We start from the raw sequence: 57,671 nt of genomic DNA, 5'->3' as shown, positions 1-57,671 counted from the left end.
GATTGCCCACCTCGGCCGAGTCCAAGCCGATGCCGGCAATCGGCGCCTTCATGGCAAGAAGCTGTTCAAGGACCTCCAGCGCAGATTCCTCGGACATGTCCCTCAGGAAGGCGGCAATCAGGAGCGTCGAGACGCCGAAGTCCTCCACCGACGTCGCGAGCGCAGACGCCACACCGTTCACACATGTCTCCAGGGCCACCCCGCGCGAGAGGTGGGCCTGCGGATCCATCATGATCTCGACGTGCCGCACTCCACCGGCTGCGGCACGGGCCAAGTAAGCCCTGGTCAGGTCCGCGAAATCCTGTTCCGTCCGCAGTACGGCCATGTTGGCATAGTACAAATCCAGGAATGACTGCAGATCCGTGAACTCATACCGCGCACGCAGCTCGTCCAAATCCGCGTACGGAAGCGCAATCCCGTTACGCTCCGCGAGAGCGAAAATCAGCTCGGGCTGAAGTGTCCCCTCGATGTGCAGGTGCAGTTCGGCAACCGGGGGTGCCGCCGTCGTCGTCGATTCGCCAAAAGTTTCCACCCGACAAGAGTAGGACGAAATACTGAGCGATCCCCGTCGCAAAGCAACCACGAACATCACAACGGCAACCCCGGCAAGCCATCCGAGGTGAAGACCACACCGCGTCAACTTGGATCTGCGCCCTCCGGCCCCCAAACTGAAAGGATGCAGACCTTCCTCCCGTTCCCCGATTTCAAGCAAAGTGCTGCCGTCTTGGACACCGCCAGGCTGGGCAAGCAGCGTGTCGAAGCACTGCAGATCCTCCGCGCACTGGTGATCCCCGAGTTCGGCCGGCCCTCGCACCCCGCTATCCGCATGTGGATGGGCTATGTCCCCGCGCTTACCCTCTACGGCTTGGCCGTGGTGGACGAATGGGTTGCCCGCGGCAATCCGGACAACACCCGCGCCAGCATCACCGAGTTCGCACCCCAGGCGGCCCACCCGGACTACGCCTCCAAGATTCCGATGCCGCCGTGGCTTGGCGACGCCGATTTGCACCTGAGCCACCGCTCCAAGCTGCTCCAGAAAGAACCCCGCTTCTACGCCGAGCTCTTCCCCGACACCCCGAAGGACCTGGAGTACCTCTGGCCCGAGCCCAGCCACGAGTTCATTCCCGAAGACCCCTACGATGATTTCATCTGGGTCCTTCGCGCCCCCTTGGCCGAGGTCGAACCCGAGAAGATAGACAAGGTGGGGATGCCCGCCCCAGGCAAGGCCAAGGCAGCCGACAGCGACGGCGACGGCTACCAGTTCGTCTACGAGTCCGAGAAATCCCGCCGCCCGGGCAAGACCGCGCGCAAGGCACCCAAGCAACTGGTGAAGAAGCCCACGCGCAACCGCCAGCGCCAGGACGAGGCCTTCAGGACCCTCCCGGGCAACACCCCCGTCCTCATCCCCATCGAGGGCGGCGCTAAGTTCGCCTTGGGCAAGATCCACGGACGTCCGATCACCCTGGAAGACGGCCGCTTTGGCCGCAACTTCGAGGTCACCAAGATCATCGACCGCGCGGACTTCGACTACCCGGCCCTGTTGCAGGATCCGCGGGCGTTCTTCCCGATCCCCGCGCCCTAGCGGGCTGACTTAGATGCGCACGACGCCGGCACTCGGGTTCCTGACGAAAGGAACCCGAGTGCCGGCGTCGTTATCTGTCGCCTAAACGAGTGCCGTGCCTCCAGCCTTATTTGACCAGCAATGCGTTCAGCAGTTCGGTTCCGTCGGGCACGCCCAGACCGGTGCAGGCGTCCCAGCCGGGAGCCGCCTCGAAGGTCCCATTGTTTCCCTCCGTGATGTCGCGGAAGCCTGGCGGGGTGCTGCCGTCTGCGGAGTCGTAGATGGCAGGTTGCAGCAGACCGAATCCGTGGCCTGCTGCCTGCGCCAGGCGCGCCACCAGCGCCGCCCACAGCGGCGCCACCGCGCTGGTCCCGCCGATCACCATGTCCGTTCCGTCGACCCGAACCTTGTAGCCCGTCTGCGGGTCAGCAACGGCGGCAACGTCCGGGACTGCGCGGCCGTTCGGCGTGACCGCTGGTTTGTCTGAGGCCGTTACCAAGATGTTCTCCTGCCAGGGCGGCACCGCGAAGGTATCGCTAACGCCTCCTCCTGTGGCGGGTTGACCTTGCGCGTCATTCCAGACGGTCTCCGAATCGACAGTGCCCGTGACCGGGTCAGCTTCTAGCCGGGTACCGCCACACGCCAGTGCGTGAGGGCTGGATGCCGGGAAATCCGCATGGTCCCTTCCGTCGCTGGCCCCGTCGGTGCTTCCATTGTCACCGGCGGCCGCTGTGACGGTCACGCCGAGGACGGCGGCATCCACGAGCGCCTGGTCCATGGCATCGCGGGCCTGGGCCGTCCATTCATCCTCGTTTTGACCCCAACTGATGCTGATTGCGGCTGGCGTCGGCGAGGCGTGTGCGGCCTGGCTGATGGCGTCAACGAAGCCGGCATCCGTGTTGGGGGCAAAATAGACAACGAGTTCGGCACCGGGGGCCAGGGCGCCGGCCACTTCAATATCCAGCAGCACCTCTCCGTCGGCGCCTCGCGGATCTTGCTCGGGCTGGTTGGAGGCGCCGTCCACGCCGACCGCTGTGACACGTGGCCCAGTGATGCCGAGGTCCTGGAAGTAGGTGTCAAGGTCCGCTTGGTCGAAGCCACCGCCAAGTTCGATGATCGCAATGGTTTGCCCGCTGCCGTCAAAGTCGGCGGGGAACTTGTAAATGTCCCCCAGCTCCAACGGCGTGTAACTGGTGGTAACCACCGCCGCCGGAGCGATCCGGAATTGGGCGCGTGACTGGGGCCTGTCATCGAGGCCGAGTACGGCGGTGACGACGCCGTCCAGCACTGCTGGCACACTCAGGCCGCCTGTGCGGTGGCGGTGCGTAGCCTGCTTGCCGCTGGGTGCCCGGCTGGTGACCCGCTCAAGTGTGGTGCCGAAAATCCCGCTCAGCACCCCGGCCGAACCGGAGACCCGGATCCGACGCGAGGCGGGGTCCGTTTCAATGATCCGGGCGCCGGCGTCCGTAAGGGTCCTAGTGACGAGGTCGACGTCGGCAGCAGCGGCGCCGTAGCGTCCCGAGAACTCCTCCCGCGACATGGGCGCAGCATCGAGGGCAGCATTCGGTATCTCAGCCTGCCGACGCAGGATGACGGTAACCTCTACAACTTCGTCAGGCTCAATCCCCCTCGGAGCCTGTGCCAGCCCAAGTGCCGGGCCGCGTTCGCTGCCCGGCAGCGGACGGAGTGAGTGACCTTGAACATTTACATCCGGGTTCGTTTTCTCGTCGTAATTCGACATTTCGACCTCCGTTTAAATACATCCAAAGCTCCGCGTGCACAGTGACGGCAATGATGCATAGACGAAGGCATCCCGCGTTTCCATGCTTGTGAGCCCTCGAGTAAACGTTTGGCACGTTCCATGTGCACCGGCAAAGGTGTCTTCCATTGAAGAAAAAATACGGGAAGCCTTTCGTGCCTCCCACAGAAAGCACTTGCTACGTGTCAGTGGTTGGCATCGGCCATGTTTAGGACAACCACATTGTCGATTCCCACACCAAGACGTTTGGCTTCCGCTGAAACCCCAAAGACCTTCTATATAGCTGGGATCATGGCAGCCCCCACTGCGGCGATAAAACGGATTGCAGGAGAATCATACGACCGAGTTCGAACGCTGACAACCCGTCGCGGGCAATCCAGGCCGGCGGCTACTTCCCCAGCCCAGCGCGGCGGAGGGCTTCCGCCATCGCCGTGTTGACCGGCGGATTGGGAGCAGTCTTCGCGGGAGCCGCCTTTGCCGGCGCAGTCTTCGCCGGCACGCCTTTCGAGCCCTGTCCGGCCTGCGGCGCCGGGCGACGCTCGCCTCGCTCGCCGCCACTGCGCTCGCTCCCACGCGAGCCGCGGTCACGCCCGCCGCCACGCGAACCGGACCCGTCCCCGGTGCCGGGTTCGTCGTCGAGCCTTAGGGTGAGCGAAATCCGCTTCCGCTCCGGATCCGCCTCCAGGACCTTCACGCGCACCGCCTGACCGGATTTCACGATCTCGCGGGGATCGGACACGAACTTGTTGGACAGCGCGGACACGTGGACCAAGCCGTCTTGGTGCACTCCGATGTCCACAAACGCCCCGAACGCCGCCACGTTGGTGACGGTGCCTTCCAGGATCATTCCCGGCTTGAGGTCCGAGATCTTCTCGATGCCCTCGGAGAACGTCGCTGCGGCGAATGCCGGACGGGGGTCGCGGCCGGGCTTTTCGAGCTCGGACATGATGTCCCGCACGGTGGGCAGGCCGAACGTCCCATCCACGAACGCCTGAGGGTCAAGCGAAGACACCGCAGCTCCACGGGAAGCGGCCACGATCTTCCTAGCCACCGAATACGCCTCCGGGTGGACGCTAGACGCGTCGAGCGGTTCTGCTCCCCCGGTGATCCGCAGGAAGCCCGCGCACTGTTCAAACGCCTTGGCACCCAGCCGCGGCACCTTCTTGAGGTCGGCACGCTTGGCGAACGGGCCATTCTCGTTGCGGTACAACACAATGTTCTCGCTCAGGAGCGGCCCGACGCCTGCCACCCGGGCCAGCAGCGCCGGCGACGCCGTGTTCACGTCCACGCCCACCGCATTCACACAGTCTTCGACGACCGCGTCCAGCGAACGGTCCAGCTTCGCGGCCGTGACATCGTGCTGGTACTGCCCCACCCCGATCGACTTCGGCTCGATCTTCACCAATTCGGCCAGTGGATCCTGCAAACGCCGCGCGATGGACACGGCCCCGCGGAGTGACACGTCCATGCCGGGCAGTTCAGCGGCCGCGAGCGCGGAGGCCGAGTAGACGGAGGCACCTGCCTCGGACACCACGAGTTTCTGCAAAGAGGGACCGCCGGAGGCTGCCAGCGCCTTGATGAGCTGGCCAGCGAGCTTGTCCGTCTCGCGCGAGGCCGTGCCGTTGCCGATCGCCACGAGCTCGACGGCGTGCTGCCGCGCCAAGCGCTCCAGGGTCACCAGTGCCTCGTCCCACTTCTTGGCCGGAGCGTGCGGATAGACAGTATCGGTGGCCACGACCTTGCCGGTGCCATCGACAACCGCCACCTTCACGCCCGTCCGCAGTCCCGGGTCCAGGCCCAGCGTGGCGCGGTTTCCTGCTGGCGCGGCAAGGAGCACGTCGCGGAGGTTGGCGGCGAACACCCGGACGGCTTCATCCTCGGCCTGCGCGAACATGCGGCCACGCAAGTCGTTGGTCAAGCGGTCCAGGATGCGCGAGCGCCACGCGATCTGGGCGGTCTGGACAAGCCACGAATCGGCGGGCCGGCCGCGCTCGGCAACCCCGAGGCACTTGGCCACAGCGTTCTCGTACCGGCCGCGCGCGGCGGCCAGGGCGTCGTCGTCGGCTGGTTCTGCCTCGGCGAGGTCCAACTCGAGGACGCCGTCGTTCTCACCGCGCAAGAGCGCGAGCACACGGTGGCCGGGCATGCCGGAAGGCACCTGGGAGAACTCGAAGTAGTCCTTGAACTTCTGCCCCTCGGTTTCCTGGCCCTTCTTCACCCGCGAAACCATGCGCCCCTGCGTCCACAGCCGCTCCCGCAGCGTCTCGGCGAGATCGGGGTCCTGCGATACCCGCTCCACCAGGATCGAGCGGGCGCCGGCGAGCGCCGCGGCGGCATCGTCAATGGAGTGCTCAGCGTTGAGGTACTTGGCAGCCTCGCGCTCCGGATCGAGCTGCGGATTCGCGAGAAGCGCGTCGGCGAGCGGCTCGAGGCCTGCTTCGCGGGCGATCTGCGCTTTCGTGCGGCGCTTCGACTTGAAGGGCAGGTAGATGTCCTCGAGCCGGGATTTGGTATCGGCGCCGACGACGGCGGCCTCCAGTTCCGGTGTCAGCTTGCCCTGGGAGGCAATCGCTTCAAGAACCGTACGACGGCGGTCCTCCAAGTCCCGCAGGTACCGGAGCCGTTCCTCGAGTTCGCGCAGCTGGGTATCATCGAGCGTCCCGGTGACCTCCTTGCGGTACCGGGCGATAAACGGAACAGTGGATCCGGCGTCGAGCAGTTCAACCGCGGCTTTGACCTGCCACGACTTCACGCCGAGCTCTTCGGCGATCAGGGCGTGGATGGCGGCGTCCGCTGACTGGTGCTTTGCTGACTGGATTTGGGGAAGTTGGGTCACCATGACATTTTGCCCTACTGCGTTGCCCTACTAAAGCTTTGCCCTACCTAAAGACGGCACGGAGTGCTGTAGTGGAAGAGTGCTGAAGACTCCGGTTGGACATGCTACTCAAGGAAGAGGCGCATCATGCAAGAACTGCTCATCATCCTGCAGGACGGTTTCGACGCCGATGACGTAGAAGTCACGGTCAACCACAAAGAGGCTCACCACGAGCGCGATGTGTCCACCAGAGAGATGCTGGGAATGGCGGCGGAGATCTCCGTGGAGCTGCCGGCAAAAGGGTCCACGGTTGGCGTCGAGGTTACCAGCCGCAAGCTGAGCGCAAGCAAGAAACTCCACGGAAGAGCAAAGAGCCTGCTGGTTTCCATCGAGGACGGGGAATTAGTGATGCGGGAAGGCACAGGGCGGGAAGCGTTTCTCTAGCTTGGCGTCCCGTGGCCCGGATACAGTGACCGCGTTCGCTGGCCCGGATACGGAAGCGCCACGGCCGGGTGGCCGTGACGCTTGATCGAGCGGAAGTTGTAGTTAGCCCAGTTGCGCCATGGGAGTCTTGGCCGAGATGTGCTCCACCAATTCACCCACCCGCTGCTCGGCGTAGTTGCGGGCGATATCGCCCTGGCTGATGATGCCTACCAACTTGTGGTCGGTGATGACAGGAAGGCGCCGGACCTGGTGCTTCTCCATCAGGTCGATCGCAGCGTCAACGCTGGCATCGGCATCAATCCAGATCGGCGTGCCCTGGGCGATGTCTGCCGCTGTCTTCTGGCTGGCATCCCATCCCTCAGCAACGCATTTGACCACGATGTCGCGGTCAGTGATGAATCCTTTGAGTCTTCCATCGCTGCCGCAGATCGGCAGGGACCCGACGTCCAGATCGCGCATCAGGACAGCCGCGTCACGCAACGACTGCTCTTCCCTGACGCACTGGGCATTGGTGGACATGAATTCGCGCACAACACTCATGAGTCCTCCTTCATCGATTGGGTATCGACGCGGACCCCCCGGCACCGACACCGATGCTGTCAGCCTACGCTTGGGGTTTGGCTGTGGCCAGATGCGGTCTGCTCCCTCGGTCTATTCAGCGATGTCCTCGGCCCACAGCTCCGGATTCTCTTCCTGGAAGCTGCGCATCATGTCCACGCACCGTTGGTCATCGAGGACCACCACTTCCACGCCCCGGGACCGCAGGAGCTCGAATTCGCCGCCGAACGTGCGGGCCTCCCCCACCACCACTCGCGGAATCTTGAACTGGATGATGGTGCCCGTACACATCGCGCACGGGGCGAGGGTGGTGTACAGCGTGGTGTCCCGATAGCTCTTTTGCCGGCCGGCTGCGCGGAGGGCCGACATTTCCCCGTGGGCGATCGGATCGCCGTTTTGGACGCGTTCGTTGTGCCCACTAGCGATGACAACGCCGTCGCGGGCAAGCGCCGCACCAATGGGAATGCCACCTTCGCTGAGGCTCTTCCGGGCGGCTGCGTAGGCAGCCTCGAAGGCGGGATCTGGCGACGGTTGCGCATCGAGCTGGGTCATTCGTGGCCTGCTTTCCGGGAGTTGGGGATCTTCCGCTAATTGTTCTATAACTCATATAATAAATACGGGAGGTGGGAGAAATGATCCTCAACGTAGACTTGGCCAGCGATGTGCCGATCTACCAGCAGCTTCGGGACCAGATCGTGGAGGCGATCGCCGAGGGCGTGCTGACCAAGGGCAGTTCGTTGCCCGCCACCAGAACGCTCGCTGCGGACTTCGGGATCAACTTCCACACCGTGAACAAAGCCTATGACCTCCTGCGCCAGCAGGGCCTGATTCAGCTCAACCGCAAGTCAGGCGCTGTGGTGACCCCGACGGTCGCGGACCCACCGTTCCCGGCTGAGTGGACCGCGAGGGCGCGGACTCTGCTGGCCGAGGCCGTCGCGCGAGGATTACCGGCGGACGAGGTACTCGAGGCGTGCCGGTCAGTGCTCGATTCATTTGGAACCACCCCGTCAGAGGAAACACTATGACCCTTGCCATCGCCCTCAGCTCCGCATTGTCAGCACTGGTGCTCGCGATCGCCCTGGTGCTGCCCGCGATCAACAGCCCAACCGTGCCCTTCGGGGTTCGGGTGCCGGCCCAGCGCGCCGATGACCCGGCTGTGGTCAGGCAGACCCGCATCTACCGATGGCGGGTACTCCTGAGCGGGATCGTCACAGCCGGGGTCTGCGTCGCCATCTACGCCATAACCGGCGAAACGTTGTTGCTGCCGTTGTCTGTGCTGGTGCTCGTCGGCTGCTGGTACGGCTGCTTCTTCCTGGCCAACCACGAGATCCGGGCCGCCAAGGCCGCCGGGGGCTGGTACGACGGCGTGCGCCAAGGCATCGCGGTGGACACCGAACTTCGAACCGATCCGCCGCGGTTTCCCTGGCTCTGGCTGGCGCCGGCGTTGATCATCACGGTCGCCACGGTGGTGATCGGCGTGATTAGCTACCCGTCGATGCCCGATGTGCTCGCCGTGCATTACGGAGCGAACGGCGTGCCCAACCGATTGGCCACCAAATCGGTCGGCACGGCTTTCTCGCTGGTCTTCGTGCAGATCGGCGTGACCGCGTTGCTCGCGGGTATCGCGGCGGCCATCTTCTTCCTCAGCCGGCCCGATATCGACCCGGCGCACCCGGTGGGCTCCGCGCGCTGGCACCGCCGGTACATGTCGCTCGGCGCCAAGGCACTCCTCGGACTAGTCGCGATGATCGACCTGGGGATGCTTGGATCATCGTTGCTGATGTGGACCGGCAAGGCCACCCCGTGGGCGCAGCTGGTGGTGGTGCTCCCCATCCTGGCCGCGGTCGCGGTAACTGTGGTGGTCTTGGCCAGGAACAACCGCGAGCGGGACGACGGCGACGAGGACACCGGCCTGACCCACCGGGAGGACGACCAGTTCTGGCGGGGCGGCCTGTTCTACATCAACCGAGAAGACCACGCGCTGCTGGTTCCCCGCCGGTTCGGTCTGGGATGGACCCTCAACTTCGGCAATCCCAGGGCCGCGATGCTTCTTGCCGGCCTGGTCGCGCTGATCGGCCTGGTGATCACCCTTCGTTTCGGCGGCTGACCCCCACCGCGGGGGCTGCTATCTTGTCCGGCCTCACTGATAGCTTGGCTTCATCAGCTCAAAGGTCTGGGGGCACGGTGTTTTTTCTCGATTCAGAAGTTGCGGGTTCCGAAAGTCCAGGGCAAGCGCAGGACCTGGTGTTTTCCGCCAGCGATCTCGTCACCGCCTCCACGTGCGAGTACCAGTTGCTGCGCAAGTTGGACGAGAAGCTGGGCCGGTCACCGAAGCCTGCCTTCGACGTCGACGAAATGCTGGAGCGCACCGCCGCACTGGGCGACGTTCACGAGCACAGGGTGTTGGACCGATTCGTGGCCGAATTCGGGTGGTGGGATCCGCTCGCTGGGACGGGAGTGTTCGACGTCGTTCCGGCCGCGGCGATGGACCGCGCCACCCTGCAGGCCAAGCACGCGGAGTCCATTGCGGCCTTGCGATCCGGCGCGGACGTGGTCTTCCAGGCGGCCTTCTTCGACGGCCAGTTCCATGGGCGGTCCGATTTCCTCGTGAAGCAGCCGGACGGAAGCTACGCGGTTTTTGACACCAAACTCGCTCGCCACGCCAAGGTCACGGCGTTACTGCAACTTGCCGCCTACGGCGATCAATTATTCAAAGCGGGAATCGTTCCGGCGCCGGATCTGACTCTTGTCCTTGGGGCTACCATTCAGCGGGACGCTGCTGGTCCTCAGGCTGCCGGGCCTCAAGCTGCCGGGCCGGAGGGTGCAGCTGGCTTCGACTATGTACACAGCAACCATCGGCTCGCGGATGTACTGCCCGTGTTCCGCGAACGCCGTGACCGCTTCCTTGCACTGACGGACGCCCACCGATCGCGGCCGGAGCCCATCCAATGGGGTGCGCCCGGAGTAATCGCATGCGGTCGCTGCGACTACTGCAAAGAACAAGTGCGCCTCCACCGGGATCTGCTGATGGTGGCGGGGATGAGAATCACCCGGCGCAAGAAGCTCATGGAAAACGGCATTTTCACCATCGATGCCCTTGCTGAGATGCCCGACGCAGCTGATTCCGCCACGAGGCGCCTGCAGGAACAAGCCCGTCTGCAGACCGGAACAGCCACGCCCGATGGAACCGTCAACTACACCGACAAGACCGGCACAGCCAAGAGCATCAGCTATTCCGTCCTGGAATCCAGCTCCCTGGCCCGGCTCCCCCGGCCCGACGCCGGCGACATCTTCTTCGACTTCGAAGGAGACCCGCTGTGGCAGGACCCCGTAACCGGCCGCTGGGGACTGGAGTACTTGTTCGGGGTTGTCGAAAATCCGACGGAGCCGGGCGGATCTCCCGTGTTCAAGCCGTTCTGGGCACATTCCCGGGCCGAGGAGCGCCAGGCGTTCATCGATTTCCTGGACTACGTGGACGAACGCCGAATGAAGTATCCGGACATGCGGATCTACCACTACGCCGCATACGAGAAAACCGCGCTGCGCAATCTGTCGGTCATCCACACCGTGGGCGAAGCCGCCGTGGACAACCTCCTCCGCGAAGGCGTGCTGGTGGACCTCTACGACACCGTGCGGCACAGCATCCGCATCTCCGAAGACTCCTACAGCATCAAGAAACTCGAACCCCTGTACATGGGCCAGCACTTGCGTTCGGGGGACGTGACCGACGCCGGGGCCTCCGTGGTTGCCTACGCCAACTACTGCACGGCCCGGGACGCCCATCGCGAAGACGATGCGGCAGCAATCCTGGCAGGCATCTCCGACTACAACGAATACGATTGCCTCTCCACCCTGGAACTGCGGAACTGGCTGCTGGGCCTGGCCGCGGAGCGCTCCATCGAACCCGGCATTCCGGCTGCTTCGGGACAGGAACTACCTGCCGAAACGGAACCGGACAAGTACCAGGCCGCACCCGAGGAAACGGCCCTTCTCGACTACCTCGCAGAATTGCCGGACGACGCTGTTCAATCCGACGACAACAGGGCGGTGGCCTTGGTGGCGGCCGCGGTCGGATTTCACCGGCGGGAGGACAAACAATTCTGGTGGGGACATTTCGACCGCCTGGACCGGCCCGTCTCAGAATGGGAGGACAGCAGGGACTGCTTCATCGTGGAACGCGGCGAAGTGGTGCGGGACTGGGCCAAGCCGACTCCCCGCAGCAACCCGGCGCGGCAGGTACGGCTCTTCGGCCATGCAGCCGATGGCTCCGGTTTCGCCGCCGGTAAGAAGTACTTCCGGATGTACGGGCCTCCACTCCCCGACGCCTTCATCGGCAAAAACGAAAGTGCCTTGGGCAGATCGGGAATGTCCGGCACGGACGTGATCGAGGACGGCGATCTTGACGACCTCGATGAAGGCACTTCCCTCGCGGGACGCGAAGACGGCGTGCCCGACGTCGTGACCATATCGGAGCGGCTGCCCAAGGGCGCTGCCGAATACTCGCAGCTACCCATGGCACTCACGCCTGATGGCCCGGTGAACACGGACGGCCAGAGAAAAGCCTTGAGTGAACTTGCCGTCAAGGTGGGTTCCAGTCTGCCGTCGTGGCCGAAGGATCCAGGTTTGGACCTGCTGCGCCGCGTGCCGCCGAGGCTGGCCACTCTCCCTGTACTGCCCGCCGTCGGGTCCGGCGACGATGGCTATGTGGATGCGATCACCGCGGCCGTGACGGATCTGGACCAGTCATATCTTGCCGTGCAAGGGCCTCCTGGAACGGGCAAGACTTACGTTGGCTCGCACGTCATTGCCCGGCTGGTTCGCGCCGGCTGGAAGGTGGGGGTTGTTGCGCAGTCCCACGCGGTGGTGGAGAACATGCTCCACGCCGCGGTGAAGGCAGGGGTCGCTACGGATGTCATTGCCAAGGAAATGAAGCACGAAGACCCGGTCCCGTGGAGCCAGCAGTCAAAGGACGACATTGAGCGGTTGTTAGCAGCGCCCGGCGGATGCTTGATCGGCGGCACGGCGTGGACCATGACAGGCCGGACCGTTCCAGCGGGATCGTTGGATCTGCTTGTTATCGACGAGGCCGGGCAGTTCTCGCTGGCCAACACCCTTGCCGTCAGCCGAGCAACGAAGAGGCTCCTGCTCCTCGGTGATCCCCAGCAACTGCCCCAAGTCACGCAGGGCAAACACCCGGAACCCGTGGACGAATCGGCTCTCGGCTGGTTGGCCCACGGCCTGCACACCCTGCCCCCGGAGCTCGGGTATTTCCTCGCGACCTCGTGGCGAATGCACCCGGATTTGTGCGCCGCGGTGTCCGAGCTGTCCTACGATGGCCGGCTGCGTTCGGCACCAGCTGCCTCCACGCGGAAACTGTCCGGAGTTCGGGCCGGCGTGGAATGCGTCTACGTCCAACACAGTGGCAACTCCACCCAGTCGTCCGAAGAAGCCGAGGAGGTAGTCAGGCAAGTCAAGGAACACCTTGGCTTGGCGTGGCTGGACCCCCGGGAATCGCCCGGGGAACGGCCGCTCGTCGAAAAGGACATCCTGGTGGTGGCGGCCTACAACGCCCAGGTGCAGCTCATCCAACGCGAACTGAGAGCGGCCGGACTCCGTGGCGTGCGCGTCGGCACCGTGGACAAGTTTCAGGGGCAGGAAGCTCCCGTGGTGATCGTCTCCATGGCCGCCTCCGCTGCCGCAGAGGTACCTCGCGGTATGGACTTCCTGCTCTCTCGCAACCGGATCAACGTGGCGGTATCGCGCGGTCAGTGGCGGGCCGTCGTCGTGCGCTCACCCGAACTGACCAATTACCTGCCCACCAAGCCGGAAGGGCTGGAACAGTTGGGCGGTTTTGTGGGACTGTGTCAGAAGGCCGGCCCAACTGGCTCGCAGTAGTTGTCGTTATAAGGGCTGAAAACGACAACAAATGCGAGTCAGTTGGGCAACCCTAGCGCTTGATCCAACCCCAGTGCTTCGTCCAAGACTTTCCCGAAGTTCGCGGGGTCATGGGCGAAACGGCCCAGGAAGAGGCCCGACACGCCGCGAAGCTCAGGCAGGAGTCCCGGCTTGGCAGAGCCACCGTAAATGATCGGCAGCCCGGCTAAGTCATGCCCAGCGAGCAGGTCCCGGAGGTGATCGACGACGTCGGACACGTAAGCTGCGCGGGCAGGCTCGGCCGCGCCGATGGCCCACACTGGTTCGTAAGCAATAACCAAACTGCCCGCCGTCGCCCAATCTTCTCGGACGGCGGCCGCGATCTGCCGGTAAACGAACGACGCCGACACCGCCGGATCGGATGCGGTTTCTTCGCCAACACACAGCAGCGGCGTCAGCCCGGCGTCCACCGCGGCTCTGACCTTGAGCGCGACTACAGCGTCGTCCTCGGCGAAGTGCCGGCGTCGTTCGGCGTGTCCGATCTCCACGAGCCGCACACCAAGCTCCGCCAGCAAGGACGGCGACACTTCCCCGGTCCACGGGCCGTCGGACCAGCCGCAGTTCTGAGCACCCAAGAGCAAAGGAGAATCCTCCAGCATCTGAGCCGCAGCCGGAAGCATGGGAAACGACGGGATGACAAACGGGACCACCCGCCCGGCCACCAGGGCCGGACGGGCGTCCACTTCACCTCGCAGTTGCTCCAGCCAGGACATGGTGTGGCGGTACCCCATGTACATCTTGGTGCTGACCCCGATGTACACGGCTACTCGCTGAGGAGCTCGTCGGCCTTGTTCTTGAACGCCCGGGTGCCGAACATCATGGCGGCCGCCAGGAACGGAAGGATTCCCAGTGCGTAGACGCCGGCCGATCCCGTGGGGTCGGCGGTGGCGCTGTTGACCGCGGTTCGCAGGATCGGGGCCACAAAACCACCCAGGTTGCCCAGCGAGTTGATGAGGCCAATACCGGCGGCGGCTGCGGACCCGGCGAGGAACGCCGTCGGGTAGGCCCAAACAACCGGACCGACTGCCAGGAAGCTGCACACCGCGAGCGTGATGAAGATCAGCCCGAGCACCGGCTGATGGTTGGTCCCGGCCCAAGCCGAACCGAGAATGCAGACACCAGTGGACACGAACAGCACGGTGCCGAACATGCGGCGCTTGGCAACGGTGTTCGCCGCACGGCCGATCAGGTAGCAGGAGAAGATACCGAAGAACCACGGAACAGCGATCAACAGGCCGACGGCGAGGCCCACCTTCTGGCCGGTCAGCGAGGAAACCTGTTGCGGCAAGAAGAAGGTGACACCGTAGACGGCCACCTGCAGGCAGAAGTAGATGAGGGTGAAGTACCAGACACGACCGTTACGCATAGCGGCGAATACACCGCGTGGGCCGGTTTCATCCTTGACGCTGTCTTCCTGCGCCATGATCTCCTTGAGTGCGAACTTCTCGTCCGGGTTGAGGAACTTGGCTTTCTCCGGGCCGTTGATCAGGAAGAAGAACGCCGCAATGCCAGCGAGCACAGCCAGGATGCCCTCGGTGAAGAACATGACCTGCCAGCCGCGGATGCCGGGAAGCTGATCGCCGATGTTGATCAGCCAGCCGGAGAGAGGGTTGCCGATCATCTGGGAGAACGGCTGCGCAAGGTAGAAGATTGCGAACATCTGTACTCGCACCTTGTTAGGGAACCACTCGGCCAGGTACATGATGACGCCCGGGAACAGCCCCGCCTCAGTCACGCCGAGCAGGAATCGCAGGATCACGAAGGACGTTTCGCCCTGCACGAAAGCGAAGCAGGCCGAGACGAGGCCCCACGTGATCGCGATGCGTGCAAGCCAGATCTTGGCGCCGACCTTCTTGAGCAGCAGGTTGCTGGGGATTTCAAAGATCGCGTAGCCGATGAAGAAAATACCGGCACCGAGCGCGAACGCCCCGGCCGAGACGCCCTTGTCCGCGCCAAGGGCGGCTTCAGCGAAACCGACATTGGTGCGGTCGAGGAAGGAGACCACATAAAGGATGACCAGCATCGGCATGAGCCGGGCGGCAGCCTTGCGGATCGCCGATTTCAGAATCGGCGAATCCAGCATCTCCTTCGCGGAAGTTGTTGAAACGGACATCGAAACTCCTCTTTGAGTAATGACTGTTGAGTAATCAGTTTTGAATAGTCAGGGTGATGCATTCAAAGGGTGATACGGCCCGCCGCAGCGGTGTCCCGCCTTAGCGGGGGAAGACCATGAGCAGCACGCCGACGGCGCACACCAAGATCCCGACGGCGAGATAGAGCTTGCGTTCCTTGGTCCAGGAGCCCACGGGGTTCCTTCCCTAGTGCATGTAGAGTCCGCCGTCGACATTCAGCGTCTGGCCCGAGATGTAACCGGAGTCCTCGCTGATGAGGAAGGCGATGGCGGCGGCGATGTCCCGGGTGGAGCCCACGCGGTTCACCACGAGGTCCTTGGTGAGCTCGTCCTTGCGCTCCTCGCTGAGGGTGCCGCCCATGATGTCGGTGTCGATGGGGCCGGGAGAAATAGCGTTGACGGTGATGTCGAATTCACCCAGTTCGCGGGCGGTGGCGCGGGTCAGGCCGATGACGCCGGCCTTGGCCACCGAGTACGGGGTCTTGGAGAACGTCCCGCCGCCGCGCTGGGCGGAAACCGAAGAGATGTTCACGATGCGTCCGATCCGGTTCTTGACCATGGACTCGGCCACGCGGCGGGTGGCGTAGTGGACACCGTTGAGGTTGATGTTCAGGACACGGTTCCACTCGGCGGGCTCGAGTTCCAGGTACGGGACCGGTGAGCTGACACCGGCAACGTTGGCCAGGGCGACGATCTGCGGCAGCTCAGCTTCAAGCGTGTCGATTGCGGAGCGTACTGATGCCTCATCGGCCACGTTGGCGCCGACGCCGTAGGCCTTGACGTTGTACTGCGCGGCGATTTCCTTGGCGGTGGCCTTGCACAGGGCGTCGTCGAGGTCGATGATGCCGATGTTCCAGCCTTGCGCAGCCAGGTAGTTGACGGTGGCTCGGCCGATGCCGCGCTCGGAGACGGCGCCGGTGACAATCGCGGTGCGTTCTGCGGGGAAGGGGCTCATGGGTATTCTCCTGTGAATGGTGGGGCTAGTTGATGGGTGCCGGGCCGAGCTCATCGATGAGCTTCTGCATGGCCACGTAGGCCTTGTTCCGGTAGGCGATGAGTTCGGGTGTGCGGTCGGCCGGGACGTTGAGGAAGCCCGCGCCGGTCTTGGTGCCCAGCTTTCCCGCCTCCACGAGGTCGCTGAGGATCTTCGGGGTGGCGAAGCGCTCCGGGAACCCGGTCTGGAGGGACTTGTAGCAGAAGTCGTAGACGTCCAGTCCGGCCATGTCCGCGATCGCGAACGGACCAAAGAACGGCAAGCGGAAGCCGAACGTCGTACGGACCAGGGTGTCGACGTCGTCCGCCGTGGCGATCCCCTGCTCCACCAGCTGGGCGGCCTCGTGGAAAAGCGCGTACTGCAGCCTGTTGAGCACGAAACCGGTGACGTCCTTGACGACCGCGGTCTGCTTGCCGGCCGCGTGGACCAGTTCACGGGACGCGGCCACGGTCTCCGGGGTGGTGCCGGCGTGGGGAATGATCTCGACGCCGGGAATGAACGGGGACGGGTTGGAGAAGTGCACGCCCAGGAACCGCTCCGGACCGGCCACGGCCACGGCGAGATCGGCGATGGAAATGGTGGAGGTGTTGGAACCGATCAGGGCCTCCGGACGGGCGGCGGCGCTGATCCGGGCCAGGGTCCGGTGCTTGATGTCCAGGACCTCGGGGACGGCTTCTTCGATGAAGTCGGCGTCCGCCACGGCCTCTTCGATGTCCCTGGCCGCCCACAGATTGGCTTTCAGGATGGCCGTGGAACCTTCCGGGAAAAGTCCCGCGGCCACGAATTCGTCCGACTCCACCAGCAGGCGCTCGTAGTTCTTCTGCGCGATTTCCGCGGACACGTCCGCCAGCGCCACGCGCGCCCCGCCGAGGGCAAGGACCTGCGCGATCCCGCCGCCCATGTAACCGGAGCCGACGACGGCGATCTTCCGGGCCGGCGCCGTGCCGGCCGGGGTGTTCTGGGATTGGGTCATGTCACACTGCCTTTGTGTAGTCGGGCTCGTAGGAGCAAATGGCGTCCACCTTGGCGGCGGAAGATGATGTTTCGTCAAAGGTGTGGCCCAGCCATTCGCCCACCAGTTTCTTGGCCAGTTCCAGGCCGATCACCCGCTGGCCCATGGTCAGGACCTGGGCGTTGTTGCTCAGGACCGAGCGCTCCACGGAGTAGCTGTCGTGCGCAGTGACGGCACGGATTCCGGGGACCTTGTTGGCCGCGATCGCCACACCCAGGCCCGTGCCGCAGATCAGCAGGGCCCGGTCCGCCTCGCCGTCGGCGACTTTGCGCGCCGCGTTCACGGCAACGTGCGGATACGCCGTGGAATCGTTGACGCCCACGCCCACGTCGGTCACGGACGCCACCCGCGGATCGGCCTCAAGCAGCGCCATCAGTGCCTGCTTGTACTCGACGCCTGCTTCGTCGTTGCCGACGACGATCCGCCAGCCCTGGGATGTGCTCATGCCTGAACTCCGTTTCCTGCCGGGACGGCTTGTGAACCGCGCAGCCGTGAATCGATATGTTGTGAGATCCTCGCCGTGATCAGCCCGAAGGAGACCGCGCCGGGATCAGGGTGGCCCACGCTCTTCTCCGCCAGCGGACGGGCACGGCCCTTCAGCGGCCGCAAACGGGCCGTCTCAACCGCCGCGGACCCAGCCGCCGCAGCAGCGGCCGCGAGGGCCCGGTCAACCGGGGCCCCGGCGTCGAACTCTGTCAGGAACGCAACCCGGAACGGGAGCAGCGCGTCCACCATGGTCTTGTCGCCGGGTTCGGCTTTGCCGAGCTCAGTGATCGCCGAAACGAACGCCGTGACGGCGGCCGCCGCGTCCTCGCCTGAGTAGCTCGCTTTGTTGCCGAGCGCCTGTCCGGCCGCGATGATCGCCGAGCCCCACAGGGCGCCCGAGGTTCCGCCGGCGCGTTCGCTCCAGGCCTCCCCCGCCGCCGTCAGGATCCGCCCCACCGAGGCTCCGCTCGCGGCCTCTGCGGCCGCGAGGGCCGCGTCAACGCCGCGGCGCATGCCGATGCCGTGGTCGCCGTCCCCGGCAATGGCGTCCAGCCTGCCCAGTTCCTCTTCGTGCTCGACGACGACGTCCCGCACCTGCGCGAGGACTGCCACGGCCTGCCGGCCAAGTTCGGCAGCAGCCTCGGTGGGCTGCTCGACGTCGGACTCGTCCACGGCGGTGACGCTCGCTTGGCTTCGGGGCGGGCGGGGCGCAAGGTTGCCTTTGCGGAACGCGGGAGTGTCCGCGGGTGCTGCCCAATACTGTTCAAGCTCCTCGTCAAGCCACAGCAGCGTCAGCGAAAGGCCGGACATGTCCAGGCTTGTTACCAACTCGCCGCATTCGGGCTCGACGACAGTGAGGCCCGCGTTGTTCAAGAGCTTCTCGATCTTGCCGAAGAGCAGGAAGAGTTCGTCGTACTTGACGGTGCCGAGGCCGTTGACGATCGCCACCACCCGGTCTCCGGCGCCCTCGGGCTTGTCGGCCAGGAGCTTCGAGACGAGGAGCTCGGCGAGTTCGGAGGCTGTGGGCATGGCGTGTTCGGAGATGCCCGGCTCGCCATGAATGCCCAGGCCAAGAGACATCTGGCCGGCCGGAACGTGGAACAACGGATCCTTGGCGCCCGGAAGGGTGCAGCCGTCGAAGGCCACCCCCAGCGAGCGCGTACGGTAGTTGGTCTTGATGGCCAGGCGTTCGACGGCGTCGAGGTCCAGTCCCGCTTCGGCCGCGGCGCCGGCAATCTTGAAGACCGTCAGGTCCCCCGCGATTCCCCGCCGCTTCTCGATCTGGTCCAGCGGCGCGCTGGCGATGTCGTCGGTGACGGTCACGGTGCGGGTTTCGATACCCTCGGCGTTGAGCCGCAACTGGGCCTGCCCGAAGTGCAGCACGTCGCCGGCGTAGTTGCCGTAGCTGAGCAGGACGCCGCCGCCGGCGTTGGCTGCCTTCGCCACCCGATACACTTGACCGGCCGCCGGGGACGCGAACATGTTCCCGCACGCCGAGGCCGTGGCCAGCCCAGGTCCGACCAGTCCCGCAAACGCGGGGTAGTGTCCCGAACCGCCGCCCACCACCAGGGCAACCTGCCCGGCCGGGACTTCGGTGGAACGGACCACTCCACCGTCCACCCGGGCAACATACCCGCGGTTCGCGGCCACGAATCCGTCAAGCGCATCATCCGCAAAGTCTGCGGGGTTATCGAAAATCCTTGTCATGGTCCTAGACGCCAGCCAGCTGGGTGACGGACTGGTGCGCGCCTGCGGGCTGGCTTCGGCCGGAAGGCTGCTGCCGGCCCTGGGCGACCTGGCTCTGGCCCAAGGCGTAGTTGTCCGTCTTCGGGAGTACGTGGCGACGCAGGTATTCCTGGTTGCTCGCCGTGACACTCAGGCCGTCGCCGCCATAGTGCTCGGTGCACAGGATGCCTTGGAAGCCCACGGACAGCGCGAGCTTGAAGGCTTCGCGGTAGTTGATGAGGCCGCTCTCCATCGGAGCCGGCATGGTGATGTAGCTGTCGCGGGCCACGTCTTCGTCCCGGATGTAGTTCTTCATGTGCCAGTAGTTGGAATACGGCAGTGTCTTGGCCACCATCTCGCGCCAGTCCTCGATAGGCCGGTGGAGACGGATCAAGTTCCCGAGGTCCGGATTGAGGCCCACGTTGTCGAGTCCGATGTCCTGGACCAACTGCACCGAGGAATCGGCGGTTCCCAGGAACGTGTCCTCATACATTTCAAGGGAAAGCAGGACGCCGACTTCCGCGGCGTGCTCACCGAGTTCCCGCAAGCGAGCGACGGCGTTGCCCCAGGCTTCCCTGTCCCCCACCGGATCTTTGTAGCCTTCGACTGTCCAGAACCACAGCTGCTTTTGCTGCTCTGACGTAATGGCCTGGTGGAGTCCGAAGGAAACAACTTCGCAGCCCAACTCGGCCGCGGCGTCGATGGTGCGGTGGCTATAAGCCAGGTTGTCGGCCCAGTCCCGGGTGTGGATGACGCTGCGGCGAATGGCCGAGATCACCGGGATGCCAATGCCAACGTGGTCTGCGGTCTGCTTGAACTCCGCGAGGCGGGCCTTGCTGAGGTCACCGGGGCGGACCCAGCTGTCGGTGAGGTCGGCGTTGGCAAATCCTGCGTCCTTGACTTCCTGCAGGACCTCGGCCCAAGCGGGAGCATCGGCGTCGTTGATGTGCTGTCCCGTGGCGTCTGTACCGGGGAACTGCAGCAGGGCCGCGGTAATGGGCCAGTTTTCGGCGGTGTAAGCCATAGTTTTCACTCCTTCGTGGAATCCTGTTTCCTATAGGATTTACTATCTGCGCAAGACTGTCAACAAATTTGTTTGGAGTTTCCGCTGAACGGCCCGGATTGCCCCGCGTCATCAAAGATCCTATATGTCTTACATATGTTTGTGAAGTGGGTCACCGGGTATGGACTGCAGGGAGCACGCAAAAGGCCCGCCGATGGGCGGGCTTTGCGGTTCTGATGGTGTCGAGGCTCCGTCTTGGATCGCCGTCGGGAGTGCGCTGTTGCGGAGCCTGCTCAGTCAGCCGGTGCGTCGGCGATAGCCCGAGCGCGGACCTTGTGCACGTGGTCCGCCATGGCAGCCGCGGCTTGCTCCGGATCCCCGCTGGCCATCGCCTCGAACACGGCCTGGTGCTCAGCGATGGCCTGCTCGGCGTCGGTGATGCCCACTCCCCCGAACAGCCGGAACCGCTGGACCTGTCCACCCAGAGCGTTGTAGGCCGAAAGCATGAACTGATTGCCGGACTGCTCTGCGATCAGCTTATGGAAACGCTCATCGGCCTCGAGATAGTCCCGAAACTCCGCGAACGATGGCCCTCGAGGAGCCGTCTCCAGATCTTTCACGGCCTCGCGCAGGTCCGCCAGACCGCCCGGGGTAATCCGGCTGCACGCCAATCGTGCGTTGACCGGCTCAATCGCCAGCCGCGCCTCCATGAGTTCGGCGAAGTCTTCCCGCGTGAAAACGGGGGCTACCCGATAGCCTTTCAAAGCCACCCGGCGGACCATGCCAGTGTGTTCAAGCCTCGCCAACGCCTCGCGCACGGGAGTGGGCGAAACGTCCAGTTCCCGCGCCGTCCCGTCGATGCTGACCGCGGCCCCTGGTTCCAGCCGACCGTCCATAAGCCAGGCAAGCAGCTCCTCGTAGACGTGGTCGGCGAGAACCTGGCGGCTGACGGGTCGGCCCGGGGCGCGATCCCGTGAGGAAGCGAGTTTCATAGACAAATCCTATAGGAATGGACCATCCGCAGCGCCTTTGTGAGTCTTTACACCGGCTTGGCGGCTCTCACTCGCATTGGGAGCGTCACATTCTGCTGGATCATTCCACGCGCTCGAGGTGGTTCCGGGATGGATTCCGCGTAATTCCGGGGGCTCAGGTACCTGCTACCTCGAGTGATCCAGCAGAATCCGTCGCCGCGGCACGGAAATCCGGCAGGACCATGGCCTCGAAGGGCGTTAAACCGCGACGGCGGCACCTTCGCAGGTGACGCCGTCGTAGTTTCTGGTGTTCTAGTTGGCGTAGAACGGGTAGTCGGTGTAGCCCTTGGCGCCTTCACCGTAGAAGGTGGAGGGGTCCGGCTCGTTGAGCGGGAGGCTCTCACGCCACCGGCGCGCCAGGTCCGGGTTGGCGATGGCCGGACGGCCAACCACCACGGCGTCGGCGTGACCGTCAGCCACGAGTGCCAAGGCTTCATCCCGCGTGGTTACTTCGCCGAAGCCGGTGTTTACCAGGAACGTGCCCTTGAAACGCTCGCGCAGGTCTTGGACAAGCCCGCCCTTGGGATCATGGTGGAGGATGCTGAGGTAAGCCAGGTTGAGCGAGGCGATGGTGTCCACCAGGACTTCATAGGTGGCCCGCACATCGGCGGGGTCGGTCTCGGCGATCCCCTGGACCGAGTGCTCCGGGGAAATCCGGATGCCTACCCGGTTGGCGCCCAAGGCTTCAACCACGGCGTTGACCGTCTCGATCACGAAGCGGGCGCGGTTTTCCGGGGAACCACCGTAGCTGTCGGTGCGGACATTCGTGTTGGGGGCAAGGAACTCGTGGAGCAGGTATCCATTGGCAGAGTGCAGTTCAACGCCGTCGAATCCTGCATCGATGGCGTTCCGCGATGCCGTGACGATTTCCTGGATCGTTGCGGGAAGTTCATCGGTGCTCAATTCGCGCGGCACCGGGTAAGGCTTCTTGCCGCTCGGCGTACGGACGTCGCCGTCGATGGCCACGGCGCTGGGTGCCACGATCTCGTGACCGCCGGTAATGTCCGGGTGGGAAACGCGCCCACCGTGCATGACCTGGGCGAAGATCCGGCCGCCCTCGGCATGGACCGCGTCGGTCACTTTCTTCCAGCCGGCGATCTGCTCCTCCGTCACGAGCCCGGGCTGCCCCGGGTAGGACTGCCCTGCCGGCGTGGGGTAGGTGCCCTCGCTGACAATCAGCCCGAGGGAAGCACGTTGTCCGTAGTGTTCCGCGACCAGCGGGCCAGGAACGCCTTCAGCGCCTGAACGGAGGCGGGTCAGCGGCGCCATGACCAAGCGGTTGGGAAGTTCAAGCTCGCCTAGAGTCAACGGGGAAAACAACATGAGCAGTGCCTTTCAAACGGGAACAGGTCCACTGGCGGCAACTGCCACGCGCCTGCAACTATTCCTATTGAGACGGGGATCACATGGCGGCGGTGGTGCGGAAATACTCGGTCGCCCGAGGACAACACCCTGTCCTTCTGGGCTGCGTGCGCCCCCGGGCTATTTCGCGGGGACGCCAGGGCAGCCCTCGCCCTGGGGGTTGACGATGCAGTTGTCGGCGTAGTTGCGCGTGATTGATCGCCAGACGCTTACGGTCTGTGGCGGCGAGGCAAACTGTCCTGTGCCGGGAATCGGCAGGTTCGGACCACCGTTCACGGAGTAGGTGCCGCGGAAGGTGGTGGTCACGGAAATCTGAAAATCACCGGTCTGTTGATACACATGGCTCGTGCGGGTCTTTTGGCCCCATTCCGCTTCCCGAAGCGGACCACCGGCGGAGGGCGTCGGCCCAAGACTGTTGCCGTCCCCGTAGGCGTAGGTGTATTCCACCGGAGTTGCCACAATATGGACCCGTTGGCCAAGAAGCGTCACCTCGAATTGCTGCTCGAGCGCGTCCGCGAAAATGTTGGTCTCAGCGCCTTTGAGCGTGTGAGGGCTCGGCTGGGCGGTCAAGTCCGCGGGTTTGATCGGAAGGTTGCGGAAATCGCTCTCGATTCTTGCCGCAATCCGCGGCAGGAGGTCCTCGGGCTTTTGGTCGTACAGGCAGGACGGACCATTTCCGCTGGTGCTCCAGTCCGTCCACACAGGATTCGAGACCGACTTCGGCGCGACCTTCCAAATGACCGGAGTCCCGGCCTTCTCACCAGCCTCGCGGGGCGGGCATTGCATTTGCCCCGGCAGGCACCTTTTGGCCAAGGAATTGTCATCAACCTGGCACTGGAGATCTGCCTTGTACTGGTTCGGGTCGTCGCTGACGTGGCCAGGAGGGGCGAGGACAAACTCTCCGGATTGAGGGTCGCGGACGTAATTAGCAGAGACGTCAATTCCACTTTGTTGATATCCCGACGACACACGGTCATCGCTGGCTGCCTCCGCGGGTGCGGCGGGAACTACCAGTAGCAGTGCCAAGGCAATGGCAAAAAGTCTCCACTTTCGCGAATTCACCGCGCACTACCGAATCAATCCGAGGTCTTTGACCTTCCAAGACCCTGATTCGAATGCGGCAATAAGGACAGATGCGGAGTTCGATAATGGCGTTGCGGTCTGGCCTACGCTTCCATCGGCATCGTAGTAGTCAATCTGGCTTTGGATGGTCTGAATCTTCACTTGCTGAGTCAGTGCCTCGGATTTGAAGATTGCATCAACCGACGGAGTTGTCATCTTGCCACCGACAATCCATCTTCCTTTTATGTAAGCGGACTCCAGACCCTGTTTGATTCGATTGCAAAAGGTGCATTCCGCAGACGTCATCGCTGACCAACCGGCCATGTCCCCCGTCTCATAGGCATAACTCATCACTTGGAACCAATACCTAGCGAACGCCTCCACGCCTTCCTTGCTATTCGCTTTCGCGGCCTCCGGCAGAACCGGAATGGGCACGTTCTCCGCCCTCCCCTTGGCATCAGCCGGCTTGTAGGCAGCAGTCGGGGTCGGAGTGGGTGTAGCCGTGGCGCTGGCAGAAACACTTGGCGACGCGGACTGCCCAGCCTGCGGCTGGCCACTCCCACATGCAGTCAGCGTCAACGCCGCCGCGAGGGTGCCAACTACGAAAAAGCGGGCGAAATTGGACGTGGGTGGAGTCATGGCTTGCTATCCCCCAGATAGTTTTCAAGACTGAACGTTTCACAAAAGGGTAACCCAATTGCCATGCTTGCCTGAAAAGTTATCCACAGGCCCGGCTCGCTTCTCCACCTGCATCGCTCAGCCATCGGGTCGCCAACCCCAAACCATAGGCCTCGACGACGGGACCGCAGCCAGGCCGCCCATCCGTCGTCGAGGCCTATGGGGCCTTTACCTTTGCGCGTACTTCCGCAACATGGCCTTGACGCTATCGACTGGATGAAACCACGGAGTCACCACGATGTTTCCACGCCGTAACTTATCCAGCGAGTCGGCCGCCAAGATTGCGGCCCCACGTTTGTGGACGTCCAACAAAATCGCGATCCCCCGGCCCCACTACGGTCAGGAGGGAACGCACCATCCCCTGCAAGTAGCGGCCGAGGAGCACCATGACCACCCAGCCAAACCCAAGGCGTACGTCCACATATCCGATTCTGGAAACAGCCCGCCAGCAAGTCCTCGCGAACGGCGAAGGCCTCAACGAATCCCAGCTGCTCGAGATCTTGGAGCTCCCGGACGAAGCCATCCCGGAGGCCCTGCAACTCGCCCACGAAGTCCGTCTGGAGCACTGCGGCGAGGACGTCGAAGTAGAGGGAATCATCTCCATCAAGACCGGAGGATGCCCTGAGGACTGCCATTTCTGCAGCCAATCGGGCCTGTTTGACAGCCCGGTCCGCGGCGTCTGGCTCGACATCCCCGAGCTCGTCAAAGCCGCGAAGGAAACCGCAGCCACTGGGGCCACGGAGTTCTGCATTGTCGCGGCCGTCCGTGGCCCCGACATCAAACTGATGAACCAGATCAAGTTCGCGATCGACCGCATCAAACAAGAAGTGGACATCAATATCGCCTGTTCGTTGGGCATGCTCACCCAGCGCCAAGTGGACCAGCTCGCCGAATGGGGCGTCCACCGCTACAACCACAACCTCGAAACCGCGCGCAGCTACTTCCCCGAAGTCGTCACCACGCACAGCTATGAGGAGCGACTAGAAACCTGCAACATGGTCAAAGCCGCCGGCATGGAACTCTGCTGCGGCGCCTTGATCGGCATGGGCGAAACCACCGCCCAGCGGGCCGAGCTTGCCAGCCAGCTCGCAGCCCTCGAACCCCACGAAGTTCCCCTCAACTTCCTCAATCCGCGCCCCGGAACGCCCCTCGAAAACCAAGGAATCATGGACGGCAAGGACGCCCTCCGTGCGATCGCGGCGTTCCGCCTCGCGATGCCACGGACCGTCCTGCGCTACGCCGGCGGTCGGGAACTGACCCTGGGCGATCTCGGCACGCGCGAAGGCCTCATGGGCGGCATCAACGCCGTGATCGTCGGCAACTACCTCACCACTCTGGGCCGACCCGCCGACGCGGACCTCAACCTCCTCGTGGAGCTGAACATGCCCATCAAGGAACTCCAGAAGTCGCTGTGAACACCAGTGCCAACGGAACAGATACCGCCACAAACACAGCCACCGGCACAGTCAGCTTCTGCGGTCTCTGCGGCGAGCCCGCCGCGCAGGACGCCCAAGTGGTGCAAGGCGACACGGTAACGGAAAGCGAGCGCCCGACGTCGGACGCTCACCAAAGCTGCCAGCAGCGCCTCGCGATGGAACCTCCTCGCTATTGCGTCACGTGCCGGCGCCGTATGAAGGTCCAGGTCACGCCGCTGGGCTGGACTGCTGAATGCTCGCGACACGAACGGCTGACGTCATGAGCGTCATCCAGCGAGACCTCATCCAGCGTGACCGCGCGAGCCTCTGGCATCCGTACGCCCCGGCGTCGGCGACGCTGCCCTTGTGGGAGGTCGAAGACGCCGACGGCGTGGCGCTGCGGCTCCGCGACGAAAGCGGCCGCGGGCATGAGGTGCTCGACGCCATGTCCTCGTGGTGGTCCGTCATCCACGGGTACCGCAACCCCCTCCTGAATGCCGCGGCGAACCGCCAATTGGGCAAGTTCAGCCATGTGATGTTCGGCGGCCTTACCCACGAGCCCGCCGTCGAACTGGCTGAACGGCTTGTGGCGATGGCTCCTTCCGCCGCAGATCGTCCACCGCTGGAGCGGGTGTTCCTGGCAGATTCAGGGTCGGTGTCCGTGGAGGTGGCGCTCAAGTTGGCGGTGCAGTTCCAGACCGCCTCGGGGTTCCCCAAGCGGCAACGCTTCCTGAGCATCCGCGGCGGATACCACGGCGACACCTTCGCCGCGATGGGAGTGTGCGACCCCGTGGACGGCATGCATTCGGCTTTCCCCGGACTACTCGCTGCCAACGTGTTCGCCGCGAGGCCACCTGCCGCGGGCGCGCCGCCGGAGGAGATCGCGGAGTGGCGGGCGCAGGTCGAAGGCCTTGCTGCGGAGAACACCAATGAGCTGGCCGCGATCATCGTGGAGCCCGTGCTTCAAGGCGCGGGCGGCATGTTCATCTACGCCGCCGAATGCCTGCGCATCCTCCGCGACATCGCCGATCGGCACGGGATCCTCCTGATCCTGGACGAGATCGCGACAGGTTTCGGCCGCACGGGCGAGCTGTTCGCCGCGGAGCATGCCGGCGTGGTTCCGGACATCATGTGCGTCGGGAAGGCCCTCACCGGCGGTTACCTCACCCTTGCGGCGACGCTGTGCACCGGCGAAGTTGCTGCCCGAGTTTCGGGCGGCGGTGCCGGCGCCTTGCTGCACGGGCCCACGTTCATGGGCAATCCGCTCGCGTGCGCCGTGGCCAATGCGAGCCTGGGAATTCTCGACGGCAGTGCCTGGCGCAGCGACGTGTCCCGGATCGGCGCGGGCCTGGCCGCCGGACTCGAAGCCGCTAACGCATTCGACGCCGTCAAAGAGGTCCGCACCATCGGCGCCGTTGGCGTCATTGAGTTAAACACGGAAGTGGACGTCGCCGCTGTGACGAGTGCCGCCGTCGGGCACGGCGTGTGGGTGCGGCCCTTCCGGAACCTTGTCTACGCGATGCCGCCCTACATCAGCACCGCGGAAGACGTTCGGCGGATGGCCGAAGGCATGGTGGCGGCCGTGGCCGAGGTGCACGGCCCATGAGCAGGTCCATGACCGCATGGTTGGAACAGCAGGCTGCGGTCCGCGAGCGCCGAGGCCTGGTCCGGACGCCCCTGACGCGCCTCGATGGGGACTCCGAGGTAGACCTGGCCAGTAACGACTACCTTGGCCTCGCCACGGACCCCCGGTTGGCCGAGGCTGCCCGGGAGGCGATCGGCCGTTGGGGCACCGGCGCCAGGTCCTCGCGCCTGGTTGCGGGCACCACCGAGTTGCACCTGGAACTCGAAGCCGAGCTCGCGAACCTCACTGGCATGGAATCCGGGCTGGTCTTCTCGTCCGGATATTTGGCCAATCTGGGCGTCACTACTGCACTCGGCGGCCCTGGAACCCTCATCGTGGCCGACGAACATTGCCATGCCTCGCTGATTGACGGTTTCCGGCTGAGCCGTTCCAGGGTGGATACGGTCCCCCACAACGATCTCGCGGCAACCGAGCAGCATCTTCGAAATCGCACGGAACCCAGGGCCCTGATCGCCGTCGAGTCCATCTACAGCGTCTTCGGCGACGCCGCCCCTCTCCCCCAGCTGCTGTCCTTGGCCGAAGTTCACGACGCCGTGCTCCTCGTGGACGAGGCCCACAGCCTCGGCGTTGCTGGCCACGGCGCGTTCCAGGGCTTCGGCTCGGTGGCTGGAACGGATCTCTCAGGCCACCCGAATGTTGTATTGACGGCAACGCTTTCCAAGTCGCTCGGCAGCCAAGGGGGTGCCGTGCTTGGCAGCGCCCTGCTCCGCGAACACCTCGTCAACAGGGCCCGCAGCTTCATCTTCGACACCGGTCTCGCGCCGTCGTCGGCTGCGGCCGCGCTGGCCGCCGTCGGGATCATCCGGGCGGAACCGTGGCGTGCGGCGGCCGTCCATCGGAACGCTGCCAGCCTCACGGCGGGACTGGCCCCGGCGCTGGGCGGTGCCGTGGAACCCGTTGGCGAGTCAGCCGGTGCCGTGCAATCCATCCCGATGCCCTCTGCCGCTGCCGCGCTTGCGGCAAGCCAGGCGGCACACCGGGCGGGTGTCCGCGTCGGCTGCTTCCGCCCGCCATCGGTTCCCGACGGCGTCTCGCGCCTCAGGCTGACAGCTCGCGCCACGCTGACGCCCCACGACATCGACTACGCGTGCGCAACGTTGCGCCGCATCCTGGAGGAAACACAGTGAAACTACCCCGCATAGTGCTCGTCACCGGAACGGACACCGGCGTCGGCAAGACGGTCACGACGGCGGCCCTCGCGTCTGCGCTACAAGCGGAGAGCCGCTCGGTGGCCGTGTACAAGCCCTGCCAGAGCGGCGCTGCAGCCGGTGACTCCGACTGCACTGAGATCATTCGCCTGGCCGGACCGCTCACTGCCGAGGCCGGCGTCGTGCTTCAAGAACCTCTCGCCCCGGTGCCCGCTGCCGCGCTGGACGGAGTCAAGCTGCCGCCGCTGGCGGAGCATGCCGCGCGTGTCCGCGAACTCGCCAGCACCCATGACCATGTCCTGGTGGAGGGTTCGGGCGGTCTCCTTGTCGAGCTAGACGCCGACGGCGGCACGCTGGCGGATCTGGGAGGGCACCTTGGACGGGACGCGACTTTTGTGCTTGTTGCGCGTCCCGCGTTGGGAACCTTGAACCACACAGCACTGACTCTCGAGGCGCTGGACCGCAGGGATCTGAGCATCCACGGCGTGGTGCTGGGAACGTGGCCGGATGAACCGGGCGTTCTGGAACACGGCAACCGGGCAACCATTGGCTTGTTGCGGCCGCTTATCGGGGTGTTGCCCGAGCGTGCGGCAGACCTACCGCCGGTGACTTTCCGGGAAGCAAGCACACATTGGTTGAGCGGAGCCTGGTCATGAGCGCCGCTCCTGCCAGGACACAGACGTGCCCGTATCTGGTCCTGCGCGAACCGTCCGTGGTGCGGGAAGTCCTGCACAGGCCGGACGACTTCAGCCCGGCGAATGCCCTCATCGCCGTGACGCCTTTGTCGGGGCAGTCCCTTCGTGTGCTTCAGCGTGCCCGCTTCGCTTTGCCGCCGGTGCTGGCCAGCAACGATACGACCTCCCACGCAGGCATCCGCAAGGTGGTGGCCGGATTCTTCACCCCGGCGACAGTGGGCGCGGTGGAGCCGCGGATTCGCGAGATCGCACGGGATGCTGCTGCAACGGCGGTTGGATTGCTGGAAGCGGTTGGGCGGGTAGATCTGGTGCAGGCCGTGGCTGCGTACCCGCCGGCAATTGTGATGCTGGAGCTTCTTGGTCTCCCTGTACGCGATCTTCCGGAGTTGAAGGCGTGGAGCCTGGATTCCCTGGAGCTTTTCTGGGGCTGGCCGGACGCGGAGCGGCAATTGGAGCTGGCCGGGAGTGCGGCGGCGTTCTTTGGCTGGCTGTGGGAGCTTGTCCTCGAGGCAGTGGGGTCTCCGGGACGTAACCTCTTCAAGTCATTGGCAGAACACGGCCTCAGCACTCCCGAAATCTGTTCCCTGGGCTATTTCCTGCTCATCGCGGGACAGGAAACCACCACCCAGCTCATCAGCACGGCATTGTTCCGGCTTGCCGAGGGGTCCGCCGGCTTTGCCTGGGATGACGCCGCCTCCGGTTCCGCGGCGCGCGAGCTCATCCGTCACGTCCTCGCGACCGAGTCTTCAGTCCCCACCTGGCGCCGGATTGCCTCCCAGGACACGGTGCTCCACGGCGAACGCATCCCCGCGGGTGCCGAAATCCTGCTGGAACTCACGGGGCACCATGAGTCGCCAGGCCAGGCTTCGACGGCGCACGGGCTCGGTCCAACGGCCTATGGGCTGGCCTTCGGCTCGGGGATCCACCGCTGCCTTGGTGCGAAACTCGCGGAACTGGAGGCGGCCGTCGTCGTGCAGGAGACTGCGGCAGTGCTACAAGGCGCTCGTCTGGCAGACCCGGAACCCGAATGGCTCCGCCTGCTGTCCTTCCAGGCGCCGCGGACAGTCAGCGTCGAGTTCTGACGATCCCCGACGCTCACTCACATCTGACGCATTTCCCACGGACCCTCACTCACATCACGTGAGGGACGGTCCGGGAATTTGGCCACACAAGAGAGCGAGCGTCGCAAGAAAGACCCATATACGTGAGCGAGGGTCGCTGGGGAGGCCGTGCGTAGACTGAGGATATGGGCGAGAGCCGTGACCTGCTGACGCCTGAGCAACGCAGCCTGAACATGTCCAAGATCCGGGGCAAAAACACCAAGCCCGAGCTCCTGGTCCGCCGGCTCCTGCACGCCAAGGGGTACCGGTACCGGCTTCACGGGCGAGCCGCGGGCGGGAAGCTGCCCGGCAGTCCGGATCTCGTCTTTGCAGGCCGGCGCAAGGTGATCTTCGTCAACGGATGCTTCTGGCACTTCCACGATTGCAAGGCGGGCCGGCACGCGCCAACGGCCAACGCGGACTTCTGGGAAGCCAAGCGAAACCGCACCCGGGAGCGCGACGCCGGACAGCGGGAACTGCTGAGAGCCTCAGGCTGGGAGGTTCTCACCGTGTGGGAATGCGAACTGCGGGACCGTTCGGCTTTGGAGAATCAGCTCACGCAGTTCCTCGACGGCGGCCGAACAGGAAGTAGCTCAGCGGCCCAAAGAAGTTGATGAAGCATGCGGCCCGCCATGCGGCTTTGTTTCCCCTGATCTGGGCCTCGGGGGTCTTGGAAATGCTGCGTTGTGCCGCCACTAGCAGCGTCAGCTGTCCCGCACCCACCACGAGCATGCCCACCCGTTGCCCCGGGGTCATGTCCTTCCAGGACTTCTTCTTTTTCTTGCCGTGCATGATGCCTCCGTCTGCGAATGACTGCTCTCTTAGGCTAGACCGACTGCCGCCCGGACGGAACAGGTCCCCACCGCATCCCTAACCTCGCTGCGCTCGGCCAGGGAACCCGGACGGCGGAGGCCCCTGCTGCGGAGCGTCAGAGACGCGCTTGCCGGACCACTTCTCCCCACGACTGTTCGGCGAGGTCGGCGACGGCGGCAAGAATCTCTGCCGGGGGCCGCGACAAGTCAAGCGGATACTCCACAATGTCGATGTCCGTGTTGAGGATCCTCCGCAGCTTCATCTCGCCCTTGCCCGCGTAGAGCAGCCACGCCGTGGGAACCCGCAGGGCAGTGCAGTAGGCCAGCATCTGGTAGTGGTCCGCATTGAGCGATGCCCCGGAGTCCGTGGCCGCCTTGTATTTGGTGCCGTACGCCACCACGGGCTTGCCACCCAGGAAATGCACTGCGTCCGGGCGCACTGTGAGCCGGTCCGAATCCCGCACGGCCTCGTTGAGGGTGACACCATATTGAAGCCGCATTTCGCCCGGATGTGCTCCCATGGCCTGGCGCAGTGCAACGCCCACGAATTCCTCAAACACGCGGGACATGTCCACCACGAACGAGGCGGTCTGCTGTTTTCCCTCGCCCGCTTCGGCGGAGGCATTCCGCAGGATGAGCTCGGCCAAACGGAGCACGGGGTGGTAGCGGAGATTCATCCGGCTCGCTTGCCAGCGCGGGAGGGGCGCCCCGGACTGAAGCCGCGTGACGGCGTCGAGCTTTCCCTTAAGCTGCCGCAAGCGGCTGAGGACGTTCTGCCGCACGCCCGGCACCTTGCCCATTCGCTCAAGCGCGGCGCGCAGAATACGGTTTTCGGCAATGTCCTCGGTGAATTCGTCGTAGGAGACTTCCAGCGGAACCAGCATCCCTGGGCGACGCGAGATCTGGTCCGAGATCCGGATGCGGCCCTTGACCGTCCGGAGGGACTCATCCACGGTCAGGTACCCCTGCAGGGGACCGCGGCTGAGGGCCCGCTCCGCCAACTGGGCGAGGGATTCCGCGAGCGCGTTCCACAGGTCCTTTTGCTCGACGGCGGCCACGGAATCCTCGCGGAAGCCTTGATCCCCGGCATAGCTGAGCAGGAACAGCAGCCGGCTCAAGCCCAAGCGGTCTTTGGGCCGTACCTCGAACTGGACGGTGGGGGTGCGCACGGAGCCGACCTTGCCCACGGGCTCGATCCGGTAGAGGCCCATCCCCATGGGCGAGGCCTTCGCGAGCCCGCTGGAATTGAGCAGCGCGGCGGCGTCCGGATCAAGCTTGTCCACCATGCCGCCGGAGAGCTCGTCCATGACGATGTGCCGGATAGCAGGGACCTTTGTGGAAGCGCGGGCGGCAGGCCGTCCGATACCCGGTGCCCGGACCGGCCGGGGCGGAGCTGCCTTAGCGGGCCGCAAGTCGACCCAACAACTGGTCCAGACCGAAGCGCTCCTCCAGCTGGGCCCGATTCAGCTGACCGTGGTAGTGCTCCTCCAAGAGGGGCATGAGCTCGTACTTCCAGATCCGGCGCAGCCCGGCCGGGTTCTGGGCCGCGTTCTTCATGAAGTACGACGGGCCGATCATCAAGTCCCGGTCCCAGTCGTCAATGGAGTCGTTCAAGGCATCAAGCAGGTCCGCGTTGAGGGTGTCCAGGCCGCGGGCCGAGAGGAACCGCCTCAATGAGCCGCGGATCGGTTCCACCTTCGGGTGCAATTCAACGAACGCGAAACGGCGGCGGATGGCGGCGTCCATCATGGCGATGGAGCGGTCCGCCGTGTTCATGGTGCCGATGATGTAGAGGTTGTCCGGCAGGCTGAACGGCTCGTTAGGGCTGTACTGGAGATAGATGCGGTCGTCCCGGTATTCCAGCAAGAAGTACAGCTCACCGAACACTTTGGCCAGGTTTGCCCGGTTCATTTCGTCGATGATGAGGAAGTACGGCTTGTTGGAGTTCCCAGGTTTCGCGGCTTCTTCCGCGAGACGCCGCAGCGGCCCGGCTACGAGTTTGAACGAAACCTGGCCGTCGTCGGTCTTATCCGGCCGGAAGCCCTCGAAGAAGTCCTCGTACGCGTAGGACGGGTGGAACTGCACCAGCTTGACACGCTCATCGGTGCTGTCCCCCGCGAGTTCGGCAGCCAAGTGCTTGGCGAGGTAGGTCTTGCCTGTGCCCGGAGGCCCGTAGAGCACCAGTTGGCGGTTCTCTTCCAGGAGCTCGGCGATCTCCTTGAGCGGCTCGAGCTCCATGTGCAAGGAGGCTGCGAACTCTTCAGTGAGGGGGCCGAACCCTTCCTGGACGGGCTCGACGACGGTGTCCGGGGCGGTGGTGTCCTCACCGTCGGATTCGGCTTCAGCGGGCAGGAGCGACTGCAGCGACTGGATGACCTTGGTGACGTCCACGACGATCCCCGGGGTGGAGAGCTGGCGTTGGACATGCCGTGGAGCTTCCGCGATGGGGTGGGTCTCGTCGAACCAGCGCACCTTGCGGCGGAGCCGGCGGTTGTCTCCGTTGTGTTCCGGTTCGCCCAGGACCACGCCGATCCTGACGGCTCCGGAGCTCTGGAACAGGGCGAGGTCGCCCGGCTTCATCACGGTCAGGAACGCGAAGACAGCGGTCTTGGTGTCTTCGCGCTCCACGTAGCCGAGGTGTTTGTAATCCTCGTCCACGGCATGCTGGACCACGCCGGCGGTGACGCCGGGGGTGAGTTCGCGCAGGTGTTCGACGTCGAGGGTTGCCTTTTCTTCGTCCTGCCAGGCGGCAAGGAGCTCGGTAGCGTCTTGGTGCGTGCGCAGCAGCCAGGCGCGGCGGCCGGGATCTCCCACTTTGCGCCACTGGCTGACGAGCTGCCGATCGTACCAATCGATGCGCTGGCCGGCCTGTTCGTCCAGGTGCAGCCGGATCCGGTGGACGTCCGCGGTGATGTCGTTTTCGGTTTCGCCGTGGGCGCCGCCAACGAGCGAAGCGAAAGCGTCCCGGATTTCGCGCCGCTCCACGTCAGCCACCACAGGCTCGAAGTAGCTGGGCCATGCCAAGTATTCGATGCTGCGCCGGATGGCTGGCTGGTCCTCGGGCGTTGCCGCGGCGAGTTCGTGGAATTTCAGCGGGTCCTTGAGGGCTTTGGTGATGCTCGCGTTGGACTGGCCATCCACGTGCGCCACGAAGCGGCACAGCCAGGTGAGATGGTCCCAGATGGTCCAGTTGAACTCTGCGGTCCGGTCACGGATGACGCCGTGATCGGTCATACCTTGGTACAACTCTTTGGGCAGCTCGAGCTCAGGATCGAGCCAGGACGCGGCCTCGGCAACGCGGGCGCGCTTCACCTTCAGCGATTTGACCTCATGGGCCAGCGGAAGGGACTGCAGGAAGAGGAGTTCGACGGCGAGCAACTTGGCCTCGCGGGACGCCCCTTCCAGGTTTTGGCGCAGATTGGTCATCATGGGCGCTTTGGAGTCTCCGACGCCGCGTTCCAACCGCTCCAGGAGCTCGGCGGCGGCGTCCACGGTCCAGGTGCGGGTGCCGGAGTCGAGCGCCGAGGCCTTGCCTTGCAGCCCCGGGCCCAGCACGAACCACGCCGCATCTTCGATCTCCTTGGAGATACCGGGGGCACGGGTCAGTGGTGTTTTGGTGGAGGGAGTCACCCTGCCAACTTACATGGTTTGGCAGGGTGACGGCATCAGGAAAGTCGGCGTCCCCGCCTCATGCGCCCCATCTCATGTGTTCTGCCACATGAGTCCCCCTCTTGGCTTCTGCCGCATCTGTCCCGCACCGGCGAACTCCGCAAATCAGTGCATTCCGAAGCGATAGCTGGCGGGCACAGGCTCCCCAGGGCACACTTCCTGCCACAGCTCGGCGATCCCGTCTTCTCCCTCGCGGATGTCCGGTATCTCGACGCCGTCGCGCAGCATTGTCGCTGTTTCCTCGTCCCTGCCGACGCCCGCAAGGGCGAGTGCCGTCAGGAAGCGGACGCGTCCGACGTCGGACATTCCGGCGGGTGCCTCTGCCGCCAAGGCGAGCGCTTGCGCAGGGTTTCCATGCCGGATGCTGAGCGTCATGGCTTCGCTGAGCAGTGAGACATTGGAGGGCTCGAGTCGGCTTGCCGTGGCAAGCTCGGCCAGGCCTCCGTCAACATTGTTGGTGGCGAGCAAGGCAAGGGCCCGGCCTCTGTGGGCGAGGACTTTGGAACGGGGCGAGAGGGCACTTGACGCCAGTGCGTTGCCGTATCCGGCGATCGCGCCGGCGAGGTCCTGGCCGGCGTGCCTCATCGTGGCCAGGTGGAACTGTGCTTCCGCTCCCCCATCCTTTGCCAGGAGCTCTTCCCAATCGGCTCCAGCCACGAAGCTCCCGGCGCCCAGGAAACTCGCGCCATCCAGCAGGCTGTGCCACGGGCCTGTTTCCTCGATGGCGTCGGGGGTCGCATCATTGGCGAAGGGTGTACCGCTTTCGTCGAGCCACCCTCGGCCCGAGTGTCGCCGTCGGGCACTCTCCAAAGCACCCCAAGCGGTGCCGCGCACCAGCATCTGGTCCGGAGGCATCGCGTAGTTCCGCGTGGCTTCGGCGAGCGCCTCTTCCAGCGCCGCGTCCGGGACAAGGTCTTCGAGCCGGGCGCTGGCATGGGCCACGGCCTCATCCCAATCCTGGCCATGCGAGGTTCCGGGATCCAGTTTGGCGTTGCCGTAGGCCTCCACCCAGCTCCATTCGGCCCAGGCAGGCATGACCAGATGTTCGAATTGGGTTTGCGCCAGCCCTGCCTGGATCTCGGCGTACGGGCCGGCCCCGGGGCTGAGCCATTCCTGCCAGCGCTTCCCGCCGTCGCCCTGGCCCCAGACGAACAGCTTCTTCCCCCGCAGGAGGCTGGTAGACAGCATGGCGAGGCCGTCGCCGTCGTGGTCCACTGCAGCGATCCAATGCCGGTGTCCCGGCTGGATGTCGAAGAAGAAATCCGCAGCGTGCGGGCTGTTCACCAGCCACGTGGCATCCATGCCCTGGTGCTCCGTGGGCCGGACGCGGGCGATGTCGGTGGTGTAGTCGCTGCCGAAAGCCTCGGAGGCGGGCGCAATCACACGTGTTTCCGATGTCTCTGGAACGGCGGCGTTGCTCCACCAGTACATGGGGACACCGTGGTCATGGGGGTTGCGGATCCGGACCGCCGTGAGCAGAACGTCCGAGTCCTCCGGAAGCCACATGTCCACCTGGAAAACCACTTCGCGGAGGCGTTCGAACTCCCACATCCGCAGCACGTCGTGGCCCTCGGGCGTTTTGACGATGGCCGTGTGTAAAGGATCGCAGGTGGTGGGCGAGTGCCCGCGGGTACCGATGTTCCATTCGAGACCGCCCGCGAACCACGCTTTGCGCAGCGCGATGTTCGCGAATTGCAGGGTCCCGTGGGTGTGCAGGAGCTGCTTTCCCGAGGCCTTGTCGAAAAGCTCCCACAGCCGGCCGCCCAAGGTGGGGAGGACGACCGCTCGCAGCTTGCTGTTCTCAAGCACGACGGCGGGCACCTCGTGGGCGGTCCGCTCACGCGAGTAGCCGTCCTGCATCAAGTACGGGAACATGTTCGGAACTTGCCCGTAACGGGCTGCGGCCTGCAGTTCCTCCGGGACGCCGTCGCCGATCCTGTACGGCTGGTCCAGTTCTGCCGTGACCACCGGCAACGGGCTATTGGGGCCCACCTCCGCCATGCTCAGGGTGATAGTGGAGAAGCTCAGGTTTTGCATCTTTATGACTCCTGAATGGCATTTTCAATCGCAATGTTTCATACATCTTTGACCGAAGTCGCGCCTGTGTAAAGGGAACCACCCAAGTGACTCGCAGTTGATGCCGTTATGAGCACCCATAACGGCATTAACTGTCAGTCAGTTGGGGATCTCATCCGACAGCTGCGCGGGCTGCCCTCACCACTTCGCGGTCGGTGATCATGTACGCCGTCGGGTCCGAATGTCCCGGCGAATCGAGGGAACCGGCTTGGTTCTTCCAGGTGGAAACCGTGGACTTGGCCGACAAGTGGACCGCGCTCAGTCCTGCGGCGTGCAGGGCCGGGATATCGTCCAAAGCGAGTCCGCCGCCTGCCATGACCTCAAGCCGCCCCGCTGCCCGCCGGACCATGCGCTCGAGCGTCGCGATCCCCGCTCCCACGGTGGCGGCACCCCCGGAGCTGAGCACCCGCGTGAATCCGAGTTCCACGAGCTGTTCGACGGCGGATGCGGGCTCTGGTGTTTGGTCGATGGCCCGGTGGAAGGTCAGTTGGGCGGCAGGGTTGGTCTCGAGGGCTGCATCGGCGAGCTTTCGTGTGGCCTGGACGTCGATTTCGCCGGCGGCGGTCAGGACACCGATCACCACTCCGTGAGCTCCTTGGGTGAGCAGGAAGCGGATCTCCCGGTCCATGGTGTCCAGATCGGCGCTGGAGTACAGGAAATCTCCAGGCCGGCTACGGATGAGCGGGTGGATCTCCAGCCTTCCGGCCACGGCTTCCTGGGCGGCGTCCATAAGGCCTTGGCTCGGGGTCAGTCCCCCAAGCTCCAGGGCGCTGCATAGTTCAATCCGGTCCGCGCCTTCTTCAGCGGCAACGGCAGCGCCCTGGGCACCGACGCCGACGATCTCGAGTTTCATGGGGAAACTCTACGGCCACCGGGATGCACAGGGCGCTGCTGTAATGCTTCGCCTAGGACCGGTAGGGTTCCAGCTGCTGCTTTTGCTCCGGGGTGAGCCTGCGGACCCGGCCGGTGGACTCATCCACGAAAGCAAGATGCGTGCTGGCTTTGACGCAGTCCTCGCCGGTCACGGGATCCTTGATGACGTAGTGGAGGTCAAAGCTGGCACCCTTCACGGCACCCACCCAGATCTCAACAACTGCCGGAACGTTGCGGTATTCCAAGGTCCGGACGTACCGGACCCTGTGCTCCACCACAAGGGTCATGACCCCGTCTTCAACATCGTTGAAAATGGACACGGGTGGCTCGACACCAGGCAAACCTGCTCCGCGGGGCGGACCGAAGGCCGCGATACGGGCCTCCTCCAACATGCGGACGATCTGGACGTTGTTGATGTGCCCATAGGCGTCCATGTCGCCCCAGCGCATCGGCACGAGGACCGTAATTCGCTGGCTCAGCTGTGCACCGCCGTCGAATCATCAACAGCGACTTCCTCGGCATCCTCACCGGCAAACTGCGACATGTACAGGCGGTGGTACGCACCCTGCAAAGCGAGCAGTTCGTTGTGGTTGCCCTGCTCCACGATGCTGCCGTTTTCCATCACCAGGATGGTGTCGGCGTCGCGGATGGTGGACAAACGGTGGGCGATGACGAAGCTGGTGCGATCTGTGCGGAGGGCAGCCATGGCTTTCTGCAGCAACAACTCGGTACGGGTGTCAACAGAGCTCGTTGCCTCGTCCAGGATCAGCAGCGAGGGATCGGAAACGAAGGCCCGGGCGATGGTGATGAGCTGTTTCTCGCCCGCACTGACGTTGTTGCCTTCCTCGTCGATGATGGTCTGGTAACCGTCCGGTAGGGCCCGCACGAAGCGGTCCACGTAGGTGGCCTTGGCCGCTTCCATGATCTGTTCCTCGGTGGCGTCAAGGTTGCCGTACTTGATGTTGTCGTAGATGGTGCCGCCAAACAGCCAAGCATCCTGGAGCACCATTCCCACCTTGGAGCGAAGCTCGGAACGGCTCAGCTCCTTGATGTCCACCCCGTCCAGGGTGATACGTCCCGAGTTGAGCTCGTAGAACCGCATGACCAGGTTGACCAGGGTGGTCTTGCCCGCACCCGTAGGCCCGACGATCGCCACGGTGTGTCCCGGCTCGGCGCTGAGGGACAGGTCCTCGATCAGCGGATTGTCGGCAACGTAGCTGAAGGATACGTTCTCGAATTCGACGTGGCCGTCCGTGCGCGGCGGCAGGTGACGGGCCGCGTTCTCCGGCATTTCCTCGTCGGCATCCAGGAACTCGAAGACCCGTTCAGCCGAAGCCACGCCGGACTGCAGCATGTTGGCCATACCGGCGATCTGCCCGAGGGGCTGGGTGAATTCACGCGAGTACTGGATGAACGCCGTGGCATCGCCGAGGCTCATGGAGCCGGAGGCCACACGCAGGCCGCCGACGACGGCGATGCCCACGTAGCTGAGGTACGAGACGAAGTTCATGGCCGGGAAGATTACGCCGGATACAAACTGCGCCCCAAACGAGGCCTTGTACAGGGCTTCGTTGCGTTCGTCGAAGCGTTCCAGCATGTCCGCGTCGCGCCCGAAGACTTTGACGAGCTCGTGGCCGGAGAACGATTCCTCGATCTGGCCATTGAGTGAGCCCGTGTTCTTCCACTGGGCGGCGAAGAGCTTCTGGCTGCGGGCGCCGATCACGCCGGCAAGGACACCGGAGAGCGGCAAGGCCACCAGCGCGATCAGGGCCAGCTGCCAGGACACGATGAACATCATGACCGTGATGCCGAAAACCGTGAGCACCGAGCTGACCAGCTGCGCGAACGCCTGTTGGAGCCCTTGCTGGACGTTGTCGACGTCGTTGGTCACGCGAGACAGGATGTCGCCTCGCTGGCGGGTGTCGAAGTAATTCAGGGGCAAGCGGTTGAGCTTGCCCTGGACGTCATTGCGGAGGCGGTTGATGACCTTCATGACGATCTTGTTCAGGATGTAGCCCTGGGCCCACAGGAAGATGTTGGCCACGAAGTACATCAAAAGCACAATCGAGATCAGGAACGTCAGCTTCGAGAAATTGATCCCGTTGGTGAGCTCCATCTTGGAGACCATGTCCGCGAAGTTGTTCTGGCCAGCTCGGCGGAGTCCTTCGGTGAAGGCCGCTTGGCTCACGCCGGGAGGCAACTGCTTGCCCATGACACCGCCGAAGATCACGTCCATGGCGCTGCCGAGGATCTTCGGGGCGATGACGTTCAGGACGACCGAGACCACCACGAGGCCGATGACGAAGACCACGCCTGCGGCTTCCGGCTTGAGCAGTCCGAGGAGCCGCTTCGCGGACGGTCCGAAAGCCTTGGCCTTCTTGGCCGGCAGGTTGCCGAACATGCCGCCGTCGGCTTCGCCTGGAGTGTATTCGGTTTCTTCGACCCCGTCATCGTCCACGGCCGTGACGGCACCGGCTGCGTCTGCATCCTTCGCTTCCGCAGTTTCGCGCGCTGCGTTGGCTGCCTCGGCCTTCGCGGCCCAGCCACGCTTTTGCTGGTTCTGTTCGCTCATGCCACTTCCTCCGCGCTCAGCTGGGATTCGACGATCTCCTGGTACGTGGGTGACGTTTCCAGTAGTTCGTCGTGGGTGCCCCGGTCAACGATTCTGCCGTTGTCCAAGACGAGGATCTGGTCCGCATCCGCAATGGTGGAGACGCGCTGGGCCACGATGATGACCGTGGCATCCTGCGTCTTCTCCTTCAGCGCCCTGCGAAGGCGGGCGTCCGTGGCCACATCCAAGGCCGAGAAGGAGTCGTCAAAGAGATAGACCTTGGGTTGTGTCACAAGGGCCCGGGCAATGCAGAGGCGCTGCCTCTGGCCGCCGGAGACGTTGGTGCCGCCCTGCGCCACCCGCCGGTTAAGGCCGGAAGACTTTTCCATGACGAAGTCTTTGGCCTGCGCGGTTTCCAATGCATCCCAGAGTTCCTGGTCCGTGGCATCGGTCTTGCCGAAGCGCAGATTATGCTCGATGGTTCCGGAGAACAAGTACGGCTTCTGCGGCACGGTGGCCACGCGACTGGTGATATCGTCGCGGTCCAGGCTGGTGACCGGAACGCCGTCGAGCAATACATCGCCGGACGCGACGTCGTACAGGCGCGGCAGCAGCGACACCAAAGTGGTCTTGCCTGCGCCTGTGGATCCAATGATGGCGAGGGTCTGGCCCGGCTCGGCGGTGAAAGAAATGTTGCTAAGCACGGGAGCTTCAGCGCCGGGGTATTTGAAGGTGACATCGCGGAATTCGACGCGCCCCTTCTTCTCCGCGGGCGCCACGGGCGCCTCCGGATCGTGGATGGAGGGTTCGACGTCGAGGACCTCGCCGATGCGGTCCGCACAGACGGAGGCACGCGGGATCATCATGGCCATGAAGGTTCCCATCATGACGGCCATCAGGATCTGCAGGAGGTATTGCAGGAAGGCCGTCAACGAGCCCACCTGCATGTTGCCCGCATCCACCCTTTGGCCGCCGAACCACAGCACTGCCGCCGTGGAAAGGTGCAGGATCATTCCGATGGCAGGGAACATCAAGACAAACAGGTTGCCGATCTTGACCGAAACCAAGGTCAGATCCTTGTTGGCGTCGCCGAAGCGCTTGGCCTCGTACGGTTCACGAACGAAGGCCCTCACCACCCGGATACCGATGATCTGTTCGCGCAGCACACCGTTGATGGCGTCGATCTTCTTCTGCATGGAGCGGAAGAGCGGCATGAGCCTGACCACGAGGTAGCCAACCACGGCAACGAGAACCGGCACCGAAACCCAGACGAGCCACGACAGGCTGAGGTCCTCGCGCAGGGCCATGATGATGCCGCCAACGCACATGATGGGCGTGGACACCATGAAGTTCAGGCCCATCAGCATGAGCATCTGGACCTGCTGGACGTCGTTGGTGCCGCGGGTGATCAACGTGGGCGCACCGAAGCTGTTGACGTCCTTGGCCGCGAAGCTGCTGACCTTGCGGAAAACGTCCCTGCGCAAGTCCCGGCCCATGGCCATGGCCACGCGGGAACCGAAATAGACGCCCGCGATGGCCGCAATGACCTGGCCGAACGCGACAGCGAGCATCAGGGCGCCAGTCTGCCAGATGTAGTTGGTATCCCCCCGGGAAACCCCTTCATCGATGATCTTGGCGTTGAGGCTTGGAAGGTAAAGGGTGGCAATGGTAGACGCCAACTGGAAGATGATGACGGCCAGTATCTGCGGCAAATACGGCTTGGAGTAGCGCCGTATCAGGGTGACAAGCATGCCCACGGATCCTTAATGAGAGTGCGCGAATGACTTAATATGCGAATGACTTAATACATGGATAGCAGCAGGCGCTGACAGTATTAGTCCCTCAACTCTACGAAATCCGTTGCCTCAGCGAAATATTGATAGCTAAATATCATCCTTGCGGCGTACCTGAGCCGCTGCAGCGCTTCCAAGCCCGCTGGAGCGGCTCATGGCCCGCGTGACGTTCTAGCCCGCGTGACGTCCGGTTTCCCCTGCCCTCGAGGCTTCGCCCGCAATGAGCAGCAGGGCCACCCTTTCCTGGCGACGACGCTCACGTTTGAGTTCCTTGCGCAGCGCGGCCAACTCCTCAGCGGTCTTCGACTGCTCGACGGCGGTGGCCTGCTGTTCGTGGACGCGTACCTGGAGCTCGCGCTGTGCCTGGCTCAGCTGAAGCTGTTGCTCAGCCAGCAGTCTCTGGGTCAAGGCAAGCTGATCCTGGACCTCGCGCAGGCCAGCGGCGGGGTCCGGCCGTTCCTGCGTCAGGATCCGTGCAAACTCAAGGTCCAGATCATCGTGCTCTTTCTCAGCCGCCGCACGGGCGCGGCTGGCACCCAAGGGGGTGCCGCCGTCGTCGGCTGCCTGGGGAAGCGCTGCCTGGGGAAGCTCAGTGGATTCGATAACGGGCAGCGCTGAGGTGTCCAGTGTCATCGCGGCTTCGCCGGAAGCGTTTGCCAGCAGTTCTTTCGCAGGCGTTGCGTCCACCGTCTTCCGCAGCGGAACCTCCTTGATGAACAGGACCGCGAGGAAAGCGACCACGCCAATAGCCGCTGAGATGAGGAATATCTGGGCGGTTGCATCGCCGTACGCGGCACGCATGATGTCCCGGATCGGGGCAGGCATGTCCGCAAGATCCATGCTTCCACCGCCGGACCCGCCGCTTACCGGGATGTGGGCTGCGGCGAGGCCTTTGGTGGCAAGGTCCTTGACGTGCGTGGCCATGATGGCACCGAGCACGGAGACGCCGATCGCGCCACCCACGGAGCGGAAGAACGCCACGGACGCGCTGGCCGTACCGATGTCCTGGGCGCGGACCGTGTTCTGGACCGCGAGGACCAGGTTCTGCATCAGCAAGCCAAGGCCCAGGCCGAAGATGGCGGTGTAGCAGCAGGTAATCCACAGCTCAGTGGTGTGGTCGATGGTGCCCGTGAAGGCGAGGCCGCCAGCCAGCAGGACGGTGCCCGCCAACAGGAACCGCTTCCATTTGCCGTAGCGGCTGATCAGCTGGCCGGACGCCACTGAGCCCAAGAGGTTGCCCGCAATCATGGGCAACGTCAGAAGACCTGCCTCGGTGGGCGTGGCGCCGCGAGCTACCTGGAAGTACTGGCCCAGGAACGTCGACGAGCTGAACATCGCGATACCGACGGCCACGGAGGCCAGGATCGCCAATGCGGTGGTCCGCTGGGAGATGATCTTCAGCGGGATGATGGGCTCGGCCACTTTGGATTCGACCAGCACCAGCAGGGCAAGCAGAAGCACGCCGCCGCCCACCATGAGGGCCGACTGCCAGGAGATCCAGTCGTAGTAGTCCGGGTTGCCGGCGAAGGAAACCCAGATGAGGAGCAGGCTCACGCCCGAGGTCAGCAAGATGGAACCGAGCCAGTCGATCTTGGCGGGGCGCTTGATGTGTTGGATCTTGAGGGTCACCTGGAGCAGGATGAGCGCGACGACGGCGAGCGGCACACAGACGAAGAACGTCCAGCGCCAGCCGAGCGGGCTGTCAACGATGAATCCACCGAGCAGCGGTCCGCCGGCGGTACCAACAGCCATGACAGCGCCCATGTAGCCGGAATACTTGCCACGGTCCCGCGGCGGAATCATGGTGCCGATGATCGCTTGGGCCAAGGCAGTGAGCCCACCCAAGGCGATGCCCTGGATGACGCGGGCGGTCAAAAGGAACGGAATGCTTTGGGAGAATCCAGCCATGACCGAGCCGGCTACGAAGATCACGATGCTCAGCTGGACCAGTAGCTTCTTGTCGAAGAGGTCGGCGAGCTTGCCCCAGATGGGCGTGGTGGCGGCGTTGGCCAACAGCGCGGCCGTGATGACCCACGCGAAGTCCGTTTGGGTGCCATGGAGATCGGACATGATGGTCGGCAGGGCGTTGGCCACGATGGTGCTGCTCAGGATAGCGGTGAAGAATGCCGCGAGGAGGCCCGTCAAGGCTTCCATGATCTGGCGGTGCGTCATGGGCGCGGATGATGCCGGCACCGCCGTCGAACGTTCTTGTATTCGGGTTGCCATTGCTGCTGCTCCTAAGCTGTGTGGTTCGAGTAGTGGGAGCCGGCCGCCGTTGCCCGGACTGAGTGGTTGAGTGATGTGGTCAATTTCTCCAGGACCTGCCCCGCCTCCAAGGCGTCTTCCTCGCTCCACTCCGCGAGGTAGGCCCGCAAGTTCAGGCTGCGCTGCTCTTCGAAATCGCGAACCTTGTCAATGCCGGTTTCGGACAGGGCCACCAATTGGGCCCGGCCGTCTGCGGGATCGGGTCGCCGGACCACCAAGCCGAGTTCCTCCAGTTCGGCGATGTGCCTGCTGAGGACCGGGGGACTGACGCCGAGGCGCGAGGCGAGCTTCGTGGCCCGGGACTCCCCCTCGCCGATGAAGCGCATGACGCCCTGCAGGGCGAACCCAACGTCGGCATCCTTCGCGATGTTTGCGGTCACGATGCAACGCAGGACCCGCTGGAGATCGAAGATCTGATGGACGAGCTCGGTTGCCGTGCTGGATGCGACAGCCATGGAAGACCCCTCACTTTTGTTTGCCTAAAGCAACTATACGCCAATTTGATTGCTTTGGGAAACTAATGAAGTGCGAGGTGCGTTAAACGCCAAGCGCGAGCTGGCAGCCAATGCCCTCAATCTTCGAAAAGGGGTCAATAGCTGCCAGCTCGCGCTGGGGTTTGGGGCGTTTGGAGTGTCAGTCGCCCAAGTGCGTGGGGCCGAACATCTTGAGTAGGGTTTCAACCACGACGACGTTGGGGCCGTCCGCGGTGAAGCCCTCCCGGAGCGCGTCCCCGACGTCCTCGGGTGCCACGCGGCGGGCCGGGACGCCAAAGGCCTCGGCGAGCTTGACGAAGTCCGGGCGGGCCAGCTCGGTGGCGGTGGCCTTGCCGAAGGCGCCCACCATGTATTCGCGCAAGATGCCGTAACCGCCGTCGTCCACGATCAGCCAGGTCACCGGGACGTTGTGCTGCTTGGCGGTGGCCAGCTCCGAGATCGAGTACATGGAGGACCCGTCACCGGAGACTGCCAGCACGCGGCCCGGTTTACCCACGGTTTCCAGTCCAACGGCACCGCCGATGGCCGCCGGGAAGCCGTAGCCGAGGCCGCCGGCGCCTTGGGCCGAGTGGAACTGGCCTTCACGCGAATCCCAGCAGCTCCATCCCCAGTACGCGGAGATGGTCATGTCCCAGAAAGTCTGCATATCAGCCGGGACGGCCTCGCGGATATCGGCCATGAACTTCAGCTCCTTGCCGAGGTCCTGCGATTCAAGGCGTTCCTTGACCTTGGCCAGGGACTCCTTGACAAGATCCTCGGGCGAGATGCCGTGCCAGTCCGGGGCAGCCGCCGTCGGAGACAATGCCTCATCCAAGGCAGAATCCAGTGCCGCAAGAGCCTGGCCAGCGTCGGCGCGGATGCCCAAACCGGGGCGGTTGGACTCCAGGACCCGGGGTTCGGCATCGATCTGGATGATGCGCCCGCGAGGCTCGAAAGTGAAGTAGTTGGACGTCACCTCGCCCAGGGAAGAGCCGATGACGATCAGCACGTCGGAGTCCTCGAGGACATCCGTCATGTGGCGGTCCTCGATCCACGACTGCAGGGACAGTTCATGGTTCCAGGGGAACGCTCCGTTGCCGCCCGGCGTGCAGATCACCGGGGCACGGAGTTTCTCGGCGATCGACAGGAGCGACTTCTCAGCGCGGCCACGGCGCGTGCCGCCGCCGGCGATGATCGCGGGACGCTCCGCCGTCGAGAGCCATTTCACGGCTTCGCGGATCAGCTCCACGCGCGGCGGGTTGTCAGCCGCTTCGGCGAGGGCGTCTTCCACGGGCGGGACCATGATGGGATCCAGGAGCACGTTCTGCGGGATCTCGATCCACACGGGGCCCTGCGGGGAGGAAATGGCCTCGGTCCAGGCATCCTGGATGGCCGAGGGAATCCCCGAGGCGTGCTGGATGAGGCGCTGGCTCTTGGTGACGTTCGCGGCCGAGGCCTTCTGGTCATCAAGCTGGTGCAGCATGCCCTTGCGGCGCGCACCCAGGCCCTCCAAGGGGATCTGGCTGGCTACGACAACCATCGGTACGCCAGTCGCGTAAGCTTCCTGCAGCCCGGCCAGGGACGTCAGCGCGCCCGGACCAGTGGACAGGAACAGCACACCGACTTCGCCCGTGGCACGCGAGTACCCGTCGGCGGCGAAAGCGGAGTTGTTCTCCACGCGGGAAGAGACGAAGTGCAGATTGCCGCGGCCCATCGCGTCGAACAGGCCGAGAGCGTGCTGGCCGGGGATACCGAAGACCGTCTTCGCGCCAAGCGCTTCGAGGGTCTCGACGACGAGGTCCCCGCCGTTGCGCTGATCCGTCACTTCGTGACCGCCGGGGCGAAACCGGCCGGGCGCCGGGATTCCTGGCCAAGGGCCTGGGCAGCGTAGCCGTTCGGGGCGCCGTGGCGGTTGCCTTCGACGGCGTTGTCCGCCATGAGGGTTACGAGTTCGTAGGCAACGTGGCTGCCCGCGACGCCCGTGATTTCAGCGTGGTCGTATGCCGGGGCAACTTCGACGATGTCCGCGCCAACGAGGTTCATGCCACGGAAGCCGCGGATGATTTCGAGGAGCTCGCGGCTGGTGATACCACCGGCCTCCGGTGTTCCCGTGCCCGGCGCGTGGGCCGGATCCAGGACGTCGATGTCCACGGAAATGTACAGCGGGCGATTTCGGATGCGGTCGCGGATCTTGGCCACGGTTTCGAGGACGCCCTGGTAGTAGACGTCTGCCGAGGTGACGATGCCGAAGCCGAAGCGGTGGTCGTCGTCAAGGTCTTTCTTGCCGTAAAGCGGGCCACGGGTACCGACGTGGCTGATGGCTTCGGTATCGAGGATGCCTTCTTCGACGGCGCGGCGGAACGGAGTGCCGTGCGTGTATTCGGCGCCGAAGTAGGTGTCCCACGTGTCTAGGTGGGCATCGAAGTGCAGCATGGCCACGGGCTCGCCAGCGCGTTCGGCTGCGGCACGGAGCAGCGGCAAGGCGATGGTGTGGTCGCCACCGAGCGTCACGAGCTTGCTTCCGTTGGCGGTCAGGTCCAGCGCGTTCTGCTGGATGGTCTCGATGGCCTCGTTGATGTTGAAGGGGTTCACGGCCATGTCCCCGGCGTCGGCAACCTGGATGTTCTCAAAGGGGCTGACGTCCCACGCGGGGTTGTACGGGCGGAGCAGGCGGCTGGCTTCACGCACGTGGTTGGCGCCGAAGCGGGCGCCGGGGCGGTAGGAAACACCGGAATCGAAGGGGACGCCGACAACGGTGACGTCGGCCTTGGACACCTGGTCCAGCCGGGGCAGGCGGGCATAGGTGGCAGCACCGGCGTAGCGCGGGATTCGGGCCGAATCAATGGGACCAAGGTTGCCGTTGGCCTCAATACGAAGCTCTTCCAAAATGCGCCACTCCTTCAGTAAATAGATGAGATCGGGTTTTGACTGTGACACCAATCATACACTCAAAGTTGTCTTATAAGCATCACCTGTTTACATTCGAACGCTCTTCATGATGGTGACCCCCATCACATGATGCGTAAAGATTCCATAAAAACCGGCCTCCCCTCCCCCGACGCGCCCGTACGCTCCATCTGGAGCAGCTTCCAGGCTGCGCGAAAGGACCATGTGACAACGCTGACCAGGCCGCCCGCCGACCCCACCGACCGGCGGAAGCCCGCCGGGCAATTCAAGCGATGGCTGCTTGACGGCATGCCCGAGACGTCGGGAAAGCGGCAAGGTCCGCACGGAAAACCGGACGAGGACCACACGCCCCAGTCTTGGTGGAAGGTCATGTGCCTCACCGGCGTCGACTACTTCTCCACCCTCGGCTACCAACCCGCCATTGCGGCACTTGCGGCCGGCATCGTCTCACCGCTGGCTACGATCGTCCTGGTCGCCGTCACCCTGCTTGGCGCCTTGCCGGTCTACCGCCGGGTTGCTTCCGAGAGCCCCCGCGGCGAAGGCTCCATTGCGATGCTCGAACGCCTCCTCCCCCGCTGGGGCGGCAAACTCTTCGTGCTGGCGCTGCTGGGCTTCGCGGCCACGGACTTCATGATCACCATGACCCTCTCCGCTGCGGATGCGAGCGCCCACGCGATCGAAAATCCGTTCGCGCCGGAGTGGCTCCACGGCCAGGAAATCGCCATCACCTTGGCCCTCATCGCCGGCCTTGCCGTGGTGTTCCTGCGCGGATTCAAGGAAGCCATCAACGTCGCCGTCGTGCTCGTGGGCGTCTATCTGGTGCTGAACGCCGTCGTCGTCGTTGTCGGCCTGATGCACGTGGTGACCGAGGCGCATGTGGTGACCGACTGGTGGGCCGCCCTGAACCAGCAACACGGAAACCCGTTGATCATGGTGGGCATCGCGCTCCTGGTCTTCCCGAAACTCGCGCTGGGCCTCTCAGGCTTCGAGACCGGCGTCGCGGTTATGCCGCAAATCAAGGGCAGCCCGAGCGACACGGAAGCGAATCCCGCGGGCCGCATCCGCGGCACCCACAAACTGCTCACGACGGCGGCGCTCATCATGAGTGCCTTCCTGGTGGCCTCGAGCTTCATCACGACATTCCTGATTCCCGCCGCCGAATTCCAGCCGGGAGGGAAAGCAGACGGACGAGCCCTTGCCTTCCTCGCGCACCAATTCTTGGGCGACGGCTTCGGCACTGTCTATGACATCAGCACCATCGCCATCTTGTGGTTCGCCGGCGCCTCCGCAATGGCCGGCTTGCTGAACCTGGTGCCGCGCTATCTGCCACGCTTCGGCATGGCCCCTGCATGGACCAAGGCCGTCCGACCGCTGGTCCTGGTCTTCACTGCCGTTGCCTTCATCATCACGCTTGTCTTCAAAGCCAATGTGGAAGCCCAAGGCGGCGCCTATGCCACGGGTGTGCTGGTCCTCATGACCTCGGCCTCGATCGCCGTCACCCTGTCCGCCCGCAGGAAGATGCAGAAGGGCAAGACCATCGCATTCGGCGCGGTAGCCGTGGTCTTCGCTTACACCACGGTGGCCAATGTGGTGGAGCGACCGGATGGCATCAGGATCGCGGCGCTGTTCATCCTTGGCATTGTCCTGGTGAGCTTCGCGTCGCGGGTACGCCGTTCCTTCGAACTGCGCGCCACGCACATCAAGATGGACAAGATGGCGCTCGAATTCACGGCCGCCAATGAGGAAGGTCCCATCCGGATCATCGCCCACGAGCCAAAGCGGCTGACCGCCGATCGGTACCTGTTGAAGCTGCAGCACGCCCAGCAGGCCAACCACCTGCCGGAAGACAGCGACGCTATCTTCATCGAAATCATCGTGGATGACAGCTCCGATTTTGAGCAGGAACTCCTGGTGGAAGGCAAGCGCCGGCACGGCTTCAAGATTCTGGAGATCCACAGCAACAACGTGCCCAACACGCTGGCCGCGGTGCTGCTCCACATCCGCGACGTCACGGGTCTCATGCCGCACATCTATTTCCGCTGGACCGAGGGCAATCCGATCGCCAATCTGAGCAAATTCCTCTTTTTCGGCGAGGGTGAGATTGCCCCGGTAACCCGCGAAGTGCTGCGCGAAGCCGAACCGGACATCACGCGCAGGCCTTGGGTGCACGTGGGCTGAACATGGCAGTGTTGGTGCCGCACCTCGTGGTGCGGCACCAACACTTTCTTTCCAGCGGACCGCCTTAGCTGCGCGTCCTAGCTGATTGCCGAGGCCCCACGCTCCCCGGTCCGGACGCGCACCGCCTGGGATACCTCGATGGTCCAGATCTTGCCGTCCCCGAACTGGCCCGTACTGGCGCCGGAGATGATGGCGTCCACGATTCCGTCCACCAGATCGTCGGTGGCCAGGACCTCCACCCGGATTTTCGGGAGGAGGTCGGAGTTGTACTCCGCGCCGCGGTAAACCTCCATGTGACCCCGCTGTTGGCCGTAGCCGTTCGCTTGGCTCACCGTCATCCCGTTGACTCCGAAGCGCTCCAAGGCTTCACGGACCTCGTCGATCCTCTCCGGCCGCACTATCGCGGTAACGAGCTTCACGTCGAGGCCCTGCTACGGCTCAGCTCCGTTTCCTCGACCTTTTCCTTGGCGGTGCCCGCCGTCACGGGAGTTTTGCCGTTCTGTGGTTCCCCAGGATTGAAGGATCCGCCAACCATCACCAGCTCGTATGCGGTCTCCGCGTGCTCCGTGATATCGATGCCCGCCAGTTCCTCGTGCTCTTTGACGCGCATGCCCACTGTCTTGTGGATGGCCAAGCCAATGAGCGTGGTCATGATCGCAGTCCACGCGGTGACCATCAGCGCAGTCAATATCTGGGGCCAGAATTGAGTCAGGCCCCCGCCGTAGAAGAGGCCGCCTTCAGTCTTGGCCGAGGGTACGGCGAAGAATCCCAAGGAGAGGGTCCCCCACAGGCCACCGACAAAGTGCACGGCAACCACATCCAGGGAGTCGTCCAGGCCGATCTTGAACTTCAGCCCGATGGCTAGTGCGCAGACGGCACCCGCGACGACACCGATGACGAGGGCGCCAATAGGATCCACGAATCCACACGCCGGGGTAACTGCCACCAAGCCCGCGACGGCGCCGGATGCGGCACCGAGGGAGGTCGCATGGCCATCGCGGAGCCGCTCTACAAGAAGCCAGCCCAGGAGCGCGGCGCTCGTGGCCAGGAGGGTGTTTGTCCAAGCGAGCGCGGCGATTCCGTCAGCAGCCAGTTCCGAACCGGCGTTGAAGCCGAACCACCCAAACCACAGCAAGCCGGCACCGAGCATCACGAAGGGGAGGTTGTGCGGCCGGATGTTGGGGTCCTTCATGAATCCGAGCCGTTTGCCGAGCACTACGGCAAGCATCAGCCCGGCCATTCCGGCGTTCATGTGCACTACGGTGCCACCGGCAAAGTCAAGGGCTGAGATCTTGCTGCCGATGATCCCGGTGGATCCAAAGAGGCCGCCACCCCAGACCCAGTGGGCAATGGGCGCGTAGACAAGGGTGACCCAGAGGCCGGCAAACAGCAGCCATGGGCCAAACTTGACGCGTTCCGCCACCGCGCCACTGATCAGGGCGACCGTGATGATGGCGAAAGTCGCTTGGAATCCGATGAAGACCATGTCCGGCAGCCCCGGGGCTTTTCCGCCGATGACGCTGGTCAAACCGCTGAGTCCGAAGTTCGCGAAGGGATCTCCGATGAAGCCGCCCAGGGTATCCGGGCCGAACGCTAGTCCGTAGCCCCACAGGGCCCAGACCACCGCGACCACGCCAATGGCGCCAAAGCTCATCATCATGATGTTGAGGACGGACTTCATCCTGACCAGGCCGCCGTAGAAGAACGCCAAACCAGGCGTCATGAGAAGGACGAGGGCGGAAGCTGCGAGCATCCAGGCTGTTGCGCCGGGATCCAGGGTCTGGGGGCTCACATCCAGCCCTACGCTAAAGAATGCTGAGTTCATTTCGGGAGCCTTCCTGCATATACGGCGCTCCATGGCGCCCGCACGGCGAGACCATTTCTAAAACGAACAGGTCCTGGTGCCTCACGAGGTACCGACCTTGACGAGTTGCGTTGACTCGAAGGTACAGCCGCCCTGTTTCGGTATTCGGCACGAATTATTTCAAGCCCGTAACGCAGAAAGCCCGTGGGTTAAATTCTGAAGTCAGCCAGGTTTCCGGCTTGTTACACGCCGCGCGTCGCAAGGCGCCAGCTCCGCGCGTCGCAAGGCGCCAGCTCCGCGCCTCCCAAGGAGCCAGCATCAGCGGCTGGCTGCCGGCACCAGTATCCAGAGCACCTCAACGGGCTCGTCCGTGGGGTTGACCCAGGTGTGGGGCTCGCGGCCCGGGAAGGACAAGGTGTCCCCCTCCTCGAGCTCGTACTCCTCATTGGTGAGGATCAACTTGATGGCCCCCTTGACCACGTGCAGGACATCGACGTCGCAATCAACGGCGTAAAGCTCTGCTTCTCCGCGACCCCGGGGTTCGATGGTTGCCTGCAGAATCTGCAGCCGCCGCTCTGAACGGGCGGTCAGGAGCCGCTCCACGATCCCCTGGCCACCGAGCGAAATCCGCGGACCATCGTCTCGCCGGGTCAAGTGCGTTTCGGGCGCGGCAAAAAGCTCGCCAATTGATACTGAAAGGACTTGGCAAAGCGTCACAAGGGAAGCAACCGACGGCGATGTCAGGTCCCGCTCGACACGGCTCAGGAAACCCTTGGTCAGGCCGGTGGCATCCGCCACCTGTTCTATGGTGAGCCGCTGCGATTGGCGGGCAGCACGGATTCTGGAACCGATGGCAACGGGTACATTGCTTGGTTCAACGGGGAGAGCCTTCATTCACGAACCTTTCAGGCCGTTGCTACGGCCCTGTCATTGCAGCAATAGTAGCCGGATCGCTGGCGTGGCAGCAGAGACCTTCAGCAACACGCAAGGATACCCAGCGGGACCGGCGTCGGAATCCCCAAAAACTCTGCGCATCAGCTTCAGGAGCCAACCGTGGACTCTTCGTTCATCAATATTGCGATAGTGGTGGTGTACTTGCTTGCCATGCTGGCATTTGGCTGGTGGGGCAAGTCGCGCACCAAGAACAACAGCGACTTCCTGGTGGCCGGACGCCGCCTCGGCCCGATGCTCTACACCGGCACAATGGCCGCCGTGGTCCCTGGCGGCGCATCAACGGTTGGTGGCGTAGGCCTCGGCTACAAGTTCGGCATCTCCGGCATGTGGTTGGTGGTGGCCATCGGCTCGGGTGTGCTCCTGCTCCCGTTCGTCCTCAACGCCGCAGGCGGCCTCGACGGCATCCGTGCCAGGGTTGACGCCAGCTTCTTCCAGTTGGACGGCATCGGCGTGCAGACCATCATCACCTACTTCGTGGTCTACACGCTCGGCCTGCTGATCGGCCAGGACATCTGGCAGCGCGTCTTTACCGCCAAGACCCCCAAGGTGGCCCGTTGGGGCGGTGCCACTGCCGGCATCTACTGCGTCCTTTACGGTGTGGCCGGCGCCCTGATCGGCCTTGCCGCTCGGGTTGCCCTGCCTAACATCGACGTCAAGGCGCTTGGCAAGGACGTTGTCTACGCCGAGGTGGCAACGCACATCCTGCCGATCGGCATCGGCGGCCTGGTCATGGCCGCAGCGGTCGCCGCCATGATGTCCACCGCCTCCGGTGCCCTCATTGCCGCAGCCACGGTGGCCCGCGCCGACGTTGTCCCGTTCGTGGCCAGCTGGTTCGGCAAGACCATCAACACCGACGACACCGAAAACCCCGAGCACGACGTCAAGGCCAACCGCTACTGGGTCCTTGGCCTGGGCATCGTGGCAGTGTTGATCTCGATGGGGGCGCAAGACGTCGTGGTTGCCTTGACCATTGCCTACGACATCCTGGTGGGCGGCCTCCTGGTCGCCATCCTGGGTGGCTTGGTCTGGAAGCGCGGCACGGGCATCGCCGCGGCCTGGTCCATGGCCGTCGGCTCGGTCCTGACCCTGGCCTTGCTCATCGCTTACGCCACGGGAATCATCCCCAGCGAAGACGGCGTCTACGCAAACGATCCCATCTACTGGGGCCTCGGCGCCTCGCTGCTCGTCTACGTTGTTGTCTCCCTCCTCACGCCTCCCACGGAGCCCGAGGTCCGCGAAGCCTGGGACCGCCGCGTTGCCGGAGCGGTCACCGAGGAACTCCCGTTGGAGGTCCACGCGGTGGCCAGCCACTGAGCATCACAGAATAGATCACGACGGCGGCGCCGCACCTTCTCGTTCGAGAGGTTGCGGCGCCGCTGCCGTGTCCGGGCGCTTGACGCCTGGCGTCTTTAGATACAGGGGCGCCGGGGGCGGGCCTGCCTGTACAGTAGGAAGAACTTCAAGAGATGTGGCGCCAAGCTCCGACTTGCCATACGCCAACCCCATGTTCGCGGGTGGTTCGGATGAAGAAGCGGCCCGACCCCGGACCAGAGACAACCGAGCGGGCAAGAGCAACTCCATCAGGAGAAGGCAATGCCTTTGGAAACCGGCGCTACCGCCACAGCCAGCCACACCACACAGCCAAGCACCCTGCCCGTGCCCCGGGCCAGGCGGGTTGACGAGTTCGTCCGGGTGATTCCCGGCGTCGACCTCTCCCAGGGTTCCATCACGTTCGTGGTGGACGGCCGGCTGGAACGACTTTGGCATCACGAGCCGCGGCTCATCACCCAAGCCCTCTCACAAGCAGTCCAGCCTGCCCGCTGGTTCCCGGCAACACGGAAGCTCACGCTGACGGTGGCCGCAACCGGGCACCGGGCCGGCGTGGAACGGCACTTCATCCTGAGCGCGTTTTAGCTACCCAGATTCGGCGAGTCGGGGCTATTCGACGCTTCGGGGGCTATTCGATCTCTCCAACCTCACGGTGTTCGTCGACGTCGAGCGGAACCGGCCGTTCGTCGTCGTCGAGGACCTCGGATTGTTCTTCCCAGTCCTCGTCCACCTCCAGGTCCTCGTTGTAGTCGTAGGCGGGATCGGCCTCGACCGTGGGACGGTCGGGGTGGCGGGCGTGGGTCTCGGTGCTGTCCATGGTGCAACCTCCGTTCGACGTGCCGCTAAGCCCATCGCTAGGCAGATCAGGCAGCCGGTCACCACGCCACCGACGCCAATTCGTGGACCCTGTCCATCCATCCCAGCACTGCCCTATCCGGTGGTCAAGGCTTCGCGGGAGCCTCTCCGTATTTGAGGCATACCTAAAACGTCGAGTAAGGATTACCAGCCGAAAAACCGCGGGAATTGGCGATAAAGTGGACGTGCAATGAGGCGATGAAGCCCGCCCCAGCAACCCAGGAGTTCCGGTGCACCCGCCCGCAAAAACCCCGCATTCAGACAGTCCGTTGGACTCAAGCAGTCCATCGCAAGAGGCAGCAGCCACCAAGTCTCCCCCGTCGTCGTCGGACATCAAGCGCTGGCGGCAGTACTTGGCCGACGAACGCGCCGAGGCCGCCGTTTACCGCCAACTGGCGCAGCGCCGCGACGGCGAGGAACGCGAAATCCTTCTGGCCCTCGCAGAGGCTGAAGGACGCCACGAGGCACACTGGCTCAAGCTCCTCGGCGAACATGCCGGCATGCCGAAGGCAGCGTCCACGCGTAGCCAAATGCTCGGCTTCCTGGCCCGGAACTTCGGATCAGTGTTCGTGTTGGCCCTCGCGCAAAGGGCGGAAGGCCGCTCCCCTTACGCGAAGGATCCCGCGGCAACCCGAGCCATGGCGGCCGACGAACAGATTCACGAAGAAGTTGTCCGCGGCCTGGCGACGCGCGGCCGCAACAGGTTGTCCGGCACCTTTCGCGCCGCGGTATTCGGTGCCAACGACGGTCTGGTCAGCAACCTTTCCCTCGTGATGGGCATGGCCGCCACCGGCGTGCCCGCCGCCGTGGTCCTCTTCAGCGGGATCGCCGGCCTGTTGGCGGGCGCCCTGTCCATGGGTGCCGGCGAGTATGTCTCGGTCCGCTCGCAACTGGAGCTCCTCAACGCCACCCGCCCCACCCAGGCCACGCTGACCGCAGCCCCGGCCCTGGACATCGAACACAATGAGCTGGTCCTGGTGTACCTGGCCCGGGGCATGTCCCACGAAGCCGCCGAACACCGCGCCGCCGAACGCATGGGCCTCTACAGCTGCGATTGCGATCCCAGCCTCTCGCTCCATCCCGAGGCTGAAGAAACCGTGAACGAGCACGAAGCGGTTGGCTCCGCCTGGGGTGCTGCCATCTCCAGCTTCTGCTTCTTCGGCTCGGGCGCCATTGTGCCGATCCTGCCGTTCATCTTGGGCATGACAGGCTTCGCCGCGCTCGCTGTGGCCGGTACGCTGGTGGGCATCGCGCTTCTGTCGACTGGCGCCGTCGTCGGCTTGTTGTCCGGAACCTCGCCGCTGACACGCGGCCTCCGGCAGCTGGCCATCGGACTCGGTGCGGCCGCGGCCACGTATGGGCTGGGGCTCGTTTTCGGCGCTGTCATCGGTTAGTCGCGTCGGCCCGCTTGGGTTGCGGGGATCAGGGATTTGGGGGAAGACGTGCATTCGAACTACGGGTACGACGGCGGGCCGCCGCCTCCGCAGCGGCGGCCCAGTACCGCCGTCGCACTGTTCCGAAACCTGATGGTCGTGGCGATCGTCGCGGCCATAGCAGTGCTTGTGAGCGGTTTCCTCAGGGGCGATCCCCGGATCACCGGTCTGCTTCCGAACCTGGGTCCCTCCGCCCAGGCCCCCAGCCACAACTCTTCCCAGGGCGCAGATTCCGGGCAAGGGGCGCAAAAAGCCGCGCGTGCCCCGGACACCCCGCCACCTGGCCTGGAGGAAGCCGGCCACGCGCTCGGCTCCCCCGCCAAGCCAGCTGTGGCAAGCAACTCCTACAAATTCTTGGCCACCAACGCCGACGGCACACCCGTGGGCTACTCACCGTGCCGACCCCTGCACTACGTGGTCAACGCGGCCCTGGCCCCTGCTGGCGCCGAGGGGCTCATCGCCGACGCCATTGCGAAAATCTCTGGAGCCACGGGCCTCAAATTCGCCAACGACGGAGCCAGCACGGAAACCCCCTCCGAGAAGCGCAAGCCATACCAACCGGCCCTCTACGGGGATCGTTGGGCACCCCTGCTGATTTCCTGGACCACCCCCGAGGCCGCCCCGGCATTGGCTGGATCCGTTATCGGCACCGGCGGAAGCACCATGTACAGCTTCGGCTCGGGCCCGAAGAGCTATGTGACGGGAAGCCTGGACTTGGACGCCCGGCAAATCAAGGAACTGCTGGGCGTCCCCAGTGGTGCCCACTACGTCTCGGCGGTGGTGCAACATGAGCTGGGCCACGTGGTTGGCCTTGACCACGTGGAGGATCCAATCCAGCTCATGTACCCGGAGATCGGCGCCCCGGATGGCTTGGCGGCCGGAGACCTGAACGGCCTTTACAAACTCGCATCCGCACCGTGCCGCAGCGACCTCTAGCCCCGCCCCACCTTTGGCACTGCCCCCCACCAACTGGACATGCCCACCGTTCAGCCTAAGCAGTGGACATATGAGTACTATGTCCACTGCTCGTGGCCAAGGCTGGGCGTGCTCAACGGACGTCTAGGCCGAAGTTACGTCGGCCTCTTGTCTGGATTCGTTGAGTTTCCGGGCAGGAGGCCTTCTTTCGGTCGGAAGATGTAGA

The 57,671-nt window shown here is 64.3% G+C and carries 49 protein-coding genes and 1 riboswitch (1 of these 50 running past the window's edge); of the genes, 17 read left to right on the top strand and 32 right to left on the bottom strand.

Going from position 1 to position 57,671, the window contains the following annotated elements; translation table 11 throughout:
• A protein-coding gene (locus OOZ51_RS14170; RefSeq protein WP_265980345.1) for an adenosine deaminase crosses the window boundary here: on the bottom strand, nt 1-532 show its 5' portion. Its footprint begins 494 nt before the window's first position; the window shows 532 of its 1,026 coding nt (coding positions 1-532); the start codon lies at nt 530-532; its stop codon lies beyond the left edge, outside the window.
• Between the two features lie 144 nt (nt 533-676).
• Here OOZ51_RS14170 and OOZ51_RS14165 point away from each other — a divergent pair, with 144 nt between their 5' ends.
• The gene (locus OOZ51_RS14165; RefSeq protein ID WP_265980343.1) at nt 677-1,582 is read left to right on the top strand and encodes an MSMEG_6728 family protein; all 906 of its coding nucleotides are present in this window, start codon (nt 677-679) and stop codon (nt 1,580-1,582) included.
• A gap of 106 nt (nt 1,583-1,688) precedes the next feature.
• Here OOZ51_RS14165 and OOZ51_RS14160 read toward each other — a convergent pair whose 3' ends face one another.
• Both OOZ51_RS14160 and OOZ51_RS14155 read right to left on the bottom strand, forming a co-directional pair.
• The gene (locus OOZ51_RS14160; RefSeq protein ID WP_265980341.1) at nt 1,689-3,302 is read right to left on the bottom strand and encodes a S53 family peptidase; all 1,614 of its coding nucleotides are present in this window, start codon (nt 3,300-3,302) and stop codon (nt 1,689-1,691) included.
• Nucleotides 3,303-3,708: 406 nt separating this feature from the next.
• On the bottom strand, nt 3,709-6,159 hold the full coding sequence (locus OOZ51_RS14155; protein ID WP_265980339.1) for a Tex family protein: 2,451 nt from the start codon (nt 6,157-6,159) through the stop codon (nt 3,709-3,711).
• A 123-nt stretch (nt 6,160-6,282) separates the two neighbouring features.
• On the opposite strand from OOZ51_RS14155, the gene OOZ51_RS14150 reads away from it, so the two are divergent.
• Nucleotides 6,283-6,579 (top strand): hypothetical protein, encoded by a 297-nt coding sequence (locus OOZ51_RS14150; RefSeq protein ID WP_265980338.1) that lies wholly within the window; start codon nt 6,283-6,285, stop codon nt 6,577-6,579.
• A 102-nt stretch (nt 6,580-6,681) separates the two neighbouring features.
• On the opposite strand, the gene OOZ51_RS14145 is transcribed toward OOZ51_RS14150, so the two are convergent.
• Entirely contained in the window at nt 6,682-7,119 is a 438-nt protein-coding gene (locus OOZ51_RS14145) for a CBS domain-containing protein (RefSeq protein ID WP_265980336.1), read from the bottom strand.
• A gap of 111 nt (nt 7,120-7,230) precedes the next feature.
• The gene (locus tag OOZ51_RS14140) at nt 7,231-7,689 is read right to left on the bottom strand and encodes a nucleoside deaminase (RefSeq protein WP_265980335.1); all 459 of its coding nucleotides are present in this window, start codon (nt 7,687-7,689) and stop codon (nt 7,231-7,233) included.
• Between the two features lie 80 nt (nt 7,690-7,769).
• Here OOZ51_RS14140 and OOZ51_RS14135 point away from each other — a divergent pair, with 80 nt between their 5' ends.
• The 3 genes from OOZ51_RS14135 (at nt 7,770) to OOZ51_RS14125 (ending at nt 13,032) form a co-directional block, all read left to right on the top strand.
• On the top strand, nt 7,770-8,162 hold the full coding sequence (locus tag OOZ51_RS14135; RefSeq protein WP_265980333.1) for a GntR family transcriptional regulator: 393 nt from the start codon (nt 7,770-7,772) through the stop codon (nt 8,160-8,162).
• Nucleotides 8,159-9,244 (top strand): DUF1648 domain-containing protein, encoded by a 1,086-nt coding sequence (locus OOZ51_RS14130; RefSeq protein ID WP_265980332.1) that lies wholly within the window; start codon nt 8,159-8,161, stop codon nt 9,242-9,244. The genes OOZ51_RS14135 and OOZ51_RS14130 overlap by 4 nt, the downstream gene beginning before the upstream one ends.
• Nucleotides 9,245-9,321: 77 nt before the next feature.
• Nucleotides 9,322-13,032: a TM0106 family RecB-like putative nuclease gene (locus tag OOZ51_RS14125; RefSeq protein WP_265980330.1), complete on the top strand. Its 3,711-nt coding sequence runs from the start codon at nt 9,322-9,324 to the stop codon at nt 13,030-13,032.
• 38 nt (nt 13,033-13,070) lie between these two features.
• Here OOZ51_RS14125 and OOZ51_RS14120 read toward each other — a convergent pair whose 3' ends face one another.
• From OOZ51_RS14120 to OOZ51_RS14070, 11 genes are all read right to left on the bottom strand, one after another.
• Nucleotides 13,071-13,832 (bottom strand): triose-phosphate isomerase family protein, encoded by a 762-nt coding sequence (locus OOZ51_RS14120; RefSeq protein ID WP_265980329.1) that lies wholly within the window; start codon nt 13,830-13,832, stop codon nt 13,071-13,073.
• Between the two features lie 2 nt (nt 13,833-13,834).
• On the bottom strand, nt 13,835-15,184 hold the full coding sequence (locus tag OOZ51_RS14115) for an MFS transporter (RefSeq protein WP_265980327.1): 1,350 nt from the start codon (nt 15,182-15,184) through the stop codon (nt 13,835-13,837).
• Nucleotides 15,185-15,389: 205 nt separating this feature from the next.
• Nucleotides 15,390-16,157 carry an SDR family NAD(P)-dependent oxidoreductase gene (locus tag OOZ51_RS14110; protein ID WP_265980326.1) on the bottom strand — a complete coding sequence of 256 codons (768 nt, stop codon included), beginning with the start codon at nt 16,155-16,157 and terminating at the stop codon, nt 15,390-15,392.
• A 25-nt stretch (nt 16,158-16,182) separates the two neighbouring features.
• Nucleotides 16,183-17,169, bottom strand: a complete 987-nt coding sequence (locus OOZ51_RS14105; RefSeq protein WP_265980325.1) for a 3-hydroxyacyl-CoA dehydrogenase family protein — start codon at nt 17,167-17,169, stop codon at nt 16,183-16,185.
• 1 nt (nt 17,170) lies between these two features.
• A complete protein-coding gene (locus OOZ51_RS14100) occupies nt 17,171-17,653 on the bottom strand; it encodes a ribose-5-phosphate isomerase (protein ID WP_265980324.1) in 483 nt (160 codons plus the stop codon).
• Nucleotides 17,650-19,401, bottom strand: a complete 1,752-nt coding sequence (dhaL, locus tag OOZ51_RS14095; RefSeq protein WP_265980323.1) for a dihydroxyacetone kinase subunit DhaL — start codon at nt 19,399-19,401, stop codon at nt 17,650-17,652. Before dhaL ends, OOZ51_RS14100 begins: the two co-directional genes overlap by 4 nt.
• Nucleotides 19,402-19,405: 4 nt before the next feature.
• Nucleotides 19,406-20,443, bottom strand: coding sequence for a sugar phosphate isomerase/epimerase family protein (locus OOZ51_RS14090; protein ID WP_265980321.1), 1,038 nt, complete (start codon nt 20,441-20,443; stop codon nt 19,406-19,408).
• A 272-nt stretch (nt 20,444-20,715) separates the two neighbouring features.
• Nucleotides 20,716-21,414 carry a GntR family transcriptional regulator gene (locus OOZ51_RS14085; RefSeq protein ID WP_265980320.1) on the bottom strand — a complete coding sequence of 233 codons (699 nt, stop codon included), beginning with the start codon at nt 21,412-21,414 and terminating at the stop codon, nt 20,716-20,718.
• 291 nt (nt 21,415-21,705) lie between these two features.
• On the bottom strand, nt 21,706-22,776 hold the full coding sequence (locus tag OOZ51_RS14080; RefSeq protein WP_265980318.1) for an alkene reductase: 1,071 nt from the start codon (nt 22,774-22,776) through the stop codon (nt 21,706-21,708).
• A gap of 159 nt (nt 22,777-22,935) precedes the next feature.
• Nucleotides 22,936-23,877 (bottom strand): hypothetical protein, encoded by a 942-nt coding sequence (locus OOZ51_RS14075; RefSeq protein ID WP_265980317.1) that lies wholly within the window; start codon nt 23,875-23,877, stop codon nt 22,936-22,938.
• A gap of 6 nt (nt 23,878-23,883) precedes the next feature.
• Nucleotides 23,884-24,516 (bottom strand): DUF6318 family protein, encoded by a 633-nt coding sequence (locus OOZ51_RS14070; protein WP_265980316.1) that lies wholly within the window; start codon nt 24,514-24,516, stop codon nt 23,884-23,886.
• 425 nt (nt 24,517-24,941) lie between these two features.
• On the opposite strand from OOZ51_RS14070, the gene bioB reads away from it, so the two are divergent.
• The 7 genes from bioB to OOZ51_RS14035 all read left to right on the top strand — a co-directional run bounded on the left by bioB (nt 24,942) and on the right by OOZ51_RS14035 (nt 31,172).
• Nucleotides 24,942-25,970 carry a biotin synthase BioB gene (bioB, locus tag OOZ51_RS14065; protein ID WP_265980314.1) on the top strand — a complete coding sequence of 343 codons (1,029 nt, stop codon included), beginning with the start codon at nt 24,942-24,944 and terminating at the stop codon, nt 25,968-25,970.
• Complete coding sequence (gene bsaP, locus OOZ51_RS14060; RefSeq protein WP_265980313.1) at nt 25,967-26,254, top strand: biotin synthase auxiliary protein BsaP; 288 nt, start codon at nt 25,967-25,969, stop codon at nt 26,252-26,254. The genes bioB and bsaP overlap by 4 nt, the downstream gene beginning before the upstream one ends.
• A complete protein-coding gene (locus OOZ51_RS14055; protein ID WP_265980312.1) occupies nt 26,251-27,576 on the top strand; it encodes an adenosylmethionine--8-amino-7-oxononanoate transaminase in 1,326 nt (441 codons plus the stop codon). Before bsaP ends, OOZ51_RS14055 begins: the two co-directional genes overlap by 4 nt.
• A gap of 8 nt (nt 27,577-27,584) precedes the next feature.
• A complete protein-coding gene (locus tag OOZ51_RS14050; RefSeq protein WP_416346385.1) occupies nt 27,585-28,742 on the top strand; it encodes an 8-amino-7-oxononanoate synthase in 1,158 nt (385 codons plus the stop codon).
• Nucleotides 28,739-29,419 carry a dethiobiotin synthase gene (bioD, locus tag OOZ51_RS14045; protein ID WP_265980310.1) on the top strand — a complete coding sequence of 227 codons (681 nt, stop codon included), beginning with the start codon at nt 28,739-28,741 and terminating at the stop codon, nt 29,417-29,419. The genes OOZ51_RS14050 and bioD overlap by 4 nt, the downstream gene beginning before the upstream one ends.
• Nucleotides 29,416-30,540, top strand: a complete 1,125-nt coding sequence (locus tag OOZ51_RS14040) for a cytochrome P450 family protein (RefSeq protein ID WP_265980309.1) — start codon at nt 29,416-29,418, stop codon at nt 30,538-30,540. Before bioD ends, OOZ51_RS14040 begins: the two co-directional genes overlap by 4 nt.
• Nucleotides 30,541-30,704: 164 nt before the next feature.
• The gene (locus tag OOZ51_RS14035; RefSeq protein ID WP_265980308.1) at nt 30,705-31,172 is read left to right on the top strand and encodes a very short patch repair endonuclease; all 468 of its coding nucleotides are present in this window, start codon (nt 30,705-30,707) and stop codon (nt 31,170-31,172) included.
• Here the strand turns inward: OOZ51_RS14035 and OOZ51_RS14030 are convergent.
• The 12 genes from OOZ51_RS14030 to speB form a co-directional block, all read right to left on the bottom strand.
• The gene (locus OOZ51_RS14030; RefSeq protein WP_265980307.1) at nt 31,114-31,350 is read right to left on the bottom strand and encodes a PLDc N-terminal domain-containing protein; all 237 of its coding nucleotides are present in this window, start codon (nt 31,348-31,350) and stop codon (nt 31,114-31,116) included. The two genes, OOZ51_RS14035 and OOZ51_RS14030, sit on opposite strands and share 59 nt — an antisense overlap.
• Nucleotides 31,351-31,486: 136 nt before the next feature.
• On the bottom strand, nt 31,487-32,677 hold the full coding sequence (locus tag OOZ51_RS14025) for a 5-methylcytosine restriction system specificity protein McrC (RefSeq protein ID WP_265980306.1): 1,191 nt from the start codon (nt 32,675-32,677) through the stop codon (nt 31,487-31,489).
• A gap of 91 nt (nt 32,678-32,768) precedes the next feature.
• On the bottom strand, nt 32,769-35,000 hold the full coding sequence (locus OOZ51_RS14020; RefSeq protein ID WP_265980304.1) for an McrB family protein: 2,232 nt from the start codon (nt 34,998-35,000) through the stop codon (nt 32,769-32,771).
• A 144-nt stretch (nt 35,001-35,144) separates the two neighbouring features.
• Nucleotides 35,145-37,076 carry a DUF5107 domain-containing protein gene (locus OOZ51_RS14015; RefSeq protein ID WP_265980303.1) on the bottom strand — a complete coding sequence of 644 codons (1,932 nt, stop codon included), beginning with the start codon at nt 37,074-37,076 and terminating at the stop codon, nt 35,145-35,147.
• A gap of 151 nt (nt 37,077-37,227) precedes the next feature.
• Entirely contained in the window at nt 37,228-37,968 is a 741-nt protein-coding gene (locus tag OOZ51_RS14010; protein WP_265980302.1) for a copper homeostasis protein CutC, read from the bottom strand.
• Nucleotides 37,969-38,020: 52 nt separating this feature from the next.
• A complete protein-coding gene (locus OOZ51_RS14005) occupies nt 38,021-38,437 on the bottom strand; it encodes an acyl-CoA thioesterase (RefSeq protein ID WP_265980414.1) in 417 nt (138 codons plus the stop codon).
• Nucleotides 38,438-38,463: 26 nt separating this feature from the next.
• Nucleotides 38,464-40,560, bottom strand: coding sequence for an ABC transporter ATP-binding protein (locus OOZ51_RS14000; protein ID WP_323054757.1), 2,097 nt, complete (start codon nt 40,558-40,560; stop codon nt 38,464-38,466).
• The gene (locus tag OOZ51_RS13995; RefSeq protein ID WP_265980301.1) at nt 40,557-42,290 is read right to left on the bottom strand and encodes an ABC transporter ATP-binding protein; all 1,734 of its coding nucleotides are present in this window, start codon (nt 42,288-42,290) and stop codon (nt 40,557-40,559) included. The genes OOZ51_RS14000 and OOZ51_RS13995 overlap by 4 nt, the downstream gene beginning before the upstream one ends.
• Nucleotides 42,291-42,503: 213 nt before the next feature.
• Nucleotides 42,504-44,558: an MDR family MFS transporter gene (locus tag OOZ51_RS13990; protein ID WP_265980300.1), complete on the bottom strand. Its 2,055-nt coding sequence runs from the start codon at nt 44,556-44,558 to the stop codon at nt 42,504-42,506.
• Between the two features lie 11 nt (nt 44,559-44,569).
• Nucleotides 44,570-45,052, bottom strand: a complete 483-nt coding sequence (locus OOZ51_RS13985; RefSeq protein ID WP_265980299.1) for a MarR family winged helix-turn-helix transcriptional regulator — start codon at nt 45,050-45,052, stop codon at nt 44,570-44,572.
• Nucleotides 45,053-45,230: 178 nt separating this feature from the next.
• Entirely contained in the window at nt 45,231-46,895 is a 1,665-nt protein-coding gene (locus OOZ51_RS13980; RefSeq protein ID WP_265980297.1) for a thiamine pyrophosphate-binding protein, read from the bottom strand.
• The gene (gene speB, locus OOZ51_RS13975) at nt 46,892-47,956 is read right to left on the bottom strand and encodes an agmatinase (RefSeq protein WP_265980412.1); all 1,065 of its coding nucleotides are present in this window, start codon (nt 47,954-47,956) and stop codon (nt 46,892-46,894) included. Before speB ends, OOZ51_RS13980 begins: the two co-directional genes overlap by 4 nt.
• A 225-nt stretch (nt 47,957-48,181) precedes the next feature.
• Here speB and OOZ51_RS13970 point away from each other — a divergent pair, with 225 nt between their 5' ends.
• Nucleotides 48,182-50,155 (top strand): APC family permease, encoded by a 1,974-nt coding sequence (locus OOZ51_RS13970; RefSeq protein WP_265980411.1) that lies wholly within the window; start codon nt 48,182-48,184, stop codon nt 50,153-50,155.
• A 77-nt stretch (nt 50,156-50,232) separates the two neighbouring features.
• Here the strand turns inward: OOZ51_RS13970 and OOZ51_RS13965 are convergent, their stop codons facing one another.
• From OOZ51_RS13965 to OOZ51_RS13955, 3 genes are all read right to left on the bottom strand, one after another.
• Nucleotides 50,233-50,574, bottom strand: coding sequence for a P-II family nitrogen regulator (locus OOZ51_RS13965; protein ID WP_265980296.1), 342 nt, complete (start codon nt 50,572-50,574; stop codon nt 50,233-50,235).
• Complete coding sequence (locus tag OOZ51_RS13960) at nt 50,571-51,980, bottom strand: ammonium transporter (protein ID WP_265980295.1); 1,410 nt, start codon at nt 51,978-51,980, stop codon at nt 50,571-50,573. The genes OOZ51_RS13965 and OOZ51_RS13960 overlap by 4 nt, the downstream gene beginning before the upstream one ends.
• 297 nt (nt 51,981-52,277) lie before the next feature.
• Entirely contained in the window at nt 52,278-52,853 is a 576-nt protein-coding gene (locus OOZ51_RS13955; protein ID WP_265980294.1) for a helix-turn-helix domain-containing protein, read from the bottom strand.
• 159 nt (nt 52,854-53,012) lie between these two features.
• On the opposite strand from OOZ51_RS13955, the gene OOZ51_RS13950 reads away from it, so the two are divergent.
• On the top strand, nt 53,013-54,227 hold the full coding sequence (locus tag OOZ51_RS13950; protein WP_265980293.1) for a sodium:solute symporter family transporter: 1,215 nt from the start codon (nt 53,013-53,015) through the stop codon (nt 54,225-54,227).
• Between the two features lie 143 nt (nt 54,228-54,370).
• Nucleotides 54,371-54,491: riboswitch (SAM riboswitch) on the top strand.
• A gap of 15 nt (nt 54,492-54,506) precedes the next feature.
• Complete coding sequence (locus tag OOZ51_RS13945) at nt 54,507-54,827, top strand: hypothetical protein (protein WP_265980292.1); 321 nt, start codon at nt 54,507-54,509, stop codon at nt 54,825-54,827.
• A gap of 43 nt (nt 54,828-54,870) precedes the next feature.
• On the opposite strand, the gene OOZ51_RS13940 is transcribed toward OOZ51_RS13945, so the two are convergent.
• Nucleotides 54,871-55,059 carry a hypothetical protein gene (locus OOZ51_RS13940; RefSeq protein ID WP_265980291.1) on the bottom strand — a complete coding sequence of 63 codons (189 nt, stop codon included), beginning with the start codon at nt 55,057-55,059 and terminating at the stop codon, nt 54,871-54,873.
• A gap of 307 nt (nt 55,060-55,366) precedes the next feature.
• Between OOZ51_RS13940 and OOZ51_RS13935 the strand changes: the two genes are divergently transcribed.
• Together OOZ51_RS13935 and OOZ51_RS13930 are read left to right on the top strand one after the other, a co-directional pair.
• Nucleotides 55,367-56,491: a VIT1/CCC1 transporter family protein gene (locus OOZ51_RS13935; RefSeq protein ID WP_265980410.1), complete on the top strand. Its 1,125-nt coding sequence runs from the start codon at nt 55,367-55,369 to the stop codon at nt 56,489-56,491.
• Between the two features lie 48 nt (nt 56,492-56,539).
• Complete coding sequence (locus OOZ51_RS13930; protein WP_416346384.1) at nt 56,540-57,466, top strand: matrixin family metalloprotease; 927 nt, start codon at nt 56,540-56,542, stop codon at nt 57,464-57,466.
• Nucleotides 57,467-57,671 lie beyond the last annotated feature (205 nt).

This window comes from Arthrobacter rhizophilus, assembly GCF_026241105.1.
In the GTDB taxonomy this organism is placed as follows: Bacteria; Actinomycetota; Actinomycetes; order Actinomycetales; family Micrococcaceae; genus Arthrobacter.
This window is presented reverse-complemented; position numbering and strand designations above follow the sequence as displayed.

Excerpts from the sequence above, each read along its gene's own strand:
- OOZ51_RS14165 (WP_265980343.1), top strand. The coding sequence starts at position 677 with ATGCAGACCTTCCTCCCGTTCCCCGATTTCAAGCAAAGTGCTGCCGTC.
- OOZ51_RS14160 (WP_265980341.1), bottom strand. The coding sequence starts at position 3,302 with ATGTCGAATTACGACGAGAAAACGAACCCGGATGTAAATGTTCAAGGT.
- OOZ51_RS14155 (WP_265980339.1), bottom strand. The coding sequence starts at position 6,159 with ATGGTGACCCAACTTCCCCAAATCCAGTCAGCAAAGCACCAGTCAGCG.
- OOZ51_RS14150 (WP_265980338.1), top strand. The coding sequence starts at position 6,283 with ATGCAAGAACTGCTCATCATCCTGCAGGACGGTTTCGACGCCGATGAC.
- OOZ51_RS14145 (WP_265980336.1), bottom strand. The coding sequence starts at position 7,119 with ATGAGTGTTGTGCGCGAATTCATGTCCACCAATGCCCAGTGCGTCAGG.
- OOZ51_RS14140 (WP_265980335.1), bottom strand. The coding sequence starts at position 7,689 with ATGACCCAGCTCGATGCGCAACCGTCGCCAGATCCCGCCTTCGAGGCT.
- OOZ51_RS14135 (WP_265980333.1), top strand. The coding sequence starts at position 7,770 with ATGATCCTCAACGTAGACTTGGCCAGCGATGTGCCGATCTACCAGCAG.
- OOZ51_RS14130 (WP_265980332.1), top strand. The coding sequence starts at position 8,159 with ATGACCCTTGCCATCGCCCTCAGCTCCGCATTGTCAGCACTGGTGCTC.
- OOZ51_RS14115 (WP_265980327.1), bottom strand. The coding sequence starts at position 15,184 with ATGTCCGTTTCAACAACTTCCGCGAAGGAGATGCTGGATTCGCCGATT.
- OOZ51_RS14110 (WP_265980326.1), bottom strand. The coding sequence starts at position 16,157 with ATGAGCCCCTTCCCCGCAGAACGCACCGCGATTGTCACCGGCGCCGTC.
- OOZ51_RS14105 (WP_265980325.1), bottom strand. The coding sequence starts at position 17,169 with ATGACCCAATCCCAGAACACCCCGGCCGGCACGGCGCCGGCCCGGAAG.
- OOZ51_RS14100 (WP_265980324.1), bottom strand. The coding sequence starts at position 17,653 with ATGAGCACATCCCAGGGCTGGCGGATCGTCGTCGGCAACGACGAAGCA.
- dhaL (WP_265980323.1), bottom strand. The coding sequence starts at position 19,401 with ATGACAAGGATTTTCGATAACCCCGCAGACTTTGCGGATGATGCGCTT.
- OOZ51_RS14090 (WP_265980321.1), bottom strand. The coding sequence starts at position 20,443 with ATGGCTTACACCGCCGAAAACTGGCCCATTACCGCGGCCCTGCTGCAG.
- OOZ51_RS14085 (WP_265980320.1), bottom strand. The coding sequence starts at position 21,414 with ATGAAACTCGCTTCCTCACGGGATCGCGCCCCGGGCCGACCCGTCAGC.
- OOZ51_RS14080 (WP_265980318.1), bottom strand. The coding sequence starts at position 22,776 with ATGTTGTTTTCCCCGTTGACTCTAGGCGAGCTTGAACTTCCCAACCGC.
- OOZ51_RS14070 (WP_265980316.1), bottom strand. The coding sequence starts at position 24,516 with ATGACTCCACCCACGTCCAATTTCGCCCGCTTTTTCGTAGTTGGCACC.
- bioB (WP_265980314.1), top strand. The coding sequence starts at position 24,942 with ATGACCACCCAGCCAAACCCAAGGCGTACGTCCACATATCCGATTCTG.
- OOZ51_RS14055 (WP_265980312.1), top strand. The coding sequence starts at position 26,251 with ATGAGCGTCATCCAGCGAGACCTCATCCAGCGTGACCGCGCGAGCCTC.
- OOZ51_RS14050 (WP_416346385.1), top strand. The coding sequence starts at position 27,585 with ATGACCGCATGGTTGGAACAGCAGGCTGCGGTCCGCGAGCGCCGAGGC.
- OOZ51_RS14040 (WP_265980309.1), top strand. The coding sequence starts at position 29,416 with ATGAGCGCCGCTCCTGCCAGGACACAGACGTGCCCGTATCTGGTCCTG.
- OOZ51_RS14035 (WP_265980308.1), top strand. The coding sequence starts at position 30,705 with ATGGGCGAGAGCCGTGACCTGCTGACGCCTGAGCAACGCAGCCTGAAC.
- OOZ51_RS14030 (WP_265980307.1), bottom strand. The coding sequence starts at position 31,350 with ATGCACGGCAAGAAAAAGAAGAAGTCCTGGAAGGACATGACCCCGGGG.
- OOZ51_RS14025 (WP_265980306.1), bottom strand. The coding sequence starts at position 32,677 with ATGGACGAGCTCTCCGGCGGCATGGTGGACAAGCTTGATCCGGACGCC.
- OOZ51_RS14015 (WP_265980303.1), bottom strand. The coding sequence starts at position 37,076 with ATGCAAAACCTGAGCTTCTCCACTATCACCCTGAGCATGGCGGAGGTG.
- OOZ51_RS14010 (WP_265980302.1), bottom strand. The coding sequence starts at position 37,968 with ATGAAACTCGAGATCGTCGGCGTCGGTGCCCAGGGCGCTGCCGTTGCC.
- OOZ51_RS14005 (WP_265980414.1), bottom strand. The coding sequence starts at position 38,437 with ATGCGCTGGGGCGACATGGACGCCTATGGGCACATCAACAACGTCCAG.
- OOZ51_RS14000 (WP_323054757.1), bottom strand. The coding sequence starts at position 40,560 with ATGAGCGAACAGAACCAGCAAAAGCGTGGCTGGGCCGCGAAGGCCGAG.
- OOZ51_RS13995 (WP_265980301.1), bottom strand. The coding sequence starts at position 42,290 with ATGCTTGTCACCCTGATACGGCGCTACTCCAAGCCGTATTTGCCGCAG.
- OOZ51_RS13990 (WP_265980300.1), bottom strand. The coding sequence starts at position 44,558 with ATGGCAACCCGAATACAAGAACGTTCGACGGCGGTGCCGGCATCATCC.
- OOZ51_RS13985 (WP_265980299.1), bottom strand. The coding sequence starts at position 45,052 with ATGGCTGTCGCATCCAGCACGGCAACCGAGCTCGTCCATCAGATCTTC.
- OOZ51_RS13960 (WP_265980295.1), bottom strand. The coding sequence starts at position 51,980 with ATGAACTCAGCATTCTTTAGCGTAGGGCTGGATGTGAGCCCCCAGACC.
- OOZ51_RS13955 (WP_265980294.1), bottom strand. The coding sequence starts at position 52,853 with ATGAAGGCTCTCCCCGTTGAACCAAGCAATGTACCCGTTGCCATCGGT.
- OOZ51_RS13945 (WP_265980292.1), top strand. The coding sequence starts at position 54,507 with ATGCCTTTGGAAACCGGCGCTACCGCCACAGCCAGCCACACCACACAG.
- OOZ51_RS13940 (WP_265980291.1), bottom strand. The coding sequence starts at position 55,059 with ATGGACAGCACCGAGACCCACGCCCGCCACCCCGACCGTCCCACGGTC.